The following is a 53,757-nucleotide window of genomic DNA, read 5'->3' as shown; positions in this document are numbered from 1 at the left end:
CGTGCTACCCGCACTGCGCCGCGTGACCCGCCGGTTCCCCTCACTGCAAAAAACCGTGGCCGACACACTGGCCGAGATGTCGCATGCAGCCTGATTGACCGCGTGATCGTTCTTCGCGAGCAGGCTCGCTCCCACACTAGATCTGCGGTGCACTCAAATCCCATGAGCATCCGCGATCAACTGTAGGAGTGAGCCTGCTCGCGATGGCTTTCTTTCTGCTAACAAATATCTGAAAACCAGACCATAGGAAGGCCCGAGCGAGTTGGCGTACCTGCCGATGTACCAATCCTGATTTTTTACACTTGTAACAACTGTCGCAATTTCAGACCCGTCCTACATCCATCAAACGTCCATTCATTTAGCGTCCGCATCGTTTTCTGACGAAAGAACAAGGACGCTCATGGCGCGAAAGACAGACAGACCTCGAGTTCAAAACCCACCGGCCGGTGACGGACACCACATCACTAGCCGCTATATGACCGACAGCGAGTTGGCAGAGCGGGAAGCTAGACAAACCGCCTATGACGATATGCTTGCCAGACAGCAAGCCTACGAAAATAGCCTAATCAAACAACCACAACAGCCTATGCCCGATGCAAAAGGTTGCGTGTTCGCTAAAAGCTGCCAGCTTCCGGATGGTGTAATCAACCATGTCAGTAGTACCGGATTTATTCCGGTCGAGAAGTTGGCTGATTTTGGAGAGTTGTCTTTGTTGGGCGGCCGCGAGCGAGACACTGCTGGGAACATTCCGCTAAAAAAAGTAGGAGGCCGTAATTTTCCTGCTGAGGCAGGAACGCTTCTATTAGCTACGACTACCACTGCAAGCCCAGGCGCAAGTGCGGTGAGTGGTGCAAGTGCAGTGACGGGAGGTGTTGTCGCTGGTGCATTGCTCGGCATTGTTGCTCTGCTTTGGCCTTCGAGTTTGGGCGACAGCTCGCTATACACAGAAGAACAACTTAAATCGCTTGAGAAAGGTCGCACTCGTGTCCGATTGCGTTTAGAACAACAAGCCGACGGCACCTTGAAAGGATATGGGTACAACACCCAGACGCGCAGCGATTGGGAGATGATTCCTGTCGTACGGTTCGTGAAGCAAGGCACCCAGCAAGTCGCAGATTTCGGTAATGGCGCAAAATTGATCTGGACACCCGCCGTAGACCCCACCAAGACAACGGTAATTCCACCGCTGGAAGGCGCACCGCAAATACCCCAGATCTGGATTTACCCGCCGACTGAGCAAGCAGACAAGATCATCGTTAATCCGGTTTACCCGCCTGAATACCACGATTTCATCCTGGTTTTTCCGGCTGACTCCGGGGTGTCGCCCCTGTATGTTGTGATTTCAAGGCGCGCTCTCGGCGGCGATATCAAGTACCACAGACCTCCCGCAACACTTCCCGCATTCCCGGATGCTTTTCCTGTCAAATCCAAAAGCAGTGTTCAAGGTGGAGGCGGTAGACGCAGCCGATGGAAGGATAGAAAAGGCCGGATCTTTGAATGGGACAGTAAAACCGGTGCTATCGAGCTTTATAACAAGCAAGGCAAGCATCTTGGCGAGTTTAACCACGAGACCGGGGAACAAATCGATCCCGCAGACCCCGAAAGATCAACCCCGAAGTAAACAGGAGGCTACAGATGTTTTTATGGATTAGCGGTTTCTTAAAGGGTGACGACGAAGACGACACCTTAAAATACCAACTTACAGTTGGGTCGAAATTTGAACCGGCAGTTCTGGCTGCAATGGGTTGGAAAAGCCTTGACGAAAGTCCCGACGGCGAGTGGCTGCTGACACTGGATCAAGCTCAAAAAATCGGCATGGCGGTTAACGAACAACTGCCAGCGGAACTCGATCTTTTTATCGGCATCAGGGGTTAACTTCGGCAATGAGCCTCATCTACCAAAACCCATCGATAAACCACGATGAGGCCGTCCGCCTACTTTCCAGCGGCATAGATGCAAACGTAATCGCCGCACTCGTATCCATTGGCCTAAATGAAACCGACAGAAACTGGGCTCAGGACATCTGCCTGAAACACCTCACCAGCAAAACCGAAGCAATTGTGGCCGCTGCGGCGACTGCACTCGGGCACATCGCTCGCCGACATGGCGAAGTGGATACAGAAACTGTTTTTTTGGCACTTGAGTCAGCTAGGCGAACGCACCCTTCACTGCAAGGAATCATCGAAGACGCGCTTGACGATATAGACGTATTCACCTGATCCACCCTGACGGTATTTGGATGAAGTAACGGACTTCATCCAAATCGACGCCCTCCACCTCAATCCTCCCGCGTCAGCACTTCCAACAACTCAATCTCAAACACCAGATTCGAATTCGGCGGGATCTTGCCCATCGTCCGTTCGCCGTACCCCAAATGCGCCGGCACCAGCAATTTACGTTTGCCCCCCACCTGCATGCCCATCAAACCCTGATCCCACCCCTTGATCACCCGCCCGGTGCCAATCACGCACTGAAAAGGTTTGCCACGGCTGTAGGAAGAATCGAACTCGCTGCCATCTTCCAGCCATCCGGTGTATTGGGTGGTGATCAGCGCGCCTTTGACGGCGGTTTTACCTTCGCCGACCTGAAGATCGATTACCTGCAGTTCATCATTCATAACATTCACTCTATTGTTCAGCCGACCGCCGTTTTCCCAGAAATGCAGGGGATTGGCAACCTGCCAGCGCAGATCAACATGGTATCCGAACCGAGTATTGAAGCATTAACATAGCCAACCGCCACTACTCCACGGATCGAACCGCCATGCTGGCAGCGCCCGAATGACTCTGTTCTGGATCAGCCTTGCCGTGGGCGCGATCTTGCTTGCCATCATCGCTCTGCTGCTATGGCGCGAACGCGGTTTGCGCAGGCAGCTCGCGCAGTACCGAGATCTGCTGACACGGAACGTGGATGGCCGGAACATTCACCAGGACGGCGACGTCGAGCGCTTCAAGCGCAGCCAGTACTTTGCGCGCATCGGCACATGGGATTGGGAAGTCGACACGGATCGACTGTACTGGTCGGATGCGATTTACGGCATGTTCGGGTTCAAGATCGGCGAAATCACACCGTCCTATGCGCTGTTTTGTTCCTGCGTGCATCCGGACGATCGCACCAAGGTGCGCGAAGGTGAACTGCGTTGCCTAGAGACCGGCGAAAACCATGATGAGGAATACCGCGTGGTCTGGCCCGACGGCACCATTCGTTGGTTACGGGAAACCGGCAACGTGGTGCGCAACGACCCCGACGCGGTGGTGAAAATGATGGGTGTGGTGCGCGACATCACCGAAGAAAAAGCCTCGGCCAGCTACCTGCAACACCTCGCTCACTTCGATCCGCTGACCGGCCTGCCCAATCGCCTGGTACTGGAGCAACGTTTGTCCGAAGCGCTGGATCACGCGCGGCAGACCGAGACGCGCATCGCACTGGTGTTCGTCGACCTCAACGGTTTCAAAACCATCAACGACCGCTACGGCCATGCCGCCGGCGACCGGGTGCTGATCACCACGGCAACACGGTTGAAGCGCATCTTGCGCGCCACTGACACCGTTGCGCGCATTGGCGGTGATGAGTTCGTGGTGATCCTGCAAGGCCTGGCGCCGAGCCTGAGTTTGCAGGACGAAGCCCGCAGTATCTGCCAGAAAATCTTCATCGAACTGTCGCCACCGATCAGCATCGGCAACGACCAGCGCCACATCGGCACCAGCCTTGGCGTGGCGGTGTTTCCGGATCATGCGACGGCTATGGATCGCTTGCTGCACGTCGCAGATCTGGCGATGTATGAGGCCAAGCGCAGTGGCAATAATCAGTATCGGTTGGGGGGTGGGCAGGTGATGAATCAGGTTCGGGTCGAGTAGCTCTATCAGTCCGCAGGTAGGCCAAACTGAACACCATTGAAGGTATGCGTGCAGCAACGGCAATGAGGTTTCATCTCTTCGGCAGTCAACTGCGGGTTGACGATTTGCAGTCGCTTTTGCTCATCGACGAACAGGCCGTTGAAGTAGGCCGACTCGCCCAGTCGCACAATGTCCTCTCGATCCTCTTCATGGATGGCAACCATCCAGAACACTGGCTCTGGCCGATCAAGGCGAGATACCGCTTCGCTGAAAATCTCATCCCAATGACCACCGACGCGAGATAACAGAAAACGAAACAACGGCGTGTAGTCGTAGCCGTGGTGTTTGATGCCGTGCATCGAGCCGCGCGTGGCCTCGCTACGGCTTTGCGCTTTGGTGTTTCGTTGATCGCGGTAGTGCCCGCCGGGGTTGTTGCGCCAGACATTGTGGGCGGTGGTGTTTTCTTTGCGGTACAGCGGTTTCTTTTCCAACCTGTTGCTCCTGACTTGCCGACATCCAAAACGCCCCAAGGGTTTTACCCGAACGGCGCTCGATTGCAATCAACCGTCCATGGCTGATTATTGCCGGAGGTTTAACGCGGGACCGGTTTCATCTCGACAATCGTCCCGTTGGTGATCATCACCATGACGTACTGGTCATTGATCTGTACCCATTGCGCCTGCTCAACAGGTTTTTTCAGTCCCTTGGTTTTCCAGTCGATGGCTTTTTCACTGCGCTGATAAATATCCGGGGCACGGTCGTTGACCTTCAATTCGCGGTCACTGGTCGGCGATTGAACGGCCTGTTCATTTGAGGTTTGCGCCGCTTGAACAAGTGGGCTGATCCCGGCAATGCCGGCGACGAGGGCCAGGCTGGCGATTAGGGTTTTGCTGTTCATCGGTGAACCTCCTGTGATGTGTGCTACCTGAACTCGGACTGCCGGGTTCGGGAATCATTCCTTGTTTTTTTGCCTGGGCTGGCGGGGGATTGTAGTTGTCTGTGAGGCCGCCATCGCTGGCAAGCCAGCTCCCACAGGGTTTCTTGGTGTTGCAGAAACAGTAGGTACACCGCAAAAACTGTGGGAGCTGGCTTGCCAGCGATGGCGTCGGCACATTCAACATCTTCATTGACTGACAAACCGCTATCGCCAGCAGGCTGGCTCCCACAGGGTTTTGTGGTGTTGGCAAAATCAGTGGGTACACGGCAGAAACTGTGGGAGCGAGCCTGCTCGCGAAGGGGTTGGCACATTCGACATCTTCATTGCCTGGGCCAGCGCTTTCGCGAGCAAGCTCGCTCCCACAGGGTCCAAGAAGTGCCCGCCCCGGATTGATCCACTTTGCACATCAATCCATGCCAATAATGCAATTAACATCCGGTTACACCTGCGCCACCATCCGCCTAAATAAAAACCGTGCGCCGCCCTCCCGTCGCGCACGTCATAAAAGCGGTGGAGTACTTTTCTATGACAGCCTCAATCCCACACAACGGCTCGCGGGCCGGCGCTATTTTCCGGGTGACCTCGGGCAACTTCCTCGAACAGTTCGATTTCTTTCTGTTCGGCTTCTACGCCACGCAGATCGCGGCGGTGTTTTTCCCGGCGAGCAGTGAGTTCGCTTCCCTGATGATGACCTTTGCCGTGTTCGGCGCAGGCTTTTTGATGCGTCCGCTGGGCGCCATCGTGCTCGGTGCGTACATCGATGATGTCGGCCGGCGTAAAGGTTTGATCGTCACGCTGTCGATCATGGCGAGCGGCACAATATTGATTGTGCTGGTGCCCGGTTACGAAAGTATCGGCCTGTTTGCGCCAGCGCTGGTATTGATCGGACGCTTGCTGCAAGGCTTCTCGGCCGGTGCGGAATTGGGCGGAGTGTCGGTGTATCTCGCCGAGATCGCCACACCGGGTCGCAAAGGTTTCTTCACCGCTTGGCAGTCGGCCAGTCAGCAAGTGGCGATCATTGTCGCCGCCGCGCTGGGCTACGCCTTGAACGCGTGGATGGCGCCGGATGTGATTGCCGATTGGGGCTGGCGGATTCCGTTTTTCGTCGGCTGCATGATCGTGCCGTTCATCTTTTTCCTGCGCCGTAACCTGGCGGAAACCGAAGAGTTCGCCGCACGCAAACACCGTCCGAGCATGGGCGAAGTGTTCCGCACCCTCGGGCAGAACTGGGGCGTGGTACTCGGCGGCATGTTGATGGTCGCGCTGACCACCACCGCGTTTTACCTGATCACCGTGTACGCGCCGACCTTCGGCAAAACCGTGCTGCACCTGAGCACGTCCGATGCGCTGCTGGTGACCTTGCTGGTCGGTGTGTCGAACTTCTTCTGGCTGCCGATTGGCGGCATGCTGTCGGATCGTATCGGCCGTCGTCCGGTGCTGATCGCCATGTCGCTGCTGGCCTTGGCCACGACCTATCCGGCGCTGTCGTATCTGGTGCAGGCGCCGAGCTTCAGCCACATGTTGCTGTCGCTGTTGTGGCTGTCGTTTATCTACGGCTTGTACAACGGCGCGATGATTCCGGCGCTCACCGAGATCATGCCGGTGGAAGTGCGCGTTGCCGGTTTCTCCCTCGCCTACAGCCTGGCCACCGCTATTTTCGGCGGTTTCACCCCGGCGATGTCGACCTTCCTGATTCAGTACACCGGCGACAAAGCCGCGCCGGGTTACTGGATGAGCATCGGCGCGCTGTGTGCCTTGTGCGCCACTCTTTATCTGTACCGCCGTGCCGGTGGTCGTCTGCAACCTGTCGCGGCCTGAGGAAAACTCGCCATGAAAAAACTGTTTACTGTCACCGCCCTGCTCGCCGGTCTCGCGTTCAACCTCGCGGCGCAGGCCGAAGATTTGAGCGTGATGACCTCCGGCGGCTTCACCGCGGCCTACAAAATCCTCGGGCCGAAATTCGCCGCCACCAGCGGCAACACATTGACCACCAGCCTCGGCCCGTCGATGGGCAAGGCGCCGGAGGCGATCCCCAATCGCCTCGCGCGCGGTGAACACGCCGACGTGGTGATCATGGTCGGTTACGCCCTCGACGACTTGATCAAACAGGGCAAGGTCGATCCGGCCTCGCGCGTTGAGCTGGCCGATTCGCGGATCGGCCTGGTGGTGCGTGAAGGCGCGCCGAAACCGGATATCAGCAGCGTCGACGCCTTGAAGAAAACCTTGCTCGACGCACAATCGGTGGCCTACTCCGACAGCGCCAGCGGCGTGTACATCGAGCAGCAGCTGTTCAAGAAACTGGGCATTGAAGATCAGTTGAAGCCGAAGGCCAAAATGATTGCGAAAATCCCGGTCGGCTCTGTGGTTGCCACTGGCGACTATCAATTGGGCTTCCAGCAGGTCAGCGAATTGCTGCCGGTGCCGGGGGTGAGTTTCGTCGCGAAGATTCCGGAATCGGTACAGTCGGTGACGCGTTTTGCCGCTGGGATTCCGGTCGGTGCGCAGCATCCAGAAGAGGCCAAAGCCCTGCTCGCTTACCTCGCCGCACCAGCCGCGCAAGCGGACGTGCAGGCCACCGGACTGGACTCGGTCAAGCGCTGACAATCGGCGGCTGGACCTTCATTTCCACCACCAACCGCTCCAGTTCCAGTGCCGCCGGGGTCAGCGTGCGACCCCGGCGCTTGATAATGCCGACACTGCGCATCACTTGCGGCTCGGTCAGTGGCACCCGCGTCAGGATCGGATGATCCGGCCCGGGCATCGCCATCAGCGGCACCGCCGCCACGCCCAACCCCGCCTCCACCAGACCAATCATCGTCGTCACATGCCGGGTTTCGCAGATGCTCGAGCGCTGCGGCACCACGCTGCTCAAGGCCTGATCGAGCAGAAAGCGGTTGCCGGACGTCTTGTCGAGCGAGATGTAATCCTGCTGATAGAACTCGTCCCAGCTCACACTGCTGCGTCCGGCCAACGGATGATCGCGGCGGCAGGCAACGACGTAGCACTCCTGCACAAGCGGTTCGAACTCGACTTTGGCATCCTGCGTGCCGAGAAAACTCAAACCGAAATCCGCCTCGCCATTGACCACCGCACTCAAGACATCGTGCGCGCTGGAGTCGAGCACCTTGACTTTGATCCGCGGAAATTGCTGGTGATAACGCGCGACCACGCGGGGCATGAAGTAGTACGCCGCCGAAGGCACACAGGCGACGGTGACGTGGCCCAGCCGCGTCGAGGCGACTTCACTGATACCCAGCAACGCCACGTCGAGGTCATCAAGCAAACGTTCGACACTGGGCATGAAACCGCGTCCGGCCTGGGTCAGGCTGACCTTGCGCGTAGTGCGTTCGAAGAGTTTTACGCCAAGGGCGTCTTCGAGCTTCTCGATACGCCGGCTCAAGGCCGGTTGCGACAGGCGCACGGTGTCGGCGGCCTTGCGGAAACTGCCCTGCTCGACCACGGCGCGGAAGGCTTGCAGATCGTTGAGGTCGAAGTTGATGGCCATGGCGGGACTCGGGGATTGATTCGTAGAGGTTATGAATGTAACCAATTGATGCAAATTATTACAGACTCGACATCAGAACCCCTGTGGGAGCGAGCTTGCTCGCGAATGCAATCTGTCAGTGAAAACACTATTGGCTGACACTCCGCTTTCGCGAGCAAGCTCGCTCCCACATTGGATCTCCAGTGGCCTATAGGTCTTTGTAGCCCTTATCCTTGTCACCCCCGCCGTACCGTTGTCAGGAGTAACCCCCCATGCCCCATGAAGGCAATCTGTTGCAAGCCGCCGTCGTCTTTCTGTTCGCGGCCGTGCTCACCGTGCCTTTGGCCAAACGTCTGCAACTGGGCGCCGTGCTCGGTTACCTGTTCGCTGGGGTGATCATCGGCCCGTCGGTTTTGGGCCTGATCGGCAACCCGCAAAGCGTCGCGCACATTTCCGAACTCGGTGTGGTGTTGCTGCTGTTCATCATCGGTCTTGAGCTGTCGCCGCGACGCTTGTGGGTGATGCGCAAATCGGTGTTCGGCGTCGGTCTGGCGCAAGTGCTGCTGACGGCTTCGGTGATCGGCGTGCTGGCGTTGTCGGTGTTTGGCCAGCCGCTGAACAGCGCGATTGTGCTCGGTCTCGGCCTGGCGCTTTCCTCGACGGCGTTCGGCCTGCAAAGTCTGGCCGAGCGTAAGGAACTGACCAGCCCCCACGGGCGTCTGGCGTTTGCGATTCTGCTGTTCCAGGACATCGCCGCGATCCCGTTGATTGCGCTGGTGCCGATGCTGGCGGGTGGTGCTCACGACACCAGCAACGCCGAGAGTCTGAATCACGCGTTGCAAGTGCTCGGCGGCATCGCCGTGGTCGTGGTCGGTGGGCGTTATCTGTTGCGTCCGGTGTTCCGCGTGGTGGCGAAAACCGGTCTGCCGGAAGTGTCGACGGCCACAGCATTGCTGGTGGTGATCGGCACGGCGTGGTTGATGGATTTGGTCGGCGTGTCGATGGCGCTGGGCGCGTTTCTCGCCGGTCTGCTGTTGGCGGATTCGGAATATCGCCATGAGCTGGAAGCGCAGATCGAGCCGTTCAAAGGGCTGCTGCTCGGGCTGTTTTTCATCAGTGTCGGCATGGGCGCCAACTTGAGTTTGCTGCTCAGTGCGCCGATCACCGTGTTGGGGCTGACGCTGCTGTTGATCGGGCTGAAGCTTCCGCTGCTGTTTGTCGTCGGGCGCCTGGCCGGTGGCTTGAACAAGGTCAGTGCGATTCGCCTCGGTATCGTCTTGGCGGCCGGTGGTGAGTTCGCCTTTGTGGTGTTCAAGATCGGTCGCGATCAGGGCCTGTTCGAACCGCGCCTGTATGACCTGCTGGTGCTGACCATCACCCTGTCGATGGCGGTGACGCCGTTGTTGCTGTTGCTCTGCGCACGGCTGGTCAGCCCGAAAGTGCAGCCGGTGGAAGTGCCGGAAAAATACCGTGAGATCGACACTGACACGCCGCGTGTAGTGATCGCTGGCATGGGCCGGATGGGCCAGATCGTCGCGCGGATTCTGCGGGCGCAGAACATCAAGTTCGTTGCGCTGGACACGTCGGTGGAAACCATTGAACTGTCGCGCAGCTTCGGCGGTGTGCCGGTGTTCTACGGCGACCCGATGCGCCCGGAAATCCTCAATGCCGCCAAGGTCGGCGAGGCGGAATATTTCGTGATTGCCACGGATGATCCGGAGACCAACATCAAGACTGCCGAGGTGGTGCGCAAGCTGTATCCGCACATGAAGATCATCGCCCGGGCCCGTAACCGTCAGCATGTGCATCGGTTGGTCGATGTTGGCGCGGAGGCGATTCGAGAGACTTATTATTCAAGTCTGGAAATGAGCCGGCGCACGTTGGTCGGCCTCGGCTTGACCCAGGCCCAGGCCGATGCGCGGATCAAGCGCTTCAAGCATCACGATGAACAGGTGCTGGAGGCGCAACACGCGATTTACGACGACGCGGCGAAAGTCCTGCAAACTGCCCAGGAAGCCCGGGCGGAACTGGCGCGGTTGTTCGAGTCCGACCAGCTCGAAGAAGAATCACGCCAAACCTGAGCCACATACAAAACCCCATGTGGGAGCGAGCTTGCTCGCGAAGGCGGTGTGTCAGTCAACATCTAAATGACTGACAGATTGCATTCGCGAGCAAGCTCGCTCCCACAGGGGATCTGTGTCAGGCCGGCTCTAGCGTGCGCTCCTGTTTGACCGGTGCCACTGCAAACCGGTCCGCCAGAAACGGTGTGATGTCCAGCGGCAGCGGCTCATCGTTGACCAGTTTGTCCAGCAGCACGCCGGTAATCGCCGAGGTCAGAATCCCGGTGCGGAAATGCCCGCAGGCATTCAGATAACCCTCCACCCCGCGCATCGGCCCGAGAATCGGCAACTCATCCGGCGAACCCGGACGCAACCCCGCCCACGTGCGTTTCAGGTTGACGTCTTTCAGCTCCGGCAGACACCGCACCGCACCCTGCACCAACCCGGCGATTTCCGGGTAGGTGGTGGTGACGTCGAAGCCTTTGTCTTCAGTGGTGCTGCCGATCAGGATCTCGCCGTTGTCTTTCTGCGCCACGTAGCAATCGCTGGTGGTCAGGCAGCCGTTAAGGATTCTCGGCATGCGCTCGGTCAGCAGAATCTGGCCCTTCACCGGTTTTACCGGGATGCGAATGCCCGTAGCCCACTCGCTCAAGTCCGCCGCCCAGGCACCGCCGGCGTTGATCAGCGTCTTGCAGTGGAACACGCCCTCCTCGGCCGTCTGCACACCGGTGACGCGACTGCCGTGATGCAACACACCGGTGACGTTGGTGTTGACGAAGATGTCGACGCCGTTCTGCCGCGCGCCTTCCATGTAGGCATCGGCGAGGCGGAACGGGCTGACCTGGTGATCGCAGAGAAACTCCAGCGCCCCGCGCGCCTCATGGCTGACGCTCGGCTCGGACTCGCGCAGCGCAGCCTGATCGAGCCAGCGCACCTGATCGGCCAGGTGCGGAATGCAGCCGACGATGTGCTCGGCGTAGAGCCGGTCTTCATCGTCGTAGATGACGAATTTCAACCCGGTCTTTTCGAACTTGAAATCCATCCCGTGATTGTCTTTCAGCTCTCGGTGCAACGCCGGGTACAGCGCGTTGGACTGCAAAGCAAAATCGAAGAACGACTCCGGCAGAATGTGCGGCGTGCTCGCGTCCACCGCCACCGCCGCGCCCTGGGTTTCGCGCTTGCGGTTGGCCGACATCATGCGGAAGAAAATCACCCCGCAGCCGAGGCCGACCGACTCACCGATCGCCCACAAACCACCGGCCGACGCGCGGGTTGCGTTGCCCGGGCGCTTGGCATCGATCAGTGCAATCTTGAGGTTTTTGCGCTTGGACAGTTGATAGGCGCAGGACGCCCCGATCACGCCGCCACCGGCAATGACCACGTCATAGAACTTACTCATGGGCAGCGGCCTCCGTGCCGACAGACTGGAACGCGGAAAAAGGAATCGGATCGATCGGGAATCGCGGACGCAGCCAACCGACGTCCTTGCGGCCGGTAGCCTGGCGCAGTCGATCGCTGCAATAGCCGACGCACATGCGCCCCTGGCAATCGCCCATGCTCACGCGGGTGCGCATTTTCAGGCTGGCGATGTCTTGCACGCCCTGCTCCAGCGCCAGATCGATGTCGGCGCGGGTCGCGTGTTCACAGCGACAGATCACCGTGTCGGCGGCGGGCAATGCAGTCTGGCCGACGCCGCGTTCGGTGTAGCGATCGACGGCGGCGCGGAAACGCACGATGGCTTTGAGTTTGCTCAAATAGCGATCGCGGCGCACCCGCGCCAGCTCCTCTTCAAGGACACCGCGTTGCAGCAGAATCGATGTCGCCGCGATCTTGCCGGCGAGCATCGCTGCTTCACCGCCGCGAATCCCGCCCATGTCGCCGGCCAGATGCACGTGGGGTTCGTTGCTTTGCTGCCAGAGGTTGGCGTTGGCGCGCAGATAACCGTCGTCGCTGAAGCCATGATCCAGGCCCATCTGCTGGCTCAGTTGCGTGCGCGGAATAAAGCCGTAACCGACCGCGAGGGTCTTGGCTTCGAAGCGCTCGACGCGGCTCATGTCCGGTTCCCAAGTGGCCGAGTACGGCGCGACGCTGACGCTTTTCAGTTCGTCTTCGCCATGGGCTTCGACCACGCCCCAGCCGTAATTCATCGGGATGCCGTGCAGTTTCAAGTAGGCGAGCATGCTCAAGCCGTCGAGGAACAGTTGCGGCTTGTTCAGCAACGCCAGACTTTCCCGGGCGATCTTGCCGAACGCGCAGGCCTCATACACGCCCGCGACGCTGACGCCTGCCGCATGAAGTTGTGTCGCCACCAGCGGCAGCAACGGCCCGGTGCCGGCGATGATCACCGGCCCTTGCGGCTTGACCACGCCACTTTTGATTTGCAGTTGCAGACCACCGAGCATGATCACCCCCGGCAAGGTCCAGCCGGGAAACGGCACGCTGCGTTCGTGGCATCCGGCCGACAACAGCAATTGCGCGTACTCGATTTCGTGCAGTTGCTCGTCGCCATCGAGCACCACCAGCGCGCGGGTGCCTTCAGCGCAGACCACACGATGGTTGAGGTGCACGTCAATCAGCCCGGACTGTTCCTGAAAATCACCGTGCAGTTTGCCCAGCGCTTCGGAGTAGCGCGGGCCGAGATAATCCAGTTGCACGCCGTCCCGCAGCGGCCCGCGATAGACCACGCCGCCGAGGCGCGAAGCTTCTTCGAGCAAGGTGCAGCGCACGCCGTGGCGCGCCAGCTCGATGGCTGCCGCCATCCCCGCCGGGCCGCCGCCGACGATGACCGGTTGCAGGCTCATACGAGCACCTCCTGCGTGGTGATGCGGTTGACCTGGGTTTCGATGTGCATGCCGTCACGCACCACGGTCTGGCAGGCACGGCGTTTGTGTCGGCCATTGATTTTCACCAGGCAGCACTGACACACGCCCATGCCGCAATAGGCGCCGGTGATCTGGTTGTGATCGTTGCGCGCGATCTGGCGCACGCCGAGGGACTGGATAACGCTGAGAACGGTTTCGCCGATGGCGGCGGTGACCGCTTGGCCGTTGATGTGGACGGTCATATCCGCCTGCGCCAATGGCTGGATATCGAAAGTTCTTTCTTGGCAGTGCATTGCGATGTTCATCCGTGAAAGTTCGGTTGAGGTGGTGTCAGCTCCTTGCTGCACTACAGCGTGTCGACGCATTTATTGTTGCTGTGATTGGGGCGTCGACGCGCACTTCGTCAGCGCAACAAGGTGCGCGTGAAGCACTGTAGTTCATACCTCAGCAAAGGCCGGGATCATTTACGTTAGGCGATCTCGCCGCTCGAAATATTGATCCAGGCCAGTGAAAGCGGTTGGATTGTCCAACGATCAGTTGGAGAAGACGAACTGCCCTTTGATCTTTTTTGCACCGAAGAAACCCAGGTCAGGAAACAGCAGGTTTTTCAGCCAAGCGACGAAAAAGACCATGGCCAACGTGATCGCTACGCCAATCACCGTGCCTATCGGATCTTCGCCATAGTCCTTGAACATACGTGGCATCTGGGTGATCGAGAGAAATACATACACGGTGTAGGCCTGCGCCACGTTGCGGTAAAAACCCCAAGCGAACAGCAAAGGTACGACACCAGCAAACAACCCCATGCCGATGGCCCAACCGGTGCTGATCGTCAGACCGAGGAAATAACCGCCCACCAGCCCGATCAACGCCTGGATATAGGTCAGCCCGAGCAGCACCTTTATCTTGCCGGCGTGACGATCAATCAGTTCTGGATCGGGCCACGAGCCGATCAGATACGCCAGCACCTTGTCCTTGACTGCGCCGCCGGACAACGCCTTGAAGGTTTCGGTTTTCGAGCGACCGGCGTCGAGCATCTCGCTCACCTGACGTTTGATTTCCTTCTTGTTCAACGTTCTCATCCTTAATCAGAGGTCTATCGAAATACAGCACAGCGCGGATTCTCGCCTTGTTGCCCGCCAGAAAGCAAAAAGCCGCTTCCACCCGAAGGTGGAAGCGGCCGAGGCATGGGCCTCAATGGAGCAATCAGTGCACGAACAGGGCGATCAGGATGATGATCGGGATCGGTACGCCGAGGAAAAACAGCAGTAGTGAGCGCATGGTCATGCTCCTTGTTTAACGGACTGGAGTGGTCGTGGTGTAGGTGTCGACTTCAACGTACTCGACCGCATCGCGGCGACGACCGCCGAAGGTGGCTGCGAGGCTGGCGAAGAACGCACCGGCCAACAGCGAGACGAACATCCACAGCGAGGTCAAGGCAGCGACTTTCGCAGCAGTGTCGGCGGCTTGTTGCGCTTTGACTTTGGCGTCGGCCAGGGCTTTCTGGGTGCGCGCATAGATTTCATCGACGCGGCGCTCGGCATCGGCCTGAGTCAGGTTGGTCCGTTGTGCGACCAGTTGCGCGAGGTAGGTACGGTCTTCGGCACTGAGCTGACCGTTGGCCAGGCTTTGCGCGAAGATCCGCGCCACGGCGCCATGCGCGGCGTCATCGCTGACGGAGGCCGGACGGTCATCGCGGAACAGGCTGTCGATGTAGTAGCCGTACTGGTTGCTGTCGGTGTTCGCCGCAGCGGTACCAGCCGCTTGGGTCATCGCGCTGGCAGCACCGCCGGCAACACTGGCACCGGCCTGCACACCACCGCTGATCACGCTGCTGACCGAACCGACCACCAGCACCGCGGTGACCAACGTCGCCACACACCAGGCAAGGAAGCCGTGCGCGGTGTCGCGGAAATACACTTCGTCACCGTGCATGTTCGCCCACTTCACCCGCAGACGACCGGCGATGTAACCGCCCATGCCGGAAGCGATGATTTGCGTCAAAGCCAGCCAGACTATCGTTGAAATGCCCAGGCCCTTGGCGCTGACGCCCTCTCCGGCCCACGGTGAAACGGCAGAGAAACCCAAACCGAACCCGAGCAACACCAAAATCATCGACAGTGCAGCGGCAGCCGCAGCACCGGCGAAAATCGCGCCCCAGGACACGCCCGAAACGCTGCTCGACTCTTCAACGGCGGGATAAAACCCATCAGGGGATCTATTCATTGTTGTTCTGCTCCAGGCATGAAAAATGGTGTTACAACTCGTCATCAGAGGAATTGCAGTGACCGTGCCAGTCGAGCAAATTAAATAAATCCATTAATTTCATACAGTTACAAAGAATGAACTTACGCAAACCTTGCAAATTGCAACAAATGCCGATTAACAGCGGGTTTTATGCATTGGCAGTGAATTTTGCCAGGATCCGAAATTTGCGTTTGTGACAGCTACAACATGAAAGTTAATTTAAAGCGTCAGCGGATTTTCTTGGCAAAATGCTGCCATTCCGTTTGAACCGATCAGCAGGTCTGCCTATGACTCGTATCTTGACCATCGAAGACGACGCCGTGACTGCGCGGGAAATTGTCGCCGAACTGAGCAGCCACGGGCTGGAAGTCGACTGGGTCGACAATGGCCGCGAAGGCCTCGACCGCGCCGTGAGCGGCAACTACGACCTGATCACCCTCGACCGCATGCTGCCCGAACTTGATGGCCTGGCCATCGTCACCACCCTGCGCACCATGGGCGTGGCCACACCGATCCTGATGATCAGCGCCCTCTCCGATGTCGACGAGCGCGTGCGCGGCTTGCGCGCCGGCGGCGATGATTACCTGACCAAACCGTTCGCCACCGACGAGATGGCCGCACGGGTCGAAGTGTTGCTGCGCCGACAGAACAGCGGCGCGACTCAGGCGACAACGTTGCAGGTGGCCGACCTCGAACTGGACTTGATCAGCCACGAAGCGCGCCGTGCCGAACAGGTGCTGACGCTATTGCCGACCGAATACAAGTTGCTTGAATTCCTCATGCGCAACAGCGGCCAGATCCTCTCGCGGATGATGATTTTCGAAGAGGTCTGGGGTTATCACTTCGACCCCGGCACCAACCTGATCGACGTGCACATCGGCCGTCTGCGCAAGAAGATCGACGCCGTCGGCCATGTGCCGCTGATCCGCACGGTACGAGGCTCCGGTTATGTCATTGCCGAACCCGTCTGACGGCTGGCGCTCCTCCAGCAGCCGCTTGCTGGCGCTGTACAGTTCGCTGTTCGTGGCCTGGAGCGCGATCCTCATGGGGGTCATGTATTACGAGGTTTCCGGCTACCTCGACAACCTCGCCAAACATTCGCTGATGCAACGTCAGCACCTGTTTTCGCATTTCCGCGGCGAGCAACTGGAAGACGCCCTCGCCGCCAGCATGACTTTCGATATTCGCGGCATCGACGCCTATGGCTTGTTCGACGCCGACGGCGTTTACCTCGGCGGCGCCTTGCAGCAGATTCCCGAAGGCCTGCCGCTGGACGGCAAGATCCACATGCTCGCCGACTGCGCCGACTCCGATGACCCGACCCTGCCCAATGACAGCTGCGATGCGGTCGCCACGCAAACCCGCGACGGCCGCTGGCTGGTGTTGCTGCGCGACAACGGCTCGCTGTTCGCCGTCACGCGGATCATTTTGCATGCGTTGTTCTGGGGCGTGTCGTTGACGATTCTGCCGGGGATTGCCGGTTGGCATTTGCTGCGGCGTCGGCCGTTGCGGCGCATCCGAGCGATTCAGGACAGCGCCCAGGCAATTGTTGCCGGCGACCTGACCCATCGCCTGCCCCTGTCCAACCGCCGCGATGAACTGGACATGCTCGCCGCGATCGTCAACGCCATGCTCGAACGCATCGAACGCTTGATGAATGAAGTCAAAGGCGTTTGTGACAACATCGCCCATGATTTGCGCACGCCGCTGACGCGACTGCGCGCGCAGTTGTATCGCATGCAGCAGCAGGCTGGCGAAGGCTCGCAGGAAGCGGCGCAACTGGATTTGGTGCTGGCTGAAGCGGATACGCTGATGGCGCGGTTTCGCGGGTTGCTGCGGATTTCCGAACTGGAGGATCGTCAGCGCCGTTCAGGTTTTGTCGAGCTCGACCCGGTGCAGTTGCTGGAAGAGCTGCATGAGTTTTACCTGCCGCTGGCCGAGGAAGGCGAGCTGCGTTTCGAGCTGAACATGCCGGAGACGCTGCCGCCGCTCAATGGTGATCGGGCGTTGCTGTTCGAGGCCTTGGCCAATCTGCTGAGTAATTCGATCAAGTTCACACCACCGGGCGGCACAGTGATGCTGCGTGGGGTGAACGCGGGGGGACAGACGCGGATTGAAGTGCACGATTCAGGACCGGGGATTCCCGAGGCTGAGCGCGAGGCGGTGTTCCAGCGTTTCTATCGCGCCGAGGGTGGGCAGCCGCAGGGTGGTTTTGGTTTGGGGCTGTCGATTGTCGCCGCGATTGTCAGCTTGCATGGCTTCAGTCTTGAAGTCGGCAGCAGTGATCTGGGCGGGGCGAAATTGCTGCTCGATTGCCGGCAGAGCCTGATCGAGAATTCCTGATTCCTACTCTGAAACGCAATCAATGTGGGAGCGAGCTTGCTCGCGAAGGCGGTGTGTCATTCAACAAAGATGTTGCCTGATACTCCCTCTTCGCGAGCAAGCTCGCTCCCACAGGGTTTTGTGCTCAATGATCAGGTTGGGTAATTGGCGCGCAATGCCTCGAGTCCACCTTGGTAGATGCCGTTAAACAACGCCACCACTTCCTCATCGCTCACGCCTTTGGCGTTAAAGCGCCCCGACCACGTCACCCGTGCGCCCTGCCCCAGAGCTTCGACCTTGATCGTCGCCAAGTAATCAGTGGCCGGAAACGGCGCCTGTTCAATCGAATAACTGTAGGTCTTCGCTGTGTTATCGAACGCTTGCAGACGCTCGACCACCACGCCGCCGTCAGCGGTTTGCAAGGTGCGCACGCGCCCACCGTCGCTCAGTTCACTGTTGGGAATAAACGGCAGCCAATCGGGCAGCGTGTTGAAGCCGCCGATCAATTGCCAGACCTGATCGGCCGAGGCCGGGATATCGATGGTTGCTGATGCTGTAGGCATAGATAAACGTCTCTCTCGGGAATTCAGATCGTCAGGCTGTCGACCACGCCGCCATCGACGCGCAAGGCTGCGCCGGTGGTGGCCGAGGACAGCGGCGAAGCAATGTAGGTGACCAGGTGCGCGACCTCTTCAACATCGGCGACACGCTGGATGATCGAAGTGGGGCGGGCCTTGAGCACGAAGGCGTCGGCTTCATCGCGCAGGTTGCGCCCGGATTCGGCGGCGGCATCCTTGAGCATGTCTTGCAGGCCATCGGTGAAGGTCGGTCCCGGCAGGATCGCATTGACCGTCACCCCGGTGCCAGCCAGACGTTTGGCCAGACCGTGGGACACCGCCAGATTGGCGCTTTTGGTCACGCCGTAGTTGATCATGTCCGCTGGCGTGGCGACGCCGGATTCCGAAGACAGGAAAATCACTCGGCCCCAACCTTGCTCGACCATCGCCGGCACATAATGCCGCGCCAGACGCACACCGGAAATCACGTTGACCTCATAGAAGCGCGTCCACTCGCTGTCCGGCGCGTCGAAGAAATCCACGGCGTCGAAGATGCCGAGGTTGTTCACCAGAATGTCCGCGCGCGGTTCAGCAGCGAACAGCTTCTGCGCGCCCTCCGCGGTGCCCAGATCGGCAGCCAAACCACGCAACTGCGCACCTGGGACTTTCTCGCGAATACTCGCCAACGCCTGTTCAACTTTGCCGGTGTCGCGGCCGATCACCACCACCGTGGCGCCAGCTTCGGCCAGCGACTGGCTGATACCCAAGCCGATACCAGCAGTGCTGCCGCTGACAATGGCCAGTTTTCCACTCAGATCAATCTTCATGCTTTCACCTCATCGATTGGCAATGGTGCACGTTCGGAAACCAGTCTGGCGTCGCGCATGGCCTGCCAGAAACCGGCAGGAATAACGGCTGACAATGCGGCGACGTCTTCAGCAATTCGGCCGGGTTTGCTGGCGCCGGGAATCACCGCCGCAACCGCTGGATTGGCCAGCGAGAACTGTAGCGCAGCGGCTTTGATATCGACGTTGTAAGCAGCGGCGATGCGTTTGATCTGCTCGACCTTGGCGATGACTTCAGGGCTGGCCTTCTGGTATTCGAAGTGCGCGCCACCGGCGAGAATGCCCGAGCTATAAGGGCCACCGACGACGATTTCAACATTTTGCGCTAGGGCCGAATCCATCAGGCGTTGCAACGGACGTTCGTGGTCGAGCAGCGTGTAACGCCCGGCCAACAGAAAACCGTCCGGCTGCGCTTCGCTGAGGTCGAGGGTCAGTTCACACGGCTCGACTTTGTTTACGCCCAGGCCCCAGCCTTTGATCACGCCTTCTTCACGCAAGCGGGTCAGTACTTTGAATGCGCCGGTGCGGGCCTGGTTGAAGTATTCCAGCCATTGATCGCCGTAGAAGTCTTGAGCGATGTCGTGCACCCAGACGATGTCGAGGCGATCGGTTTGCAGGCGTTTGAGGCTGTCCTCAATGGAGCGCAGGGTTGCATCGGCGCTGTAGTCATTGACGATCTTGTTCGGGCGACCGTGTTCGAAAACACCACTTTTTTCGCCGAGATCGCGGGCGGCGGCGTCTTCGACTTCATCGAGAATCACTCGGCCGACCTTGCTGCTCAGCACGTAGTCGTCGCGGTTGTATTGCTTCAAGGCTTCGCCAAGGCGAATTTCCGACAGGCCCGAACCGTAAAACGGTGCGGTGTCGAAGTAACGCACGCCGGCATCCCACGCGGCATGCACGGTGGCCTGCGCTTCGGCTTCCGGGATGGCGCGGAACATGTTGCCCAGTGGCGCGGTGCCGAAGCCCAGTTGACCGGGGAGTTTGTCTTTCAAGCTCATGGGTTTTTCCTCAATAGGTTCTGGGTCTGTGTGACCGTTGAGCAGATCCTAGATTGCGACACCGAGACCGTCCAAGACATAATGCGCAGCACTTGAGTCCCTATAGGTCTGACATGATCGACATCCGCCAATTGCGCTACTTCGTTGTCGTTGCCGAGGAAGAACACGTCGGCCGCGCCGCCGAACGGCTGCATATTTCCCAGTCGCCGCTGAGCCGACAGATCGCCCAGCTCGAAGAGCGCTTGGGCCTGACCCTGTTCGAACGCAGCCAGCAACGCATTCGCCTGACCCGCGACGGCCAGACCTTCCTCGCCGAAACCCGCGCCCTGCTCACCCACGCCAATCGCCTGGAATCCCTCGGCAAACGCCTGGGTCGCGGCGAAGAAGGTGGCTTGTGCATCGGCTATATCGAGAACGCCATGCACGCCGGCGTCCTGCCCAATGCCTTGCGCGTGTTGCGCGCCGATCGGCCGAATGTGCACGTCGCGTTGTACAACCTCAGTTCCGCCGAGCAATTGGAAGGCCTGCGACAGCGTAGTCTCGATATTGCCTTGGTGAGTGAGCCGCCGACCGATGACGATCCGGATCTTTTGAGTTTCCAGGTGCTGGATGATCCGATGCTGCTGGCGTTGCCGGAACAGCATGCTTTAGCCAGAGCGCTTTCGTTGAGCCCGCAGGATCTGGCCGAACAGGAATGGATCGGCGTGCAGCCGCGTCAGGATGCCAACGATGAATTTGTCAGCGCCTGCATCCGCGCCGGGTTCACTCCGGATGTGCGCATGCAGGCGACCGAACCGTTTACTGCGCTGGGACTGGTGGCATCGGGGCTGGGGATTGCGATGATTCAAAAAGGCCTGAGCCATAACGCGCCGCCGGGTGTGGTGTTGCGTGAACTGCCGTGGCTGACGCTGACCACGCCGTTGTGGGCGGCATGGCATCGGATCAACTTGCGGCCATTGGTCGAGACCTTCCGCAAAGTCCTGACTGACGACAAGATATCTGCTGACTGACATGGCCCCTTCGCGAGCAAGCTCGCTCCCACAGGAATTCGTGTCGTTCACAGAATTGAAATCAACCCCATAACCTGTGGGAGCGAGCTTGCTCGCGAAAGGGCCGGCACATCCAAGATCAAAATTGACTGACCCAACGCCTTCGCGAGCAAGCTCGCTCTCACAGGTTCAGAAGTGATCTCGCATTCTCCGTACGACGCAGAACCCCGTGGGAGCGAGCTTGCTCGCGAAGGGGCCGGCACAGCCAAGATCAAAATTGACTGACCCAACGCCTTCGCGAGCAGGCTCGCTCCCACAGGTTTTGCGGTGGATCTACACTCATGGGATCAGCATCCAGCCGTGAGTTGACCATGAAAATGTCTGCGCAAATGACCGTTGTCGCGGTGCTCGCCACCCTCGCCTGGCTGGGGCTGGCGGTATGGGGCATTGGCGGTGTGGCGATGTTCTTTTCCCACGGTTCGCTGGTGATCGTGGCACTGGCGACGGTGGCCATGGTGTTCGCCTCACTGTTCAGCCAGGTCAATCTCAGTTCTGGCGAACGTGAAGACCGCGCCAATCGCTGGGTGATTCCGGCCTTTGGCGTGATTGGTCTGGTCAGTGGCTTCTTGCCGGCCTATTGCGACCGGGTGAACTTCTGGACGGTGGGCGCTGAAGGTATGCGTTGGCTCGGCGCTTTGCTGTTTATCGTCGGTGGCGCCCTGCGACTGTGGCCGGTGTTTGTGCTGGGGCGGCGGTTCAGTGGACTGGTGGCGATTCAGCCGGGGCATCGTTTGGTGACGGATGGCATCTATCAACACCTGCGCAACCCGAGTTATCTGGGCTTGGTGGTCAATGCCGTGGGTTGGGCGCTGGCGTTTCGTTCGGTGGTCGGACTGATGCTGGCGGCGCTGACATTGATCCCGCTGATTGCCCGGATTCATTCGGAGGAAGCGCTGCTGCGTGCGCAGTTTGGGGCGGAGTACGAGGCTTATTGCGCGCGGAGTTGGCGCTTGGTGCCGGGGGTTTATTGATTTGCGAACACCGTCCTCCTGTAGGAGTGAGCCTGCTCGCGATAGCGGTCTTTCAGTCAAATAAGTGTTATCTGACACACCGCTATCGCGAGCAGGCGAAGGCCTACAAGGGATTGTGTTGTGTCAGTTGCGTCGCAGATGCAGGCCAGCGCTGTCGACTTTGACCTGAACAGCAGCATAACTGGCCAACGTCGCATGGTCCGTTTCCAGCGGATGCTGATGCGTCGTAGTGATGATCATCAACGCCGCGCCGGCCGCTTCGGCCGCCTGAATGCCGACGGTGGCGTCTTCGAAGATCAGGCAATCATGCGCTTCCAGGCCAAGACGTTTGGCTGCCAGAAGATAGCCGGCCGGATCAGGTTTGCCAGCCTTCACATCTTCAGCGGTGATCATCACCGCCGGCGCGGGAATCCCCGCCGCCGCCATCCGCCGCAACGCCAGATCCCGTGGTGCCGACGTCACCATCGCCCAGCGATCGTTGGGCAGGCTGTTGAGAAACTGTGCCGCGCCGGGAATCTCGACAATGCCTTCAACGTCTGCGATTTCCGCCTCGGTGATGAACGCCGCTTGCGCCTCGGCATCCACGTCAGGCAGGTTCAGGCGATTGATCGTGTCGATGGCTCGCGCGCCATGAATGGTCGGCAAAAAGGTTTCCACGTCGACGCCATGGCGCACGGCCCAGGCTGACCAGATCCGCTCGGCAGCGGCGATGGAATTGAGGACGGTGCCGTCCATGTCGAACAGAAACGCGCCGAACGCGCGATTGAAAAGAGTGTCGTGAGCAGGCAAAAGTTCGCTTCCTCTGGCAAGGGGCCGGGCAGATGTGCCCGGCAATGTAGCACTTGTCAGTGCAGGCGCGGTGCCTTGGATTTGAAGGCGCTGTCGACGCAGTCGAGCAGTTGACCAATGGCCCAGGGCTTCTTGATGAACGCCACCGGATGCTTGACCCCGGAGGTCTCGGGCGTTTCATAGCCGGACATGACCATCACCGGTTTGTCCGGCCAACGGTCGCCGACCAGGTTGGCCAGATCCGCGCCATTAAGGGTGCCGGGCATGGTGATGTCGGTCAGTAGCAACGCCACGTTCGGGGCGTTCTGCTCAAGATAAAGTGATGCGGCGTCGGCACTGGTCTGCGGCTCGACTTTGAAACCTTCCTCCTGAAGAATTTCGCAGAGAAACTCCAGAATCAACGGATCATCCTCAACCACCAGAATCAATCCGTCAGGAAGGTGCGCGCTCGCCGTAGGTATTGGGCACATGGAACTGCACTCCCTGAATTGCATTAACGATTTAGCGGCTTGAATCCGCTGCTTAACTGGTATGAGCAGCGGGCTCTGCAGAAATTCATTTTTGATACAGGTCTTTTGCGAAAGGCCGTTTTTGCCCGTCGCCGGCAATCGTTCGTGACGGCGTATTTGTGGTTAAAATGCCGGCCCTTTTGCTTGCCGATCCTGACCGATGAACCCTGAAGCCCTCGCCATCCTCCACGCCCATCTGCTGCCGGCCCTCGCGGCTGCACCGAGCGAAACCCGTCGCCTGTTCCACGGGCGCGGACGCTGCTGGGCCGGGCTGGAGCAGTTGACGGTGGACTGGCTGCAAGGCGTGGTGCTGGTGTCGCTGTTCAAGGAGCCGGCGCCTGAGCAACTGGACGATCTCAAGGCGTTGCTGATGAAACTCACCGGTTTCGCCGAATGGAAACAGTCCGGCGCCCACACGTTGCTGATCCAGCATCGCTATTTGCCGCAGAGCACTGCCGAGTGGCTGCTGGGTGATGAGATCGACGAAATGAGCATCGTCGAGGGCGGCTTGCAGTATCGCGTCGATCTGGGCCGCAAACAGAACGCCGGGCTGTTTCTCGACATGCGCTACGGGCGCAACTGGGTGCGCGAGCAGGCCAACGGCAAACGTGTGCTCAATCTGTTTGCCTACACCTGCGGTTTTTCCGTGGCGGCCATCGAGGGCGGCGCCAGTCATGTGGTCAATCTGGACATGTCCCGCGCAGCCCTGAGCCGTGGCCGCGACAATCATCGCTTGAACGGCCATGACCTGAGCAAAGTCAGTTTCCTCGGCCACGACCTGTTCAAGTCGTGGGGCAAGGTGATCAACAGCGGCCCGTATGATCTGGTGATCATCGACCCGCCGTCGTTCCAGAAAGGCAGTTTCCTGCTGACCAAGGATTACCAGCGCGTGCTGCGTCGTTTGCCGGAATTGCTTACGGCGCAAGGCACCGTGCTGGCGTGCATGAACGATCCGGCGTTTGGTTCGGACTTTCTGATTGATGGCGTGACGCAGGAAGCGCCGAGTCTGCGTTTTGTAGAGCGGCTGGAGAACCCGCCTGAGTTTGCGGACATAGATCCTGAAAGCGGCCTCAAGGCATTGGTCTTCCAGCGCACTATCTGACACCCAGAACATCCCCTGAACAACACACATCCCCTGTGGGAGCGAGCTTGTTCGCGAAAGCGTTTTGTCAGTCGCCAGTGAGGTTGACTGATCTACCGCATTCGCGAGCAAGCTCGCTCCCACAGGTTTATGTGTACGGCCGATGATCTTTAGTGAGGGCGCAACACCAGCGCAAATAACTCACCATGCCCGGTGACATTGAGCTTGTGATACAGATTGCGCCGATGCACCTTGACCGTCTCCGGCGAGATGCCCATCTGCTGGGCCATCGCCTTGCTGGAGAAACCCTGCAAGATCAGCCGCGCGGTATCGACCTCGCGCACCGTCAGCCGCGCATCGAAGCGGTCAAGCAAAGTTGCCAGATCCCCGACCAGCGTTTCCGCCACCGCACTCTGCGGCGGCAGCAACTGCACATGCCGACGCATCGCCGCCAACACCCAGTCACGCACGCACAGCAACCGGCCCTGCTCGGCCATGTCGAACGGCGTCGACCGCCCCAATGACAATCCGAGCACGCCGCCCTCGACGTTGATCATGAACTGCAACTCGTCTTCGCCGACCACCGAACGGAAGTAACTCTGGTAGTACTCGCTGTGCAGAAACTGGTCCGGCGCCACCGAGGCCAGGCTGTGCAAGCCGTCGGCAATGCCAATCGATGCGGCTTGATAAAACGGATCGAGCAGGTACATCCCGGCGCTGTAACCGGCCAGTTCTTCCTGCTCGTCGGGACGGCCCTTGCTGTCGAAGTCGATCAGCAATTGCGGCGCCTGCCCGGCCTTCATCAGCGCCACCAGCGCGTTGTCCAGCGGCACCAGCAGCCGCAACGTATCGACCAGCGCGCGCCAGAAACCTTCCTGACCGACCTTGGCAAACACCCGCGCCAGGCTTTGATGCACCGGCAGTTCCTGCAGCAACGCGTCCACGCACTACCCCTTTTGAGTAACCCATGATGGGAATGGGTCAGGCGTGACCGGCCCGATAGGCTGAGCACTCCTGTTCATCACCGGCCTGCACAGGCCAGGAGTGCCGCATCATGCGTGGTCACCGTGGCTGTATCAACCTCGGCATAAAACTGGGCCTGCTGGCCGGTCTCAGCGCCAGCTCAATTGCCATGGCCGCCGACGCGCCGAGCGTGCACGTCTACAACTGGTACGACTACATCGGCCCGAACACCCTCCACGATTTCCAGCGCGACAGCGGTATCCAACCGGTCTACGACACCTTCGACAGTGCCGAAGTCCTCGAAGGCAAACTGATGACCAGCCGCAGCGGCTACGACGTGGTGGTGGCGAGCAACTTCAGCCTGCCGACGCTGATCAAGGCCGGCGCCCTCGCCCCACTACCGCGCGAGCAACTGCCGGGCTGGAAGAATCTCGATGCCGACCTGTTGGCGAAACTGGCCAACAACGATCCCGGCAATCAATACGCCGTGCCGTATCTGTGGGGCACCAACGGCATCGGCTACAACGTCGACAAGGTGCGCGCGGCGCTGGGCGACAAGGCGCCGGTGGACTCGTGGGATCTGGTGTTCAACGAAGCCAACCTCGCCAAACTCGGCCAGTGCGGTGTGGCGATGCTCGATTCACCGTCGGAGATGCTGCCGGTCGCCCTGCACTATCTCGGCCTGCCACCGAACAGCACCGATCCTGAAGACTATAAAAAAGCCGAAGCGCTGCTGCTGAAACTGCGCCCGCACATCGCCTACTTCAACTCCTCGAAATTCATCAGCGACCTGTCCAACGGCAACATTTGCGTGGCGGTCGGTTGGTCGGGCGCCATGCTGGAAGCCAAGACCAATGCCGAGCAGGCCAACAACGGCGTGAAGATCGCCTACAGCCTGCCCAAGGAAGGCGCGCCGGTGTGGTTCGACACGCTGGTGCTGCTCAAGGACGCGCCGAATCGGCCTCAGGGTCTGGCCTTTATCGACTATCTGCTGCGCCCCGAAGTGATTGCCCCGGTCAGTGATCATCTGTCGTATCCCAATGGCAATCGTGCCGCGACACCGCTCGTGGCCGAAGCCACGCGGGACAACCCAGCGGTTTATCCCTCCGCCGCAGCGATGGCCACGCTGTACACCCTTGAGCCTTTGCCGAAGGCCACCGAGCGCGTGCGCACGCGAGTGTGGAGCAAGGTCAAGAACGGCCAGTAAAGCCTTTTGAATATTTCACAAACCCTGTGGGAGCGAGCTTGCTCGCGAATGCGGTGGCTCAGTCGACATCAATGTTGAATGTCGGACTGCCTTCGCGAGCAAGCTCGCTCCCACCGGGGCCGGCGAACATCCCAACGTATTTTTGAGAGACAGAAACCAATGAAACCTCGTGCCCGTGACCTCAACATCCGCATCGGCCAACTGCCACCTGGTCCGCTCAACGCCATCACCGATGTCCCCGGCGTGCGCGTCGGCCACAGCAATGTGCGCGGCCGCAGCAGCGCCGGGCGTGACATCTGCACCGGCGTCACGCTGATCGAACCACGCGCTGGTTCGACCAATCAGCAACCGTGTTTTGCCGGCGTGCATGTGCTCAACGGCAACGGTGACGCCACCGGGCTTGAATGGATTCGCGAGGCGGGTCTGCTGACCAGCCCGATTGCGTTCACCAACACCCACAGCCTCGGCGTGGTGCGCGATGCCTTGATTGCACTGGATCGCCAGCAGCAACCCGACGACGGCCGTCTCTACTGGAACATGCCGGTGGTGCTGGAAACCTTTGACGGGTTGCTCAATGACATCAACGGTTTTCACGTCCGGCCTGAACACGTTGCCCAAGCGCTGAGCGCAGCCGTCGACGGCCCTGTGATAGAGGGCGCGGTCGGCGGTGGCAGCGGCATGATCTGCCATGAGTTCAAGGGCGGCATCGGCACTGCGTCGCGGCGTTTGAACAGTGCTCAGGGCGGCTGGACCGTCGGCGCCATCGTGCAGGCCAACCACGGTATTCGCAGTGAGTTGCGGGTCGATGGCTATCCGGTCGGGCGTTACATGGAACAGAAAGATTCGCCGTTCTTGCGGGCATCGTTGCCACATCCGGGCATGGGTTCGATCGTCGTCTGTCTGGCCACCGATGCGCCGCTGTTGCCTCATCAATGCACACGTCTGGCGCAGCGTGCGAGCCTGGGTCTGGCTCGCACCGGCGGTGGCAACGAGGATCACAGCGGCGACATCTTCATCGCCTTCGCCACCGGCAACGCTCACGTGCCGCCCGCCGCCTACGAAGGCAAAGGCGCGCCGACCTGTGACGGCTTGCGCATGGTCAACAATGACCACATCAGTGAGTTGTTTCTGGCGGCGACCGAGGCGATTGAAGAAGCGATCATCAATGCCTTGCTGGCCAGTGACAGCAGCGAGGGCAACGGGCATTCGGTGCCGGGACTCGATGCCGACGCCCTGCTCGCTGCCCTCAAACAATCAGGCTGGCCTGGATCGCGCTAACATCCGAATTTCCCTGTGGGAGCGAGCTTGCTCGCGAAGACAGAGTGTCAGTCGACTCAATATTGCCTGACACGCCGCCTTCGCGAGCAGGCTCGCTCCCACAAAGGATTACGTCAATATTTCCAGGTTCGTGCCGCCGCCCGTGCGACTGGCGGTACTTGAGCCACCCTTGCACACTCCTAGGATGGAATCACGCAGTGGCTCTGCTCTTCGAGCGCTGCGTAGGCGCGGGTGCTCTGAACCCCAATCAAGCCCGTGCCTTGCTTCATGCGCATCTTGAGCCTCACGGGCTCCACTTCCTCCCCATCAAAGAGCTTTGAGGCTCTTTTTTTGTCTGCGCAAATCAGCTGTCCACCAGTGAGTCGGCGCGGATCGAGCGCCAGGCCGCTTGTGCCAGCAACTCGCGATAGTCCGCCGGACTGCCCTTCACCCGCCCCGCCAACCAGGCGCGGCAGTAACTGTCGGCCTGACCGATGATCAACGACGGCAACAGTTCGGCGGGCAAGGCCTTGAGTTCGCCAGCGCGCCCCGATTCGGCCAGCCAGTCGCGCAGACGCAGATTGCGGGTCTTGTTGCGCTCGGCCAGTTCGTCCTTGAACGGCCCTTTGGTCACGGCAAACCGCGCGTGGTACTGGAAGCGCGCCCACTGCGGTTGACGTTCGACCCAATCGACGTAGCTGAACACCAGCGCCTGCACACCTTCCTCGGTGGTTTTCGCTGCATCCAGATAGGCATCGCGCAGACGCGCCTGATCCTCCAGCGCGGTGAAAAACAACGCGGCGACCAAGCCCTCCTTGTTACCGAAATGGTGATAGATCGCCCCGACGCTGGTATCGCACTCGGCGCGAATCATGTCGATGGTGGTGGCTTCGATACCCTGCTCGTTGAACAGGCCTAGCGCCTTGCGAAAGATATCGCGCTTGAGTTCGGCACGGCGGCCGGGGTAGCTGCGTTCAAGTAAGTCTGCGGTGTCCATGCGGCTCACTGCCTGAAAATCGGGATTGAAAGGCACTCGTCGTGCCCATGGAAAAAACACGCACAGGTTGACAGATTTCCTGCAGACAGAATACCGTTCCGTTACAGAATATTATTCTGTAACGGAACATAATTCTGCAAAATCACTTTCAGCGAGGCTTTCCATGAGTCAGTTTCTCAGCATGTTCAACAGCGCAGGTCCGCAAGCGTTCAGCCAGATGGCCTGCCAGGTCGCGCCGTACTTCAGCAGCATCAACCCACTGGTGACCGAGTTGCGCGCGAACGCGGCAACGGTACAAGTGCCATTCCGTCGTGAGATCACCAACCACCTCGGCACGGTGCATGCGATTGCCATGTGCAACGCGGCAGAACTCGCCGCCGGGATGATGACCGACGTGTCGATCCCGGCCAGCGCACGCTGGATCCCCAAAGGCATGACTGTGGAGTATCTGGCCAAGGCAAAAACCGATGTGACGGCGGTGGCCAGTGGTGAGGGCGTTGATTGGCAGAGCGAAGGCGACAAGATCGTCACCGTGGATATTCACGACACCGAGGGCAAGCACGTGTTCACGGCGCGGATCACCATGAACGTCAAACTCGGCTGAATGACGGGCAGAAAAAAGCCCTTGCTGCGGGATCCACAGCAAGGGCTTTTTCGCTGATGAGATATCAGTGCACAGTCAGTCGCTGGCGAACAAACTCCTCGACATGACGGCTGGTCTGATCAAGATGACGATCGCGTTGTTTTTCAGCGTCGAGCATCGCGCGCTTGCCGTTTTTCTGCAGCAGATAGGTGTGGATCTGCTGCACTTCCAGCGACCGGTAAATCGGCGTGGTGTCGATAAATCCGCGCAGGCCGTTGCTGCGGTAATGCCGGGTGCTCATCAACACCTGGGTTTCACGCTGGCCAATGACCTCAAAACCCAGTGCCTCGAAGTACGGGACTTTGCCGACCGTGCAGGCCAGTTCCGCGTGGAGATACCGCCCGAGCATTTCGCCGATCATCGCCCGCGCCACACCCTGACGCCGATGCCCTTCGCGCACGGCCATGTAGGCGACGCTGCACGCTTCCCAATCACCCTGCACCGGCAGATAGAGTAGAAAGCCGATCACTTGCTCCGGATCATCCTCGTCGGTGGCCACCAGCAACTCCACCTCAGTGCCCTTCTCGCCATTCAACGCTTCCAGATACAGGTGCACCTCATAGCCGACGGCATACTGATACACGTTGTACAGCAGGTTGCTCGGGCCGAGGCCGACCGCACTGATGTCGGTCAGGTAGTCGACGACCATCTGTAGAATCTGGCTGTTGATGCCTTCGGGGCATGGAGATTTGTAGTGGGTGAGGCGGGGCATGACGGGTGAACTCCGGCGGAAAACCGCGACATCATACCTTGTGAGGCGACATCACTGCTGTGGCGCCACGACCCTGAACTTGATGGCAATGTCCTTGGACACCACCGTGTCTGCCCACTCCCCCGCGCCGAGACCGAACTCGTCGCGCTGAAGTACCAGCTCTGCGTCGAAAATGCCGATCGTTTGGCCCGGTTTCAACTCCACCGGGACCTGAACCTCGCGGGTAATGCCTTTGAGCGTGAGCTGGCCGGATATCACGAAGTGGCTCTCGTCCACCCGAGTGAAATGACTCGATTCGAACACCGCCAGAGGAAACTTCGCAGTGTCGAACCAGGCCGGCTTCACCAGCTCGGAATTGGCGTCTTCGCTGCCGGCATCGATGCTGGTGAGGTCGATGTGCAAGGTCGTATGAGCGTTGGCGAGATTGTCGGTGTCGAAGTCGAGCGTCGCCTCGAACCTGCTGAAAGTGCCATACATCCTTGAGCCCATCTGGTTGTAGGTAAAGCTGATCTGGCTCGCGGTGGTGTTGACACGGGTGTATTCGACAGCCTGCGCAGTCGGCATGACACACAGGCACAACACGGCAGCCAACAGCAATCGGATCGACATGGGATTCTCCGGGCATCGCTTGCCGTCGAGGGCCTCGATTGACTTAAGCAAACAACCGCCCGTTATGCCAGCTCGCGGCTCAAACGGCCAGTTCGCTGCTGCGCGATGGCACAGCGCCCTTTCCTGTACGCGCCCGCAAGCGGTGACGCCACTTAAGCGCCGGTCGCTCGACGCAGTAATACGAGACAGTACTGAACACAAACGCCAGCGCCAGCACCGCAGCAACGATATGGGCGTCATAGGCTACCGGCCAAAAACCGCGCAACAGGTACATCACCACAAAGTGGTTGAGGAACATGCCGTAACTGATATTGCCGAGGAACTCATCCAACGGATGAAACTTGAACCGGCTCAGTAGCAACACGGCAGGAATGCCCAGCGCGATGCCGAGCGTAACCTCGGCGTTGAACGGCTGGCGCTCGATCAAACCTGTGATGATCGCCACAAACAGCAGTCCCGCCACGATCGCCGTGCCAACTGCAATCGCCACCCCTTTGCGTTCGGACTTGTACAGATAGCTGCCACACAGGAACATGAACAGCACGCCCGGCAGCAATCGATAACCGTAGATATCCGTATCGATATAGCCAAGGCAAGCCAGCAGGAAAATACCGAACGACAAAATGAACGCAGCGCCGCGCGCGTTGAAAATGAGCAGGAACGGAATCACCAGATAGAAACACATCTCCAGCCCCAGCGACCAGGCAGGTGGCAGGATTTGCGTTCCGGCGATGCCAAACATGTAAAAGCCCAAAGGCAGGATGGGCAGGCTCGAAGCAATGGTTTTCACCGTCAGTTCAGCCGCCTGGGGTGTGCCGGGCAACAGGAAATGGATCACGAGGCAGGACACGACGAAATAGAACAGAAACTGTGGGTAGAGGCGCAATGCTCTGTCGACATAAAACAGGCCGACTTTCTCGATGCTGCGGTAGTTGCGTTCGATGAGCGAGGTCATCACGAAACCGCTGATGATCAGGAACGATATGACGGCAACCACGCCGGGATTGAGCCCTGCGAGATTTTTACCCATATGAGACACGGCGACCAGAACGGCCAACAACAGTCGAAAAGCTCCCACTTACACCCTCGATCATCCTTGTAGTTATGCTGCTTAACCTACGATGCTTTGATTGACGATGCCAGAGGATTCTCCAAACCCTAGTGCTCGCGGTGCGAAAGGCCTGTGGTGCCGACCTGGTCGCACGATTGCAGAGCGATGGCCTTCACCGTTTACACCAACCGCTCGATCTTCTGATGCTGCCAGACCAATTTGTAGTAAAGGGTCTGCAACACCAGCATCCCCAGGTACGCCACGGGAAACGCCATCCACACACCCTGCAAACCAAATTGCCCATCCAGCCAGTACGCCGCCGGCAGTTGCACACCGACCACGCAAATGATCGCAATCACCACTGGCACCAACACCGTGCCGCTGGCGCGCATGATCCCGCCGATGATCGCCTGGAAGCCGAACACCAACAAGCTCCACAACATGATGTGCAGCAGATGTTCAGCCATTGCCCGGGTCGAATCTTCGGTCAGGAACAGCCCCAGCAACCAGTGCGACAGCAGATAGCCGAGCACAATCAAACCGCCGGTCAGGCATACGTTGATCAATAGCCCGGTGCGCAGAATCGGCCCCATCCGTTCCAGCCGACCGGCGCCAATGGCCTGCGCGCCGAGGATCGACGCCGTGATCGCAATCGACAACGCCGGAAACTGCACATAATTGACGATCTGCGTCACCGCGCCATACGCCGCCGTCGCTTGCGAGCCGTGCTGGTTGACCAGCGCCAGAATCACCAGCTCCGACAGCGAAAGCACGATCATCTGCACGCCGGTCGGCAGACCGATGCGCAGGACCTTGCCGAGAATCGCCCCATCGAGACGCAGCGCGGCAAAGAACTCGCGATCCGGCGCCAACGGATGACCCTTTTTGATCAACCGCCATGACAGCCACGCCATCGCCGCCAGGTTACCGGCCAGCCCCGCGTACGCCGCACTCTGGATACCCATTTGTGGCAAGCCGAACCAGCCGCGAATCAGCGCCGGCGTCAGTGCCAGCCCGACACAGGTCGACACCACCAGCGCCAGCAACGGCGAGAGCGTATCGCTGACCCCGCGCAACAGTTGCGTGAACAACACGAACACCAGCAGCGACGGCAAGATCCACATCATCACATGGGCATACGCCACCGCATCGTCGAGCACATCCGCCGGCGTCCCCAGCCCCGTCAGCGCCTGCCGCGCGAACACGCTGCCCAACACCGCAGCCACCAGACCGATCAATACGCCCAGCAACAGCGTCGCCCCGGCAATCGCCTTGACCATGTGCGGCTCACGCGCGCCCCACGCCTGACCGATCAACACACCGGCGCCGGCGCCAAGTCCGATCACCAGGGCGATAAAAAAGAACACCACGGGAAACATCCCCGACACCGCCGCCAGCGCCTGAGTGCCGAGCATCTGACCGATGTAGATGCTATTGACCGTGCCCGACATCGATTGCAGAAAATTGGACAGCACCATCGGCGCGAGGAACAGCAGGTAGGTTTGCCAGAGTGGTCGTTGGGCGGCGGCTTGCATTGGATAGAGGTCCATCTCGAACGGCGGGAGGGCTGATGGAGGATAGCTTCGGCGAGTTGCACGCGGGGCGCAATTAACATTTCAAATCGGTGTTTATTGCCAGTGCCTACGCCTGTGTAATTGGCACGGATCTGTAGGTGTCGGTTCAGAGCTGTGGTAAACAACTGCCCACTCCCATTTTTCCCATTGAGGCTCTGTTCATGCCGCACTTTGCCAATCTGTTGACCGGCACCCTCCTCGCTCTGCTCGCCACCACTGCTCACGCCGCCGCGCCCGCCGAAACCTTGAAACCGTTGCTGGAAACGCTGAACGAACGCCTGAACATCGGCGACCTCGTCGCGCTGACCAAATGGGACAGCGGCAAGCCGATTCAGGACAGCCCGCGTGAGGCGCAGGTCATCGCCAATGCCCGCACGCTGGCCGCCGAGCGCCAGCTCGACCCGGAAGAGGTGGCGCAACTGATTGCCGCGCAAATGGAGGCGAACAAATTGGTGCAGTACGGGTTGCTCGCACAATGGCAGGCGGCCGGTGCCGCGCCGGACACCCCGCGCCCCGACCTCGGTAAACAGATCCGCCCGCGTCTGGATGAACTGCAAACCCGTCTGCTGCAGCAATACGCCGAGTTCGCGCCCTATCGCCATGACGCGAATTGCCCGGCGTGGCTGGCCAAGGCGCGCAGCGGCCTGACCCACGATGCGCTGCATGAGTTGGCTTTGACGCGGGCGACCGGTGAGCTGTGTGTTCGGGCGGCGAAGTCGCGCTGAGAAAGATCAAAGGATCGCAGCCTGCGGCAGCTCCAGGGATTGCTGAACCATCATTGCGGTCGATGTTCACCATCACGTCAATGAAGTTCTCATAAAAAATCCACGGCGTAACATCGGCTCCAGACAAACAACTACCCCTTGGAGCACACGATCATGAAACGCCAAACCCTTCTCAGCATCGCTTTTTCGGTTTTCGCCATTAACGCTTTTGCCGCCACCCCGGCACATACCCAGGTCGCTGAAGGCGGCTCGGACAAGTTGATTGAAAGTCGTGTTGCTGAGGGTGGTTCTGATCGTCTGATCGAACGCCGCGTTGCCGAAGGTGGTTCTGATCGTCTGATCGAACGCCGTGTTGCTGAAGGTGGTTCTGATCGTCTGATCGAACGCCGCGTTGCTGAAGGTGGTTCTGATCGTCTGATCGAACGCCGTGTTGCTGAAGGTGGTTCTGATCGTCTGCTCGAACGCCGCGTCGCATAAGTCACTGGCTTCACTGCAATCCCCTGAAAAGCCCGGCCTGATCAGCCGGGCTTTTTCCTGCCCGCAACCATCCATTCCCCGACTGGCCACCCACCGCTCATTGCGCATACCATGCGGCCACAACTCCAAAACAGACCTCGCCTGCCCATGCTCAAAGCCAGTCTGCGTAGCCACCTCACCCTTTGGTTTGCCGGTTTGTCCCTGCTGACGCTGCTCAGCGTGGGCTTCTATGTCGGCCATATCGCCACGGAACAAATGAAGCAGGCCAGCGGCAATGCGTTGCTCAACACCGCGCGCTCGGCCGCATCGTTGCTGGGTGAACAACTGCGCGAACGCCAGTTGGAGGTGTATCTGCTCAGCCGCGCACCGCATCTGGAGCGTGGCGACCTGGATAACCCGGCGATTCTGAAATCGATGCAACTGCGTACCCAGGCCCGCGCCGAATATGCGTGGATGGGCGTCACCGATGCCGAGGGCAAGGTGCATCAGGCGGTGAACGGCTTGCTGGTCGGCCAATCGGTGCAACAACGGCCATGGTTCCAGGCCGGGTTGCGCGGGGAGTACACCGGCGATCCCCATGAGGCGGTGCTGCTGGCGAAAATGCTGCCGGGGCTGCCGAACGATGAGCCGCTGCGTTTCATCGATTTCGCCGCGCCGATCCATAACGCCGACGGTCAGGTGATTGGGGTACTGGGCGCCCACGCACATTGGAGTTGGGTGACGCGCATTGTTGAGTCGGCGGCGTTTGCGCATAAAAACTCAATGCCGGATATCGAAGCGTTGATCGTCGATCACGATGGCAAGATTCTCTATCCCGAAGCACTGATGGGCCAGCAACTGGCGGCGACTGACTCGAAATTGCAGAACTGGACGGCGGGTAACGGCTTTCTCACCAGCATGGTCAGCGTACCGACGCCATCGAGTACGGCGCTGTCGTGGTCGATTGCCGTGCGCCAGCCATTGGAAACCGCGCTGCAACCGGCGCGCCTGCTGATGTACAAATTGCTGATCCTGGGTGTGGTCGCAGCGGTGCTGTTCGGGCTGGTGGCCTATTACCTGGCGCTGTACCTGAGCCGCCCGATCGAACAGCTCGCACTTTCCGCCCGGCAGGTGCAGAACAACGAGCCCGGTGCGCAATTCCAGCTGCAACACCCGGTGCTGGAAATCGCCCAGCTCGGCCAGTCCATCGATGCAATGACGCAATCACTGCTCGGCAAAGAGCGCGAACTGCAAGAAGCCAATGCCTCGCTGGAGGCAACCGTCGCGCAACGCACCGCAGCGCTGACGCAGGCCAATGCCGAACTGCTGAGCCTGGCGACTCACGATGGCTTGACCGGCGTGTACAACCGTCGCCGATTCGACGAGAAACTCACCGAGTACACACTGCTGTTCCGCCGCACCGGACGCCCGTTTTCGCTGCTGCTGATCGATGCCGATCACTTCAAGCGCATCAATGACACCCACGGTCACGCGGTGGGCGATGAGGTGCTGCAACAGTTGGCGCAGTTGATTCAGAGCAGCCTGCGTACCACTGATTTCGTCGCCCGATATGGCGGCGAAGAATTCGCGGTGCTGTTGCCGGAAATAGCCCAACCCGACACCCCGGAAGTTGTCGCCGAGAAGATTCGCGCGGCGATAGACGAAGCCGATTTCCCTGCGATCGGAAATGTGACGGTGAGCATCGGCATCGGCCTGGCGGACCCGGCCGATAACAGCCACAACGCGCTGATCAAACGCGCCGATCAGCAGCTCTATCAAGCCAAAGCTGCGGGCCGTAATCAGGTGGTGTGATCAGGCTTTCTTCAGTTCACAAATCCCGTTGGCCCTGTTCTTTCCGGTGTATGAAACCGCCGGTGAACCATCAGGATTGATGCTCAGAGAAATGGTCACGCCCGCGCCTTTGGCCTCGAAGTAATTGTCGTTGTATCTCTTCAACTTGCCTTCCTTGCCATTGATGTAGATCGGCCCGCCCTCATCGGCATGCACTTCGATCTTGCCCGGGCACATGGCGTTGAGCAGGGGGATGCCAGCGTGGGCCAGGCCGGTGACAAACAACAGCGGCGCTGCCAATAACAAAGATTTCATGGTGGGTTCCTTGAGTGCGACGGGACGCCGGGCAATAGGTAAATAACGCATAAGTACCCTATCGACCTGTGACTGGATGCAGCGTTCCACGAGCAGCATTGCCTTGTGCAGATTACTGCTTCAAGTGTTCGACCAGCTTATTGACCACCAGATCAGACACATGACTGAATGCCTTGCGCAACGCCTCGGGATCCGTTGCGTATTGCTCCGGTGTATAGGCGATGGTGTTGAAAACGAGGTCAGCCATAACGCCGAACAGTTTTTTCATGTCATTTTCAATCAGGGAATGGGTGTCCGGCATATCGCCCGACCATCGCAATACTTGAATCGCGAACAAGGCGTGGCGCTGACACCGACCCGACACTCATGTTCGAAAAACACCTGGCAATTGCATGATCGAGCGTGGGTATTGATGAAGGCCTTGGGCGAACCGTTGATTTGAACTGAAGTACTCAGGTGATTGCACTGACCAACAATTGCTGAGTCTGCCTCAAGGTGGGAAAAATCAAACACACTAAGAAATCGTCAGCGTCTCTTTTTCAGCAAAACATACGCTGTTAGATTCGGCAAAATTGTTTTTCCAGGACCAATGGAACCGTTGATCTTCCTCACCATTCACAATCAGTTTCAAATTTCCCGAACAGCCACCAAACTGATTATTTTTTATCTCTACCTCGATATCATTCACACCTCTCCTCAGCAACTTCAGCACATCGACTTCCGCTGGCGCTTTCCCATAGAAGGCTTCAACGACCGGTTGGCCGTTAACCCGAACAGTCATAGAGTCATCCACATTTGAAATACGAACACCTGCACTTTTCAACGTAGATAATTTTTTATCCCAGGGCCTGACAACTTGATCCGCCCCAGACACATAAAAGATCGAACCTACAATAAAAACAATCAAAAACGTCGCGACACCTCCAACCGCACTAAACTCAAGAGAGTACTTTTCGAAAACCAATGGAAGTCGTCCTGTTGCCGCTGCATTGCCGCCGATGAATGCATTGGCCAGCGCCATTCCCAACGCAATGACTGTTACAACAATAATCCTGCTGCTGTCGGGTACAGGAGCAACAATCATCGTCATGATGATCAATGCCATGAGGAACAACAATGTGGCAACTCCTGAGCACAATCCGGCGATCAATGCCCAGTTCTTTTCCAGAAACATGTGACATTACTCCTTACAGACGTGGAAATACTCTAATGACTAGGATTTACGCACAGTACTCCAATCGAAGCCCGGTGCTGGGTCCCAACCAAAACGGCCTATTGGATTGACATCTTCATGCCCTACCACTCGACCTTTTTCCATAGGGATCTCGTATTTTTTTGACAAGTCACTGACCAGTTGCGCAAGAGACTGATACATGGCGTCTGTGTAGACTGCGGGATCAGCGCTTTTTGCTCCAAACCCCAGTGTTTCGATACCAATGGAGTAATTGTTGGGATCTGGATCCTGTGCAAAATTGACCGGCTGATTCTCCCCCGGCCAACGATTCACGAAGTAATCGTATTCGGACCAGATCTGGCCGTCTGCTCGACGAACGAAGGCAGCCTCTGTTTCGTCCCAGACAGGGTTAAGGTCGACGTCAACGTAGACTGCATCCTTCGGATAACCCTTGTACCACTTGAAGAACTTCAGATACTTCATCCAGTGCTGAGCACCTTGGTTGTAAAGAGACCGTGCGCCTGAATCAATACCTGCATGCCAAGCTCGATACCCATCAGGGGCGAACTGATAGAGCACTCCTTCTTTGGTAACGAGGTAATGAGCACTCACAGAATGATCATCGAGAAATGTTTTCGTGACCGATGAAAGATTGTTCGTGCCAGTGACATGAATGACGATATGAGTAGGCAGCCCCGCAGATGACTTCCGTTCGTTTTTATTCGGCGTCACCAAGCGATTTTTCTCGGGAACGAGCACATTCCAGTCTTTTGCCGTAGTCATCGCTAAATATCCTGCTAATTGATTGAACTGCCGCTGAAGGCGCCAACGCAAAAACCAAACAGAACTTATGTACATCTACATCGCTAAAAACATCAACCTGTATCTACTCTGATACACTTTTGATTCATTAACGTTACAGAAAGGGGGAGAAAGACAGATCAGACAACGAACTTAACTTCTCTCGACGCAATTGTAGGTCATCCAAAAAACAGCGTCGCACTCATTGAGATCAGTTTTGAATAATCTTTATCGCCGCCTGCTTCAAGCCGCAGAAAACCATTACAACCAAGTTTCAGGCTTTTAACAGCACAACACTTCCTCGCCTCTGCCCTTCAACAACAAGGTCCTTATCTAACCGGAAAACGTTTGCAAGTACGCCAGCAAATTATCAAGTTTCTCCTCATCACTTAGCCCCCAGAAGATCATCCGCGTACCGGGCACTACACCTTTCGGATCCTTCAGATAGGCGATCAGCATCTCGCGATTCCACGTCACCCCCGAGTTCTTCATCGCCTCGGAATACACGTAGTTGGCCGACGTACCAGCCGGACGGCCGATGATGCCGTTGAGCTGTGGGCCGAATCCCGGACGGGCCGATTCGCCGACCTGATGGCAGCCGCCACACAGGCGCGGGAAAATTTTCGCGCCGGCGTCGGGATCGCCTGCGGCATTAGCGGCAGTGGTGAACAGGCTTGCGGTGAGGCTCAAGGCCAGGGCGAGTGATACGGTGTTTTTCATCTGGATGTCCGGCTCTGCATAAAACGGCGGCGCAAGATTAGCACTTTGTGGCGAGGGAGCTTGCTCCCGCTGGCCAGCGCAGCAGGCCCCTCCTCAGAGCTGCGGCACAGCCGAGGGGGGAGTCTACAGGTAAGCCGCGATGATCTTTCTGACGGTCATCAACGCCTGACGCAACACGTCCATCTCAACCGAGCCCAACGCCAGTCGAATCGCGTGCGGTGTATGGCTTGCCACCGAAAACGGTTCAGCCGTGGTGACCGAAACCTGCTTGTGCATCAGCTCTACAACAATCTGATCGGCGCGTACATCTTCCGGCAGCGGTAGCCAGAGAAAATACGACGCCGGATGGCCAATGCTTGGCAGCCCTTTCAATACTTCGCTCGCCAATGCCTGCCGCGCCTTGGCATCAATGCGTTTCTGCTCCTCCAGCAGCGCCACCGTGCCGTCGTCGAGCCAGCCGCAAGCGATGGCGGTCATGACGCCCGGCGTGTTCCAGGTCGTGGCGCGGATGATGCGTTCCAGTGCTGGCACCACGTCGGTCGGGGCGGCAATGAAACCGACGCGCAGGCCAGTGGCGATGTTTTTCGACAGGCCCGAGACGTACACCGTGCGCTCCGGCGCCAGATCGATCAACGCCGGGGGTGGGTTTTCCACCAGAAACGCGTAGGCAGCGTCTTCGATGATCGTCAGATCATGCCGACGGGCAATCGCCACCAACTGCTCCCGTTGCGCCAAGGGCATCACCCAACCCAGTGGATTGTGCAAGGTCGGCATGCTGTACACGGCACGCACCGAGCGGCGGCGGCAGAGTTTGTCCAGCGCTGCGAGATCCGGCCCCTGAGCACCGAGCGGAATGGCTACGACCTCCAGATGCAGCGCTTCTGCCAGCACCTTGAACCCGGAATAGGTCAGCGCATCGGCGGCAATCACATCACCAGGTTTGAGCAGCGCCATCAGCGTCACTGCCAGCCCTTGTTGGGCGCCGTTGACGATCAGTACTTGCTCGGCCTCGACCTTCACCCCGCGCATCAGCAGATGCCTAGCGACCGACGCGCGTTCATGCGCACGGCCGGCATGCGGCTGATAACGCAACAACGCTTCCAGGTCGCCCGACAACGCCAATTGGCGCAACGCGCTGCGCAACAAATCCGCCTGACCGGGCAACGACGGGTAATTGAAATTGAGGTCGATCATGCCGACCGCCACTTGTTTCTGATCGATGCCCTGCCCCGGCGACAACGAGGTTTCGCGGACAAACGTGCCGCGCCCGGTCTCGCCGCTGATCAGCCCCATCGCTTCCAGCTCCGCGTACACGCGCGAAGCCGTGACCAGCGCCAACCCTTCCTGAGCCGCCAATTGCCGATGGGGCGGCAACCGTGTACCTGGCGGCAACATGCCCGAGCGAATGTCCGCCGCAAAGGCGTCAACCAGTGTCTTGTAGCGCGAACGTGGCATGCCTGATGTATCCATGACAATTCTTTGATTGTGCTGATTCTCGGCTCTAGCATGACCGCAACGCAACCCACTTCTGAGCGTGAACGGCGATGGAAAGGACTTCGAATCTGACGACGCCAGCCCTGGAAAAAACCAGTGGCTGGATCAATGGTTTTATCGGCGTAGTGATCTTCAGCGGTTCGCTGCCGGCCACGCGTCTGGCGGTGCTGGAGTTCGATCCGGTGTTTCTCACCGTGGTCCGCGCCGCCATCGCCGGAGTGTTGGCGGTGACACTGCTGTGGCTGTTTCGCGAGCGGCGGCCGGCGCGTGATCAATGGCTGTCGCTGTTGATTGTCGCGATGGGCGTGGTGCTCGGTTTTCCTTTGTTGACCGCACTGGCGCTGCAACACGTGACGTCGGCGCATTCGATTGTGTTTGTCGGCTTGCTGCCACTGGCCACGGCAATTTTTGCCGTGCTGCGCGGCGGTGAGCGGCCGCGACCGGTGTTCTGGATGTTCTCGATTCTCGGCAGCGCGCTGGTGGTCGGCTTCGCGCTTGCGCAAGGCCTGAGCGCTTCGCCCACCGGTGACCTGTTGATGCTCGCTGCCATTCTCGCTTGCGGCCTCGGTTATGCCGAAGGCGCGAAGCTGTCGCGAACCCTCGGCGGCTGGCAGGTGATTTGCTGGGCTCTGCTGCTGTCGCTGCCGCTGATGACGATTCTGAGTCTGTGGCTGGCGCCCACATCGTTCAACACGATCAGCCTGTCGGCGTGGTTGTGTCTGGGCTATGTGTCGCTGTTCAGCATGCTGATCGGTTTTGTGTTCTGGTATCGCGGCCTGGCTCAGGGCGGAATTGCGGCGGTCGGTCAGTTGCAATTACTGCAGCCGTTTTTCGGCCTGGCGCTGGCGGCGACGCTGCTGCATGAACAGGTCAGCCTCGGCATGCTCGCCGTGACGTTGGGCGTGATTCTGTGTGTGACCGGGGCGAAGAAATTCGCCAAATGAACCTCAGGCTCCCGCCTTCCACTCCCGAGGACTGAGCCCGGTCTTGCGCCGGAACGCCCGGGCCAGCGCCGAAGGACTTTCGTAACCGACCTCCTCGGCAATCAGCGCAATCGGCTTGCCTTCGCGCAAGCGCTTCTGCGCCAGACTGACGCGCCAGCTCAGCAGATAATCGGCCGGCGTCTGCCCGACGATCCGGCGAAACTGCTCGGCAAATCCGGCGCGGGACAGGTTGGCGACCGAGGCCAGATCCGCCACGCTCCATGGCTTTTGCGGTTGCTCGTGCATCAGGTTCAAGGCGCGCGACAGACGTGGATCAGCCAGCCCGGCGATCATCCCCGGTTGCTGCTCGCGACTGCTGATCAAATGCCGCAACAGCAGAATCACCAGCAGTTCGAACAGGCGATCCATCACCGCCACCCGCCCGCAATGCCCTTCGAACGCTTCCTTGAACAGCCATTCGACGGTGTTGCCCAGTTCCGGGATGTCCGTCAGTTTCAGCACCAGATAATCCGGCAGGGCCGCCGCCAGTGCATTGCCGGAACCGCCGTCAAACGTCAGCGTGGCGCAGACCACTTGGGTGTCCATCACCTCGTCGGCGAACATGCGATGGGCGAAAGGTCGCGGGAAGAAAATCAGCGACGGTTCACTGAGGCGGATCTCACGTTCGCTGCCCGGCTTGAGCAGCAACTCGCCGGCCTGCAACAGATGCACATGGCCGACCGGTTCGTTTTCATGAACCGCGACGCCGCAAAACGTACCACTGTGAAAAGTGCCGGCAGTCACGCCGAAATGGCTGAGCAAGGTAGACAGGCGATCCATGGACGGCTCCAATAGTTATCGGGAGGCTCGTATTCTTTTCAGCGCTGAGACTGCGCCGCGACCTTCGCGAGCAAGCTCGCTCCCACATTTGAAATCCATTCCCCTGTGGGAGTGAGCTTGCTCGCGAAGACGCCCGTCCAGTCACCACAAATCTGTCAGCGAACACCTGATCTGGACGATCTGCCGCATATCCTCGACGATTTGCCGCCAATCCACCAGCCTCACTCAATAACATGAACTCCATCCCCGGCGCACTTCGTACCGGACTCTCGGAGAATCACCATGAGCCGCATCCACGCAATCAGCCTCGAAACCGCCACCGACGCCAGCCGCCCAGTACTGGAAGGCGTGAAAAAGAAAATCGGTTTCCTGCCCAATGTCTTCACCACCCTGGCCAAAGCGCCGGTAGCCCTCGAAACTTACGTGCAAGCCTCGGCGATCCTCGGCAAGACCTCGCTGAGCGCCCAGGAAAAAGAAGCGGTGTACCTCGCCACCTCACAGGTCAACGGTTGCGACTATTGCCTGGCGGCACACACCTTGTTTGCCGGCAAGGCGGGGCTCTCGGCGCAGGACATCGTCGCCGCACGTCAGGGCGAACTCAACGCCTACGCCACCCTCGCCCGCCAGTTGACTGAAAGCCGTGGCCACTTGAGTGACGAACAGATCGCCGCCGCCCGCACTGCCGGGATCGACGACGTGAAGATCATTGAAGTGATTGCACTGGTGGCCGTGCAGAGCCTGACCAACTACCTGAACAACGCGGCGCTGACCGATATCGACTTTCCGGCCATCTGAATCCGGCCACACAAAAGCTGTTGGAGCTGACCTGCTCGCGATGGCGGTGTGTCATTCAAAGCATCTTTGAGTGACACACCGCTATCGCGAGCAGGCTCACTCCTACAGTTGGATCGGGTACATCAGCAATAAATTGGTCGGCTGGCAGGCCGCCTTCGCGAGCAGGCTCGCTCCCACAGTTGGATCGGGTACATCAGCAATAAATTGGTCGGCTGGCAGGCCGCCTTCGCGAGCAGGCTCGCACACAGTTTTAACGTGCGTACAACCCAAGCGGCAAAGCCGCCCCACTCAACAGGATGAGCGTTAGCTCGGCTGCCGCTCTTGATCTTGATCCACGGGCGACGTCGGAAGGCTGAGTGGAGGGATTCATCCGGGGGTGGGAGCGCAGCGACCGTTTGGCGCAGCCAAATGCATCGAGAGGAGGTGCAGCGAAGCAAACCGTAGGCGATGCGCCCGGAGGGATCCCGGAGCGAAGGAACCCCGAGCCCCAGCGAGCGGGCCGCACGCAGGAGCAAGCCTTTTTGGTTACTTTTTCGGCGTCTGGAAAAAGTGACCCGCCGTAAGGGCGGAACCCTAATCAGCAACACCCGCAGCAACGGATATGTACCCGGTCAGCCAGATAATCAGTGATCCTCCTCCCCCGCCCGCTTCAGCAATTTCTTGCACCGCTCAGACAAATGAAACACCTGCAAATGCTTCCCCGCCTTGGCATAGCGCTCGCGCAAAGTCTTCAACGCCGCAATCGCCGAATAATCGACAAAACTCATATGCCGACAATCCAAAGTCACCCGAGCCGGATCATTAGCCGGGTCGAACTGATTGAGAAACGGCGCAGTCGAGGCAAAAAACAAAGTGCCATGCAGACGATAAAGCTTACTGCCGTCAGCCTCCAGATGCTCATCGGCGTACAACTCACGCGCCTGCTGCCAGGCAAAGTTAAGCGCAGCGATAATGATGCCGCACAACACCGCAGTGGCCAGATCAGTAAACACGGTGATAGTAGTCACAGCAATGATCACCAGCACATCGTTAAGCGGCACTTTGTTCACCACACGCAACGACGCCCAGGCAAAAGTCTGCTGCGACACCACGAACATCACGCCAACCAGCGCCGCCAGCGGAATACGCTCGATCAGCGGCGACAGGAACAGGATAAACAACAGAATCAGCACGCCAGCGACCACGCCAGACAAACGCCCACGCCCACCGGAACTGAGGTTGATCACCGTCTGGCCGATCATCGCGCACCCGCCCATACCGCCGAACGCACCCGAGACCATATTCGCCGCACCGAGCGCCACGCACTCACGATCCGGATAGCCACGGGTTTCAGTGATTTCATCGGTGAGGTTGAGAGTCAGCAGGGTTTCCAGCAGACCGACCAGCGCCATCAGAATCGCGTAAGGCGCGATGATGCGCAGGGTTTCAAAACTCCACGGGATGTCCGGCAAAGCGAAAGTCGGCAAGCCACCGGCAATGTGCGCCATGTCGCCGAGGGTGCGGGTCGGCAGGTCGAACAGATAGACCAGCAGGCCGACGCCGAGGATCGCCACCAGTGCCGGCGGCACCGCGCGGGTCAGGCGCGGCAGGATGTAGACGATGGCCATGGTCAGCGCCACCAACCCGGTCATCAGGTACAGCGGCGTACCGCTGAGCCAGTCTTCACCGCTCTTGAAGTGCTCCAGTTGCGCCAGCGCAATGATGATTGCCAAGCCATTGACGAAGCCGAGCATCACCGAGTGCGGCACCATGCGCACCAGTTTTCCCAGACGCAGCAAGCCGAACGCCATCATGATCAAGCCACCGAGCAATACCGTCGCCAGCAAATACTGCACGCCGTGTTGCACCACCAGTGCAACGATGACCACAGCCATCGAACCCGCCGCGCCGGAGACCATGCCCGGCCGCCCGCCGAACAACGCCGTCAGCGTGCAAATGATGAAGGCGCCATACAGGCCCATCAGCGGATTGAGGTGCGCCACCAGCGCGAACGCAATGCATTCGGGCAACAGGGCAAACGAGGTGGTGAGTCCGGCCAGGACATCGGCGCGCAGACGAATCGGTTTCATGGCTTACCTATCGAGCAGCCACTGAGCGCGGCTGCAAGTGTTCGAGAAAAAGAGGGTTGCGGATGTTACGGAATTGTCGCGGATCGGGCCAGTGAACGCTGACACTTGTCGGCTCGGGCTTTATGCTGGCGCGCTCCTCTGGTCATTGAGTTTGCTATGTCTGCATTTCTAAGCGCCCGCGAGGTGTGCCAGCGTTTGCGTGAAGCGGCGCTGGGTGTGCTCGCTTTAAAAGTCTGCGAGATGCCTGACGAGGCGGGACGGGTCGCGGTCGATATCGAGGGCTGGCAGTTGCTGCTGGATTTTGAAGGTAGCCGGTTACACCACTGTGAATCGGCCCGCAATGGCGCGGGGCAACAAGGTGCGCTGGAGAGCTGGCAGCGTTACGGCACCGATCCGGTGAGCTTGCTCAGTACTTGGGAATTGGCGCAGATCGAGCGATTGCTCAACGCGCAAACGAACGAGGTTGCTCAATGATGGCACTCTGCCCATAATTCGCGCCCTCCTCTATTCCCACGCAAGGAACTGCCGTGAAGAAGTCGCTGTTGTTGATCCCGATGCTGGCCGTGCTGCTGCAAGGCTGTGGCATGACCATGACCCGCTACGAGCCGAGCTTTGAGAACGTGCAGAAGCTCAAGCAAACCCCGCCGCTGCATGCGATCAGCAATCCTCAGGTCACCGCCGAATCCGGTGAAGGTTCGCTGGTGGTCCGCGCCAACCCGGTACGCTCGCCGTCCGGCAGCATCCCGGCGCACATTCAGGATGCGATCACCGAAGAGCTGCGCAAGGCCGGCCTGCTTGATCCACAGGCTCAGCGTCAGTTGAAAGTGCTGGTGGTGAAAAACGAACTGTCCGCCGGCATGGGCACGGGCGACGGCAAACTGGCTGCTCGTTTCACCCTGCTCAACGGCAACGATGTGGTGTACGACGCGACCAAGAATGTCAGCAGCCAGTGGAGCAGCAGCTTCTTCGGTTTCATTGCGATCCCGAACGCGGTCAACGCTTACAACCCGATGTTGCGTGACTTGCTGAAAGAACTGTACAGCGATCCACAGTTCATTCAGGCCCTGAAGTAAGGGCAAAAAAAAGAGCCGCAATTGCGGCTCTTTTTTGGCTTCAGGCCCGTGGAATGCGGGTTTCGAGTGCCGAGTACTTCAGGTTCTTGCTATCAACCATTTGCTTGAGCAGCGCGTTGACCTGACGGGTAAACGTGTCATTCACCGCTTCTTTTGGCGTGTTGGCCATCAGTGGGATGAACCAGATACCGATCCAGGTACCGATCGCATCGTGATTGCTCGCGGTGGTCAGGGCCTGACCCTGGCCATCCATGCCTTCCAGGCTCAAGGTGTACTGATCCGTGCCATAGGCCGGGATCACCATCATGCTGAAGCCGCTGATGAAGGCCAGCACCATGGAACCTGCATTCGGCGGATGGTTGTACATTTTCAGACGCAGGCTGTAGTCGCCCGGCTGCTTCTGGAACTCGTCCAGAGTGACACGGCCGAACAGGCCCGAGTCAGTGAGGATTTTTTGCAGCTGTGGTTTCAGTTGATCACGTGCCTGCGGCACTTCCACGGCGGAACCACTTTTCGGCTCACCTTGGTAGAAATCGAAATCGACGTAGACGTTTGGCTTGTTGGCATAGTTGGCCATCGACGGCATGGTCACCGGTGCCACTTCGTCTTTAGTGAAACTGGCACAACCACCCAGCGCGAGTACCAACCCCAGCGCCAGAATTTTCCCGAATTGCATGATGTCCGTCCCTATGTGTACACATCCAAATGATGGCATTGCGCCTTCACTGTGAAGGCCGGGCGGATTCTAGAGAGAGCGGCGGTCGGGCGAAAGTCTGAATTCAGGAAATCAGCAAAAAAATTTGCTCAGCCCTGCCGCAAGTCAAGGTTGTAGGTGTAATAACCGCTGTCACGCACGTAGCCGAGGGATTCATACAAGCCTTGCGCCGTGAAGTTGTCAGTGGCGGTTTCCAGCACCAGCCCCTTGGCGCCGCTCGCCAAGGCAAAGTCACGCGCCGTGTTCATCAGCAATCGACCCACCCCGCGCCCACGTGCGGCGGGCGTGGTGAACAGATCGCTGAGCAGCCAGGTGCGGTGCGCATCGATGGACGAGAACGTCGGATACAACTGCACGAAACCCAGCGCTTCGCCCTCTGCATCCTGAACCAGAAAAATCGCTGACTCATTGCCGGCCATACGCTCGGCGATGAAAGCTCGCGATTGCTCAAGGTTCGAAGGTTGCTCGTAGAAACCTCGGTAGGCATCGAACAACGGTGCCAGCGCATCCAGATGCGTCGTGTTCGCCCGCAGTGCATGAATTGCCATGTCTGTGCTCCGTTTCACTGAAGTGATCGAAACAGCATAGCGTTGCCCTTCGAGTGTGCTGGCTTCATCGCTATATAGTTTTGTATATTGCGAAACCAAAATCGCCAGAACCTATCCATGCCGTCCAGCAAAGCCGTGTTTCCATGAGCGCCATCCGCGTACGCAACGAGCAGTTGATCCTCGCCGCCGCCAGCGAAGAGTTCGCTGCCAATGGCTTCGACGCCACCCAGACCCGCGACATCGCGGCGCGTGCCGGGGTGCCCAAGGCCAATCTGTATTACTACTTCCAGACCAAGGAAAACCTCTACGGCAAAGTGCTGCTGGGTTTTGTCGAGCCGCTGCTGGAAGCCTCGGCAGTACTGCGTGAAAGTGATGATCCGCTGACGGGTTTGCGCGCCTACGTGGCCGCGCGGATTCGTATTGCTCGCGAGCATCCGGCGATTGCCAAGGTGTTCAGTGGCGAGTTGCTGCTCGGCGGTCGACAGTTGCCGGACGAGTGCCGCGATCTGTTGCAGGCCGAAGCACGGCGCAATGTTGAATGCCTGCGCAGCTGGATCGAGCGCGGTTTGCTGGCGCCGGTGGATCCTGAACATTTGATGCTGTTCATCTGGTCGGCGACGCGCACTTACACCAATATCGGCTGGCAGATGGGCCGGATCATGGGGCGCGAAGTGCCGCAGGATGAGGATTATCAAACGGCGGCGCAGACGATTACGCGGATGGTGCTGGAGGGCGTGGTCGTAGCGCCGCGGGTGGGCGAGATTCGTGGGGTTTTGTTTGCGACGTGAGACGTTTGGAATCAGGGCATGGAATCCAGTGGGATCGAGCGATTTCCATTTGTGCGTTGGTACCAGGCTTGCAAAACATCGGGCAGATGCCCTTTCCATTTCACCGCGTTGGTGTAATAGCGCGCCCGCTGATGACCTTGCTCATCGTAGGTCAGCAGGATGATCCAGAAACGCTGGTCGGTTGTGCTCATGATGATGCCGGTGCCCCCCAGGCCACGCATCCACATTTCTACCACCTGACTGCCCGGCACGTCGGCTGAGGGATCACCGATTTGCAAGGTGCCCGAAACCTCGACGAGTCTTTCATAATCGTCCTTGAGCAATCCATGCAGGGCCTGGTTTTCCTCAGGCGTTCGCGCCAAGCCAAGGCTGAGCATGTCGTAATCAAGCGTCAGTGGTTGTTCCGAGGCGACATAAGTGCCGGCGTAATACACGCCCATTCCTCCACCGCAATCGGCATCTGCGCCGACTTGCGAGATATTCAGAACGCCATTGATGGGGGTGAACGTCAACGCGCACTCACCTTCGGCGTAATGCGCTTCTTTGCCTTCAAATACGGCGACACCCTCGAGATTTCCCGAATTGGCACCCTCGCCCGCTGCAATATCAAAAGTGAGGTGCGCCGCATCGCGACGATGGGTTGTCAACGTTGCCGCCGTTGACGTATTCGGCGGAATGAGCTGCCAGGTCGCGTCCCAACTGAAGGGCTGAGTGGCGTGTTCCAGTTCGGCTTGACGCATCAAATACTGGCGGCGCAAACAGGCCGTGAGGGCGCCACAGGCATTACGACTTTTCAGCCATTGCCGTTGATCGGTCTTGAGAGCCTTGGGATCGGGAACGTTGGCGAGGGTCGAGCGCCAACGCTCTGCAAGCTGCTCATCAAGCTGCGAAAGATACGGATCTGCGCAAATGGCTCTTTCAGTTTTGCTGGCAGCGCTGGCGCAATCGAAACTGCTGGCTTGGGTAACAGCGGCGAACGCAAGGGACGTCAGCAACAAGGCTTGGCGTAGGGAGAGCGCGAACATCGAGAGATTCCATTCTTCGGATGGCGCGCAGTATGCCAGTGCTGCTGCCGGAAATCCCCACTGTAGGAGTGAGCCTGCTCGCGATAGCGTCCAGTCAGACGATGCTGCGTCAACTGACACACTGCTATCGCGAGCAGGCTCACTCCTACAGGTTTTGTGTGGGTTGTCAGAACGTGATGTCGGCGGCGGGTTTGACGTCGATGCGCGCCACAGAGCCAGTCAGGTGCGCCAGATCCTTGTTGTGCTCGGCGATGATGTCTTCGGCACTCATGTTGCCGTTGTCGACAGTGGAATGCGCATCGGCGGCAAGCACCACGTCATAACCCAGTTGGTGGGCCTGGCGCACGGTGGCGTTGACGCAGTAATCGGTTTGCAGACCGCAGATGACCAGTCGTTCGAAGTCTTCGCTCGGCAACAATTTGCGCAAATCAGTCTGGTAGAACGAATCCGGTGTGGTCTTGCGTACGCGCAAATCCTCAAGCGATGTCTCAAGCCCTTCGGCCAGTTGCCAGCCTTCGGCGTCATGGGCCAACGGGCTGTCCTTTTCTTCATGCTGGATCAGCACCACCGGCACGCCAGCCTTGCGCGCACGGGCGCTTAAACCGTTGATGGTTTCGATCACGTGATGAATGTCATGACACTGATATTCGCCCGAGCAGAGGGCGCGCTGGACGTCGATGATCAGTAATGCGGTGGTCATGATGAGCCTTCCTTGATCAGTCCTTGAGACAGGGGCGGACGTAAGCCCGCCCCCTTTTTTACGCCCCTCAGTAACCCAGTGACAAGCCCGTGTTGCGGCGTGGATCGTTAGCGCCGTAGAAGCGGTTTTTGCCGACAGGCTTACCGCCCAGCGACGGCGCACCGACCAGAATAGCGGCGATGTGGTTGGCGTCCTGCGGCCCGGCGAACTTGTGCCCCCAGCTCTCGAGAATTTTCTTCGTGTCTGGGCTGGCGGCGAAGTCTTCGAGGTTGGTTTCTTCCGGCATCCATTGCTGGTGGAAACGCGGCGCGTCGACCGCTTCCTGCAAGCCCATGCCGTAGTCGATAACGTTGAGCATGGTCAGCAAGGTCGCCGTGATGATGCGGCTGCCGCCCGGGGTGCCGACCACCATTACCACTTTGCCGTCCTTGGTGACGATGGTCGGACTCATCGACGACAACGGTGCCTTGCCCGGCGCAATCGCGTTAGCTTCGCCCTGCACCAGCCCGTACATGTTCGGCACGCCGACCTTGGAGGTGAAGTCGTCCATTTCGTCGTTGAGGATCACCCCGGTCTTGCTCGCCATCACGCCCGCGCCGAACCAGTCGTTGAGGGTGTAAGTGACCGACACCGCATTGCCCCACTTGTCGACGATCGAATAGTGGGTGGTGTTGCTGCCTTCATGGGGCGCCACACCGGGCTTGAGCTCAGCCGACACGCCAGCCTTTTGCGGCTGGATGGCGTCGCGCAGTTTGGTCGCGTAGTTCTTGTCCAGCAGGTGCTCGATCGGATTTTTGACGAAGTCCGGATCACCGAGATAGCTGTTGCGATCGACATAGGCGTGGCGCATCGCTTCGATCTGGTAGTGCATGCCCTGGGCCGAATGGAAGCCCAGATCCTTCATCGGATAGCCTTCCAGGATGTTCATGATCTGGCAGATCACCACGCCGCCGGAGCTTGGCGGTGGCGCCGAGACCACGTGGTAACCCCGGTAATCGCACTCTACCGGTGCCAGTTCGCGGGTCTTGTATTTGTCGAGGTCGGCCTGGGTGATGATGCCTTTGTTGGCCTGACTGGAGGTGACGATGGCGTCGGCGACCCAGCCTTTATAGAAGCCGTCCGCGCCTTTTTCGGAAATGGTCCGCAGGGTTTTGCCGAGGTCCTTCTGCACCAGTTTCTGCCCGACCTGCATCGGCTCGCCGTTGTGCAGGAAGATTGAGCCGGAATCGCGCATGTCCTTCTTGAACACGTCGGTGGCGTACTCCAGCAACTCGACATCACCCTGCTCCAGCGCAAAGCCGTCTTCCGCCAGTTTGATCGCCGGGGCAATCATCTCCTTGCGCGGTTTAGTCCCGTATTTGCTCAGCGCCAGTTCCATGCCCGACACCGTGCCGGGCACGCCCACCGCCAAATGGCCGCGTGTACTCAGTTCGGGAATGACGTTGCCTTCCTTGTCGAGGTACATGTTGGCGGTGGCCGCCAGCGGCGCTTTTTCGCGGAAATCGAGGAAGGTTTTGCGCCCGTCCGCCAGTTGAATAGTCATGAAACCGCCACCGCCAAGGTTACCTGCAGCGGGATAAACCACCGCCAGTGCGTAACCCACGGCGACCGCCGCATCGACGGCGTTGCCGCCACTTTTCAATACGTCGACACCCACATGGGTGGCCAGGTGTTGCGCGGTGACCACCATGCCGTTTTCGGCGGCAATCGGCGCTACCGACGCCGCGTGAGCCATGAGACAGCTGAGTGCCAGTGAGGTCGCTATCAGCGATTTGGCCAAAGGTTCGTACTTCATGAGTCGATCTCTTTTTTTGTTTTCAGGGTCTGTGCAGAACAGAGGGGGAACGCTGCAAGAGCACCAAGCAGTATGGTCGGCTTTGCGTATTGCGCCTCCCCGATCAGGCAGTATGCTGAGCGCAGTTGCCGAGTGGATCAGGAGCCTGCCGTCATGCCTTATACGTTCATCACCCTGCCCTCGCCCGTCGGCGAGCTGAAGCTGGTCGCGAACGGTTCACGATTGGCGGCCATCCTCTGGGAAAACGACAAACCGAACCGCGTGCGCCTCGGGCCGATGAGTGAGGCCCCCGACAATCCGGTGCTGATTCGAACGGCTCGACAACTTGAAGAATATTTTTCCGGGACGCGTGACTGTTTTGATCTGGAACTGGATTTCGCTGGCACCGACTTTCAGAAAAAGGTCTGGGCGGCGCTGCTGACCATTCCATTCGGCGAGACGCGGACCTACAGCCAGATTGCCGAACAGATCGGCAATCCCGGCGCCGTGCGGGCCGTGGGCGCTGCGAACGGACGCAATCCGATCTCCATTGTCGCGCCATGTCATCGGGTGATCGGCGCGTCGGGAAAGCTGACCGGATTTGCCGGCGGGCTCGAGGCGAAAGAGCGCTTGCTGACCCTGGAGGGTGGGCAGTGGTCGCAAATTGGCAAAACCGGCGAGCTGTTCTGAATCAAGCGCCGAACAGGTTATTCATCGCCGCATACTGCAACAGCATGATGGTCTTGGCGTCGCAGATCTCACCGCGCTGAAACGCTGCCAACGCTTCGTCGAATCGCCACTCCAGAACTTCCAGTTCTTCGGTCTCCTCTTCCAGACCACCACCATCGCTGACTTTCGACGCCGCATCGTATTCGGCAATGAAAAAGTGCAGCTTCTCAGTCACCGAGCCGGGGCTCATGTAAGCCTCGAATACCTTTTTCACATCGTGCACGCGATAACCGGTTTCTTCCTCCGCTTCATCGCGAATCCGCTGCTCCGGCGCAGCGCCCTCGAGTAATCCGGCCGCCACCTCGATCAGCAAACCATCATGACCATTGACGAACACCGGCAAGCGGAACTGCCGGGTCAGCACCACCGTGCGCTGCTCGCGGTTGAACAACAGAATCGCAGCGCCATTGCCGCGGTCGTAAACCTCACGGGTCTGACGCTGCCACTCGCCATTGTTGCGGTGATAGTCGAAGGTGATTTTCTTCAGCAGATACCAGTCATGGGACAACACCTGAGTGTCGACGATGTTGACCCGCTCGGCTGTGTTTGACATGACACTTGATCCTTTTGTCATTGAAGGCACCTGGGTAGGTAAAAGCCCTTTTTTGTGAACGAAAAAACGAAACCCTATACCGCCCTACAAACCATGTCGAAACATCCTACAGATGTCGCCTACTCGCCCGACTTCTTTCCTGTTTGATCCCCCGCAAAGTCCCCGCACCTTTTTGATGTGCGCGAGAGACTGCGAATGCTTCCAACCGATCGGCTGCTGGCCCTGA

Annotated in this window: 60 protein-coding genes (1 of these 60 only partly in view); 26 read left to right on the top strand and 34 right to left on the bottom strand. The window is 59.0% G+C overall.

The window, feature by feature from the left end; translation table 11 throughout:
• From GTU76_RS28435 to GTU76_RS28420, 4 genes are all read left to right on the top strand, one after another.
• On the top strand, positions 1 to 94 hold the end of the coding sequence (locus tag GTU76_RS28435) for a hypothetical protein (RefSeq protein WP_180700144.1). It extends 176 nt beyond the left edge of the window; only the last 94 of its 270 coding nucleotides appear in the window; the start codon falls outside the window, past its left edge; its stop codon occupies positions 92 to 94.
• Between the two features lie 306 nt (positions 95 to 400).
• On the top strand, positions 401 to 1,621 hold the full coding sequence (locus GTU76_RS28430) for a colicin E3/pyocin S6 family cytotoxin (RefSeq protein WP_180700143.1): 1,221 nt from the start codon (positions 401 to 403) through the stop codon (positions 1,619 to 1,621).
• A 14-nt stretch (positions 1,622 to 1,635) separates the two neighbouring features.
• Positions 1,636 to 1,875, top strand: coding sequence for a pyocin S6 family toxin immunity protein (locus GTU76_RS28425; protein ID WP_180700142.1), 240 nt, complete (start codon positions 1,636 to 1,638; stop codon positions 1,873 to 1,875).
• Positions 1,876 to 1,883: 8 nt separating this feature from the next.
• Positions 1,884 to 2,219: a hypothetical protein gene (locus tag GTU76_RS28420; protein ID WP_180700141.1), complete on the top strand. Its 336-nt coding sequence runs from the start codon at positions 1,884 to 1,886 to the stop codon at positions 2,217 to 2,219.
• 59 nt (positions 2,220 to 2,278) lie between these two features.
• Here GTU76_RS28420 and GTU76_RS28415 read toward each other — a convergent pair whose 3' ends face one another.
• Entirely contained in the window at positions 2,279 to 2,617 is a 339-nt protein-coding gene (locus tag GTU76_RS28415; protein ID WP_034156149.1) for an FKBP-type peptidyl-prolyl cis-trans isomerase, read from the bottom strand.
• A gap of 163 nt (positions 2,618 to 2,780) precedes the next feature.
• On the opposite strand from GTU76_RS28415, the gene GTU76_RS28410 reads away from it, so the two are divergent.
• Positions 2,781 to 3,857 carry a sensor domain-containing diguanylate cyclase gene (locus GTU76_RS28410; protein ID WP_180700140.1) on the top strand — a complete coding sequence of 359 codons (1,077 nt, stop codon included), beginning with the start codon at positions 2,781 to 2,783 and terminating at the stop codon, positions 3,855 to 3,857.
• Between the two features lie 5 nt (positions 3,858 to 3,862).
• On the opposite strand, the gene GTU76_RS28405 is transcribed toward GTU76_RS28410, so the two are convergent.
• Both GTU76_RS28405 and GTU76_RS28400 read right to left on the bottom strand, forming a co-directional pair.
• Positions 3,863 to 4,327, bottom strand: a complete 465-nt coding sequence (locus GTU76_RS28405; protein WP_180700139.1) for a hypothetical protein — start codon at positions 4,325 to 4,327, stop codon at positions 3,863 to 3,865.
• A gap of 101 nt (positions 4,328 to 4,428) precedes the next feature.
• On the bottom strand, positions 4,429 to 4,734 hold the full coding sequence (locus GTU76_RS28400) for an RcnB family protein (RefSeq protein ID WP_093441038.1): 306 nt from the start codon (positions 4,732 to 4,734) through the stop codon (positions 4,429 to 4,431).
• Positions 4,735 to 5,298: 564 nt separating this feature from the next.
• Here GTU76_RS28400 and tcuC point away from each other — a divergent pair.
• Entirely contained in the window at positions 5,299 to 6,591 is a 1,293-nt protein-coding gene (gene tcuC / locus GTU76_RS28395; protein ID WP_034156153.1) for an MFS transporter, read from the top strand.
• A 12-nt stretch (positions 6,592 to 6,603) separates the two neighbouring features.
• Entirely contained in the window at positions 6,604 to 7,374 is a 771-nt protein-coding gene (locus tag GTU76_RS28390; RefSeq protein WP_180700138.1) for a substrate-binding domain-containing protein, read from the top strand.
• On the opposite strand, the gene GTU76_RS28385 is transcribed toward GTU76_RS28390, so the two are convergent.
• Positions 7,364 to 8,278, bottom strand: coding sequence for a LysR family transcriptional regulator (locus tag GTU76_RS28385; RefSeq protein ID WP_180700137.1), 915 nt, complete (start codon positions 8,276 to 8,278; stop codon positions 7,364 to 7,366). The genes GTU76_RS28390 and GTU76_RS28385 overlap by 11 nt on opposite strands.
• A 251-nt stretch (positions 8,279 to 8,529) precedes the next feature.
• Between GTU76_RS28385 and GTU76_RS28380 the strand changes: the two genes are divergently transcribed.
• On the top strand, positions 8,530 to 10,338 hold the full coding sequence (locus GTU76_RS28380; RefSeq protein ID WP_180700136.1) for a monovalent cation:proton antiporter-2 (CPA2) family protein: 1,809 nt from the start codon (positions 8,530 to 8,532) through the stop codon (positions 10,336 to 10,338).
• Between the two features lie 118 nt (positions 10,339 to 10,456).
• Here GTU76_RS28380 and hcnC read toward each other — a convergent pair whose 3' ends face one another.
• From hcnC to GTU76_RS28360, 4 genes are all read right to left on the bottom strand, one after another.
• The gene (gene hcnC / locus GTU76_RS28375) at positions 10,457 to 11,716 is read right to left on the bottom strand and encodes a cyanide-forming glycine dehydrogenase subunit HcnC (protein WP_175553897.1); all 1,260 of its coding nucleotides are present in this window, start codon (positions 11,714 to 11,716) and stop codon (positions 10,457 to 10,459) included.
• Entirely contained in the window at positions 11,709 to 13,118 is a 1,410-nt protein-coding gene (hcnB, locus tag GTU76_RS28370) for a cyanide-forming glycine dehydrogenase subunit HcnB (protein WP_180700135.1), read from the bottom strand. The genes hcnC and hcnB overlap by 8 nt, the downstream gene beginning before the upstream one ends.
• Complete coding sequence (hcnA, locus tag GTU76_RS28365; RefSeq protein WP_180700134.1) at positions 13,115 to 13,432, bottom strand: cyanide-forming glycine dehydrogenase subunit HcnA; 318 nt, start codon at positions 13,430 to 13,432, stop codon at positions 13,115 to 13,117. The genes hcnB and hcnA overlap by 4 nt, the downstream gene beginning before the upstream one ends.
• 240 nt (positions 13,433 to 13,672) lie before the next feature.
• Positions 13,673 to 14,221 (bottom strand): hypothetical protein, encoded by a 549-nt coding sequence (locus GTU76_RS28360; protein WP_306150336.1) that lies wholly within the window; start codon positions 14,219 to 14,221, stop codon positions 13,673 to 13,675.
• On the opposite strand from GTU76_RS28360, the gene GTU76_RS28355 reads away from it, so the two are divergent.
• Positions 14,205 to 14,411 carry a hypothetical protein gene (locus GTU76_RS28355; protein ID WP_150793668.1) on the top strand — a complete coding sequence of 69 codons (207 nt, stop codon included), beginning with the start codon at positions 14,205 to 14,207 and terminating at the stop codon, positions 14,409 to 14,411. The genes GTU76_RS28360 and GTU76_RS28355 overlap by 17 nt on opposite strands.
• Positions 14,412 to 14,435: 24 nt before the next feature.
• Here GTU76_RS28355 and GTU76_RS28350 read toward each other — a convergent pair whose 3' ends face one another.
• Complete coding sequence (locus GTU76_RS28350) at positions 14,436 to 15,365, bottom strand: membrane protein (RefSeq protein WP_016986227.1); 930 nt, start codon at positions 15,363 to 15,365, stop codon at positions 14,436 to 14,438.
• Between the two features lie 308 nt (positions 15,366 to 15,673).
• Here GTU76_RS28350 and GTU76_RS28345 point away from each other — a divergent pair, with 308 nt between their 5' ends.
• Together GTU76_RS28345 and GTU76_RS28340 are read left to right on the top strand one after the other, a co-directional pair.
• Positions 15,674 to 16,357 carry a response regulator transcription factor gene (locus GTU76_RS28345; protein ID WP_016986226.1) on the top strand — a complete coding sequence of 228 codons (684 nt, stop codon included), beginning with the start codon at positions 15,674 to 15,676 and terminating at the stop codon, positions 16,355 to 16,357.
• Positions 16,335 to 17,729: a sensor histidine kinase gene (locus GTU76_RS28340; RefSeq protein WP_016986225.1), complete on the top strand. Its 1,395-nt coding sequence runs from the start codon at positions 16,335 to 16,337 to the stop codon at positions 17,727 to 17,729. The genes GTU76_RS28345 and GTU76_RS28340 overlap by 23 nt, the downstream gene beginning before the upstream one ends.
• Positions 17,730 to 17,860: 131 nt before the next feature.
• Here GTU76_RS28340 and GTU76_RS28335 read toward each other — a convergent pair whose 3' ends face one another.
• The 3 genes from GTU76_RS28335 to GTU76_RS28325 are packed head-to-tail and all read right to left on the bottom strand — an operon-like array spanning position 17,861 to position 20,111.
• Positions 17,861 to 18,271 (bottom strand): SRPBCC family protein, encoded by a 411-nt coding sequence (locus GTU76_RS28335; protein WP_016986224.1) that lies wholly within the window; start codon positions 18,269 to 18,271, stop codon positions 17,861 to 17,863.
• Between the two features lie 23 nt (positions 18,272 to 18,294).
• Positions 18,295 to 19,092, bottom strand: a complete 798-nt coding sequence (locus GTU76_RS28330; protein ID WP_160040906.1) for an SDR family NAD(P)-dependent oxidoreductase — start codon at positions 19,090 to 19,092, stop codon at positions 18,295 to 18,297.
• A complete protein-coding gene (locus GTU76_RS28325; protein WP_180700133.1) occupies positions 19,089 to 20,111 on the bottom strand; it encodes an aldo/keto reductase in 1,023 nt (340 codons plus the stop codon). The genes GTU76_RS28330 and GTU76_RS28325 overlap by 4 nt, the downstream gene beginning before the upstream one ends.
• 113 nt (positions 20,112 to 20,224) lie before the next feature.
• Between GTU76_RS28325 and GTU76_RS28320 the strand changes: the two genes are divergently transcribed.
• Entirely contained in the window at positions 20,225 to 21,121 is an 897-nt protein-coding gene (locus GTU76_RS28320) for a LysR substrate-binding domain-containing protein (RefSeq protein WP_016986887.1), read from the top strand.
• A 350-nt stretch (positions 21,122 to 21,471) separates the two neighbouring features.
• Positions 21,472 to 22,131 carry a methyltransferase family protein gene (locus GTU76_RS28315; protein ID WP_180700153.1) on the top strand — a complete coding sequence of 220 codons (660 nt, stop codon included), beginning with the start codon at positions 21,472 to 21,474 and terminating at the stop codon, positions 22,129 to 22,131.
• Between the two features lie 123 nt (positions 22,132 to 22,254).
• On the opposite strand, the gene GTU76_RS28310 is transcribed toward GTU76_RS28315, so the two are convergent.
• Both GTU76_RS28310 and GTU76_RS28305 read right to left on the bottom strand, forming a co-directional pair.
• A complete protein-coding gene (locus tag GTU76_RS28310) occupies positions 22,255 to 22,920 on the bottom strand; it encodes an HAD-IA family hydrolase (RefSeq protein WP_180700132.1) in 666 nt (221 codons plus the stop codon).
• A gap of 56 nt (positions 22,921 to 22,976) precedes the next feature.
• Positions 22,977 to 23,390 (bottom strand): response regulator, encoded by a 414-nt coding sequence (locus GTU76_RS28305; protein ID WP_180700131.1) that lies wholly within the window; start codon positions 23,388 to 23,390, stop codon positions 22,977 to 22,979.
• A gap of 199 nt (positions 23,391 to 23,589) precedes the next feature.
• Between GTU76_RS28305 and GTU76_RS28300 the strand changes: the two genes are divergently transcribed.
• Complete coding sequence (locus tag GTU76_RS28300) at positions 23,590 to 24,531, top strand: class I SAM-dependent methyltransferase (RefSeq protein ID WP_180700130.1); 942 nt, start codon at positions 23,590 to 23,592, stop codon at positions 24,529 to 24,531.
• Positions 24,532 to 24,680: 149 nt separating this feature from the next.
• Here the strand turns inward: GTU76_RS28300 and GTU76_RS28295 are convergent, their stop codons facing one another.
• Positions 24,681 to 25,454: a LuxR C-terminal-related transcriptional regulator gene (locus tag GTU76_RS28295; protein ID WP_180700129.1), complete on the bottom strand. Its 774-nt coding sequence runs from the start codon at positions 25,452 to 25,454 to the stop codon at positions 24,681 to 24,683.
• Between the two features lie 110 nt (positions 25,455 to 25,564).
• Between GTU76_RS28295 and GTU76_RS28290 the strand changes: the two genes are divergently transcribed.
• Both GTU76_RS28290 and GTU76_RS28285 read left to right on the top strand, forming a co-directional pair.
• Complete coding sequence (locus GTU76_RS28290; protein ID WP_180700128.1) at positions 25,565 to 26,680, top strand: extracellular solute-binding protein; 1,116 nt, start codon at positions 25,565 to 25,567, stop codon at positions 26,678 to 26,680.
• A 159-nt stretch (positions 26,681 to 26,839) separates the two neighbouring features.
• Complete coding sequence (locus GTU76_RS28285) at positions 26,840 to 27,958, top strand: DmpA family aminopeptidase (RefSeq protein WP_180700127.1); 1,119 nt, start codon at positions 26,840 to 26,842, stop codon at positions 27,956 to 27,958.
• 343 nt (positions 27,959 to 28,301) lie between these two features.
• Here the strand turns inward: GTU76_RS28285 and GTU76_RS28280 are convergent, their stop codons facing one another.
• On the bottom strand, positions 28,302 to 28,934 hold the full coding sequence (locus tag GTU76_RS28280) for a TetR/AcrR family transcriptional regulator (protein ID WP_180700126.1): 633 nt from the start codon (positions 28,932 to 28,934) through the stop codon (positions 28,302 to 28,304).
• A 163-nt stretch (positions 28,935 to 29,097) separates the two neighbouring features.
• Between GTU76_RS28280 and GTU76_RS28275 the strand changes: the two genes are divergently transcribed.
• Entirely contained in the window at positions 29,098 to 29,538 is a 441-nt protein-coding gene (locus GTU76_RS28275; RefSeq protein ID WP_180700125.1) for a hotdog fold domain-containing protein, read from the top strand.
• Positions 29,539 to 29,602: 64 nt separating this feature from the next.
• On the opposite strand, the gene GTU76_RS28270 is transcribed toward GTU76_RS28275, so the two are convergent.
• The 4 genes from GTU76_RS28270 to GTU76_RS28255 all read right to left on the bottom strand — a co-directional run bounded on the left by GTU76_RS28270 (position 29,603) and on the right by GTU76_RS28255 (position 33,484).
• The gene (locus GTU76_RS28270; protein WP_180700124.1) at positions 29,603 to 30,289 is read right to left on the bottom strand and encodes a GNAT family N-acetyltransferase; all 687 of its coding nucleotides are present in this window, start codon (positions 30,287 to 30,289) and stop codon (positions 29,603 to 29,605) included.
• Between the two features lie 51 nt (positions 30,290 to 30,340).
• Positions 30,341 to 30,898 carry a YceI family protein gene (locus tag GTU76_RS28265; RefSeq protein ID WP_016986898.1) on the bottom strand — a complete coding sequence of 186 codons (558 nt, stop codon included), beginning with the start codon at positions 30,896 to 30,898 and terminating at the stop codon, positions 30,341 to 30,343.
• A 79-nt stretch (positions 30,899 to 30,977) separates the two neighbouring features.
• Positions 30,978 to 31,976, bottom strand: coding sequence for an acyltransferase family protein (locus GTU76_RS28260; RefSeq protein ID WP_175553885.1), 999 nt, complete (start codon positions 31,974 to 31,976; stop codon positions 30,978 to 30,980).
• Positions 31,977 to 32,128: 152 nt separating this feature from the next.
• A complete protein-coding gene (locus tag GTU76_RS28255) occupies positions 32,129 to 33,484 on the bottom strand; it encodes an MATE family efflux transporter (protein WP_180700123.1) in 1,356 nt (451 codons plus the stop codon).
• A 200-nt stretch (positions 33,485 to 33,684) separates the two neighbouring features.
• On the opposite strand from GTU76_RS28255, the gene GTU76_RS28250 reads away from it, so the two are divergent.
• From GTU76_RS28250 to GTU76_RS28240, 3 genes are all read left to right on the top strand, one after another.
• Positions 33,685 to 34,248, top strand: coding sequence for a chorismate mutase (locus GTU76_RS28250; RefSeq protein ID WP_180700122.1), 564 nt, complete (start codon positions 33,685 to 33,687; stop codon positions 34,246 to 34,248).
• A 153-nt stretch (positions 34,249 to 34,401) separates the two neighbouring features.
• Positions 34,402 to 34,725 (top strand): hypothetical protein, encoded by a 324-nt coding sequence (locus tag GTU76_RS28245; RefSeq protein WP_180700121.1) that lies wholly within the window; start codon positions 34,402 to 34,404, stop codon positions 34,723 to 34,725.
• 147 nt (positions 34,726 to 34,872) lie between these two features.
• Positions 34,873 to 36,516: a sensor domain-containing diguanylate cyclase gene (locus GTU76_RS28240; protein WP_180700120.1), complete on the top strand. Its 1,644-nt coding sequence runs from the start codon at positions 34,873 to 34,875 to the stop codon at positions 36,514 to 36,516.
• Here GTU76_RS28240 and GTU76_RS28235 read toward each other — a convergent pair whose 3' ends face one another.
• The 6 genes from GTU76_RS28235 to GTU76_RS28210 form a co-directional block, all read right to left on the bottom strand.
• Positions 36,517 to 36,810: a hypothetical protein gene (locus GTU76_RS28235; RefSeq protein WP_180700119.1), complete on the bottom strand. Its 294-nt coding sequence runs from the start codon at positions 36,808 to 36,810 to the stop codon at positions 36,517 to 36,519.
• 112 nt (positions 36,811 to 36,922) lie between these two features.
• Positions 36,923 to 37,078 (bottom strand): hypothetical protein, encoded by a 156-nt coding sequence (locus GTU76_RS28230; protein ID WP_157786340.1) that lies wholly within the window; start codon positions 37,076 to 37,078, stop codon positions 36,923 to 36,925.
• Positions 37,079 to 37,324: 246 nt separating this feature from the next.
• Complete coding sequence (locus GTU76_RS28225; RefSeq protein ID WP_180700118.1) at positions 37,325 to 37,984, bottom strand: hypothetical protein; 660 nt, start codon at positions 37,982 to 37,984, stop codon at positions 37,325 to 37,327.
• 39 nt (positions 37,985 to 38,023) lie between these two features.
• Positions 38,024 to 38,767 (bottom strand): N-acetylmuramoyl-L-alanine amidase, encoded by a 744-nt coding sequence (locus GTU76_RS28220; RefSeq protein ID WP_180700117.1) that lies wholly within the window; start codon positions 38,765 to 38,767, stop codon positions 38,024 to 38,026.
• 351 nt (positions 38,768 to 39,118) lie between these two features.
• Entirely contained in the window at positions 39,119 to 39,505 is a 387-nt protein-coding gene (locus GTU76_RS28215; protein WP_180700116.1) for a c-type cytochrome, read from the bottom strand.
• A gap of 123 nt (positions 39,506 to 39,628) precedes the next feature.
• Complete coding sequence (locus GTU76_RS28210) at positions 39,629 to 40,960, bottom strand: aminotransferase-like domain-containing protein (protein ID WP_180700152.1); 1,332 nt, start codon at positions 40,958 to 40,960, stop codon at positions 39,629 to 39,631.
• An 89-nt stretch (positions 40,961 to 41,049) separates the two neighbouring features.
• Here GTU76_RS28210 and GTU76_RS28205 point away from each other — a divergent pair, with 89 nt between their 5' ends.
• Entirely contained in the window at positions 41,050 to 41,943 is an 894-nt protein-coding gene (locus tag GTU76_RS28205) for a DMT family transporter (protein ID WP_180700115.1), read from the top strand.
• A 3-nt stretch (positions 41,944 to 41,946) separates the two neighbouring features.
• Here GTU76_RS28205 and GTU76_RS28200 read toward each other — a convergent pair whose 3' ends face one another.
• Entirely contained in the window at positions 41,947 to 42,762 is an 816-nt protein-coding gene (locus GTU76_RS28200) for an AraC family transcriptional regulator (protein ID WP_180700114.1), read from the bottom strand.
• Positions 42,763 to 43,044: 282 nt separating this feature from the next.
• Between GTU76_RS28200 and GTU76_RS28195 the strand changes: the two genes are divergently transcribed.
• Positions 43,045 to 43,557 carry a carboxymuconolactone decarboxylase family protein gene (locus tag GTU76_RS28195; RefSeq protein WP_110719398.1) on the top strand — a complete coding sequence of 171 codons (513 nt, stop codon included), beginning with the start codon at positions 43,045 to 43,047 and terminating at the stop codon, positions 43,555 to 43,557.
• A 623-nt stretch (positions 43,558 to 44,180) separates the two neighbouring features.
• Here GTU76_RS28195 and GTU76_RS28190 read toward each other — a convergent pair.
• On the bottom strand, positions 44,181 to 45,626 hold the full coding sequence (locus GTU76_RS28190; protein ID WP_180700113.1) for a SulP family inorganic anion transporter: 1,446 nt from the start codon (positions 45,624 to 45,626) through the stop codon (positions 44,181 to 44,183).
• 156 nt (positions 45,627 to 45,782) lie between these two features.
• On the opposite strand from GTU76_RS28190, the gene GTU76_RS28185 reads away from it, so the two are divergent.
• Both GTU76_RS28185 and GTU76_RS28180 read left to right on the top strand, forming a co-directional pair.
• Complete coding sequence (locus tag GTU76_RS28185) at positions 45,783 to 46,100, top strand: DUF7693 family protein (protein WP_180700112.1); 318 nt, start codon at positions 45,783 to 45,785, stop codon at positions 46,098 to 46,100.
• Between the two features lie 53 nt (positions 46,101 to 46,153).
• The gene (locus tag GTU76_RS28180) at positions 46,154 to 46,699 is read left to right on the top strand and encodes a hypothetical protein (protein ID WP_016986914.1); all 546 of its coding nucleotides are present in this window, start codon (positions 46,154 to 46,156) and stop codon (positions 46,697 to 46,699) included.
• Between the two features lie 40 nt (positions 46,700 to 46,739).
• On the opposite strand, the gene GTU76_RS28175 is transcribed toward GTU76_RS28180, so the two are convergent.
• Both GTU76_RS28175 and GTU76_RS28170 read right to left on the bottom strand, forming a co-directional pair.
• Positions 46,740 to 47,375: a hypothetical protein gene (locus GTU76_RS28175; protein WP_016986915.1), complete on the bottom strand. Its 636-nt coding sequence runs from the start codon at positions 47,373 to 47,375 to the stop codon at positions 46,740 to 46,742.
• 128 nt (positions 47,376 to 47,503) lie between these two features.
• On the bottom strand, positions 47,504 to 47,962 hold the full coding sequence (locus tag GTU76_RS28170) for a GNAT family N-acetyltransferase (protein WP_175553872.1): 459 nt from the start codon (positions 47,960 to 47,962) through the stop codon (positions 47,504 to 47,506).
• A 143-nt stretch (positions 47,963 to 48,105) separates the two neighbouring features.
• Between GTU76_RS28170 and GTU76_RS28165 the strand changes: the two genes are divergently transcribed.
• Positions 48,106 to 48,750 carry a TetR/AcrR family transcriptional regulator gene (locus GTU76_RS28165; RefSeq protein WP_122600594.1) on the top strand — a complete coding sequence of 215 codons (645 nt, stop codon included), beginning with the start codon at positions 48,106 to 48,108 and terminating at the stop codon, positions 48,748 to 48,750.
• An 11-nt stretch (positions 48,751 to 48,761) separates the two neighbouring features.
• On the opposite strand, the gene GTU76_RS28160 is transcribed toward GTU76_RS28165, so the two are convergent.
• From GTU76_RS28160 to ggt, 3 genes are all read right to left on the bottom strand, one after another.
• Positions 48,762 to 49,775, bottom strand: coding sequence for a lysozyme inhibitor LprI family protein (locus GTU76_RS28160; protein WP_180700111.1), 1,014 nt, complete (start codon positions 49,773 to 49,775; stop codon positions 48,762 to 48,764).
• A 166-nt stretch (positions 49,776 to 49,941) separates the two neighbouring features.
• Entirely contained in the window at positions 49,942 to 50,475 is a 534-nt protein-coding gene (locus GTU76_RS28155) for a cysteine hydrolase family protein (protein WP_180700110.1), read from the bottom strand.
• Positions 50,476 to 50,542: 67 nt separating this feature from the next.
• Positions 50,543 to 52,270: a gamma-glutamyltransferase gene (ggt, locus tag GTU76_RS28150; protein ID WP_016986920.1), complete on the bottom strand. Its 1,728-nt coding sequence runs from the start codon at positions 52,268 to 52,270 to the stop codon at positions 50,543 to 50,545.
• 153 nt (positions 52,271 to 52,423) lie between these two features.
• On the opposite strand from ggt, the gene GTU76_RS28145 reads away from it, so the two are divergent.
• The gene (locus GTU76_RS28145; RefSeq protein ID WP_180700109.1) at positions 52,424 to 52,939 is read left to right on the top strand and encodes a methylated-DNA--[protein]-cysteine S-methyltransferase; all 516 of its coding nucleotides are present in this window, start codon (positions 52,424 to 52,426) and stop codon (positions 52,937 to 52,939) included.
• A 1-nt stretch (position 52,940) separates the two neighbouring features.
• On the opposite strand, the gene GTU76_RS28140 is transcribed toward GTU76_RS28145, so the two are convergent.
• Positions 52,941 to 53,531 carry an NUDIX domain-containing protein gene (locus GTU76_RS28140; RefSeq protein WP_016986922.1) on the bottom strand — a complete coding sequence of 197 codons (591 nt, stop codon included), beginning with the start codon at positions 53,529 to 53,531 and terminating at the stop codon, positions 52,941 to 52,943.
• Between the last annotated feature and the right edge of the window lie 226 nt (positions 53,532 to 53,757).

The sequence above is a fragment of the Pseudomonas crudilactis genome (assembly GCF_013433315.1).
GTDB classification, from domain to species: Bacteria; Pseudomonadota; Gammaproteobacteria; order Pseudomonadales; family Pseudomonadaceae; genus Aquipseudomonas; species Aquipseudomonas crudilactis.
This window is presented reverse-complemented; position numbering and strand designations above follow the sequence as displayed.

Excerpts from the sequence above, each read along its gene's own strand:
- GTU76_RS28160 (WP_180700111.1), bottom strand. The coding sequence starts at position 49,775 with ATGTTCGCGCTCTCCCTACGCCAAGCCTTGTTGCTGACGTCCCTTGCG.
- GTU76_RS28140 (WP_016986922.1), bottom strand. The coding sequence starts at position 53,531 with ATGTCAAACACAGCCGAGCGGGTCAACATCGTCGACACTCAGGTGTTG.
- GTU76_RS28305 (WP_180700131.1), bottom strand. The coding sequence starts at position 23,390 with ATGTGCCCAATACCTACGGCGAGCGCGCACCTTCCTGACGGATTGATT.
- GTU76_RS28340 (WP_016986225.1), top strand. The coding sequence starts at position 16,335 with ATGTCATTGCCGAACCCGTCTGACGGCTGGCGCTCCTCCAGCAGCCGC.
- GTU76_RS28320 (WP_016986887.1), top strand. The coding sequence starts at position 20,225 with ATGATCGACATCCGCCAATTGCGCTACTTCGTTGTCGTTGCCGAGGAA.
- hcnC (WP_175553897.1), bottom strand. The coding sequence starts at position 11,716 with ATGAGTAAGTTCTATGACGTGGTCATTGCCGGTGGCGGCGTGATCGGG.
- tcuC (WP_034156153.1), top strand. The coding sequence starts at position 5,299 with ATGACAGCCTCAATCCCACACAACGGCTCGCGGGCCGGCGCTATTTTC.
- GTU76_RS28285 (WP_180700127.1), top strand. The coding sequence starts at position 26,840 with ATGAAACCTCGTGCCCGTGACCTCAACATCCGCATCGGCCAACTGCCA.
- GTU76_RS28385 (WP_180700137.1), bottom strand. The coding sequence starts at position 8,278 with ATGGCCATCAACTTCGACCTCAACGATCTGCAAGCCTTCCGCGCCGTG.
- GTU76_RS28360 (WP_306150336.1), bottom strand. The coding sequence starts at position 14,221 with ATGAGAACGTTGAACAAGAAGGAAATCAAACGTCAGGTGAGCGAGATG.
- GTU76_RS28265 (WP_016986898.1), bottom strand. The coding sequence starts at position 30,898 with ATGTCGATCCGATTGCTGTTGGCTGCCGTGTTGTGCCTGTGTGTCATG.
- GTU76_RS28230 (WP_157786340.1), bottom strand. The coding sequence starts at position 37,078 with ATGAAAAAACTGTTCGGCGTTATGGCTGACCTCGTTTTCAACACCATC.
- GTU76_RS28410 (WP_180700140.1), top strand. The coding sequence starts at position 2,781 with ATGACTCTGTTCTGGATCAGCCTTGCCGTGGGCGCGATCTTGCTTGCC.
- GTU76_RS28255 (WP_180700123.1), bottom strand. The coding sequence starts at position 33,484 with ATGCAAGCCGCCGCCCAACGACCACTCTGGCAAACCTACCTGCTGTTC.
- GTU76_RS28235 (WP_180700119.1), bottom strand. The coding sequence starts at position 36,810 with ATGAAATCTTTGTTATTGGCAGCGCCGCTGTTGTTTGTCACCGGCCTG.
- GTU76_RS28175 (WP_016986915.1), bottom strand. The coding sequence starts at position 47,375 with ATGCAATTCGGGAAAATTCTGGCGCTGGGGTTGGTACTCGCGCTGGGT.
- GTU76_RS28280 (WP_180700126.1), bottom strand. The coding sequence starts at position 28,934 with ATGGACACCGCAGACTTACTTGAACGCAGCTACCCCGGCCGCCGTGCC.
- GTU76_RS28250 (WP_180700122.1), top strand. The coding sequence starts at position 33,685 with ATGCCGCACTTTGCCAATCTGTTGACCGGCACCCTCCTCGCTCTGCTC.
- GTU76_RS28195 (WP_110719398.1), top strand. The coding sequence starts at position 43,045 with ATGAGCCGCATCCACGCAATCAGCCTCGAAACCGCCACCGACGCCAGC.
- GTU76_RS28270 (WP_180700124.1), bottom strand. The coding sequence starts at position 30,289 with ATGCCCCGCCTCACCCACTACAAATCTCCATGCCCCGAAGGCATCAAC.
- GTU76_RS28200 (WP_180700114.1), bottom strand. The coding sequence starts at position 42,762 with ATGGATCGCCTGTCTACCTTGCTCAGCCATTTCGGCGTGACTGCCGGC.
- GTU76_RS28240 (WP_180700120.1), top strand. The coding sequence starts at position 34,873 with ATGCTCAAAGCCAGTCTGCGTAGCCACCTCACCCTTTGGTTTGCCGGT.
- GTU76_RS28300 (WP_180700130.1), top strand. The coding sequence starts at position 23,590 with ATGAACCCTGAAGCCCTCGCCATCCTCCACGCCCATCTGCTGCCGGCC.
- GTU76_RS28290 (WP_180700128.1), top strand. The coding sequence starts at position 25,565 with ATGCGTGGTCACCGTGGCTGTATCAACCTCGGCATAAAACTGGGCCTG.
- GTU76_RS28170 (WP_175553872.1), bottom strand. The coding sequence starts at position 47,962 with ATGGCAATTCATGCACTGCGGGCGAACACGACGCATCTGGATGCGCTG.
- GTU76_RS28165 (WP_122600594.1), top strand. The coding sequence starts at position 48,106 with ATGAGCGCCATCCGCGTACGCAACGAGCAGTTGATCCTCGCCGCCGCC.
- GTU76_RS28380 (WP_180700136.1), top strand. The coding sequence starts at position 8,530 with ATGCCCCATGAAGGCAATCTGTTGCAAGCCGCCGTCGTCTTTCTGTTC.
- GTU76_RS28225 (WP_180700118.1), bottom strand. The coding sequence starts at position 37,984 with ATGTTTCTGGAAAAGAACTGGGCATTGATCGCCGGATTGTGCTCAGGA.
- GTU76_RS28155 (WP_180700110.1), bottom strand. The coding sequence starts at position 50,475 with ATGACCACCGCATTACTGATCATCGACGTCCAGCGCGCCCTCTGCTCG.
- GTU76_RS28400 (WP_093441038.1), bottom strand. The coding sequence starts at position 4,734 with ATGAACAGCAAAACCCTAATCGCCAGCCTGGCCCTCGTCGCCGGCATT.
- GTU76_RS28325 (WP_180700133.1), bottom strand. The coding sequence starts at position 20,111 with ATGAGCTTGAAAGACAAACTCCCCGGTCAACTGGGCTTCGGCACCGCG.
- GTU76_RS28345 (WP_016986226.1), top strand. The coding sequence starts at position 15,674 with ATGACTCGTATCTTGACCATCGAAGACGACGCCGTGACTGCGCGGGAA.
- GTU76_RS28215 (WP_180700116.1), bottom strand. The coding sequence starts at position 39,505 with ATGAAAAACACCGTATCACTCGCCCTGGCCTTGAGCCTCACCGCAAGC.
- hcnA (WP_180700134.1), bottom strand. The coding sequence starts at position 13,432 with ATGCACTGCCAAGAAAGAACTTTCGATATCCAGCCATTGGCGCAGGCG.
- GTU76_RS28430 (WP_180700143.1), top strand. The coding sequence starts at position 401 with ATGGCGCGAAAGACAGACAGACCTCGAGTTCAAAACCCACCGGCCGGT.
- GTU76_RS28415 (WP_034156149.1), bottom strand. The coding sequence starts at position 2,617 with ATGAATGATGAACTGCAGGTAATCGATCTTCAGGTCGGCGAAGGTAAA.
- hcnB (WP_180700135.1), bottom strand. The coding sequence starts at position 13,118 with ATGAGCCTGCAACCGGTCATCGTCGGCGGCGGCCCGGCGGGGATGGCG.
- GTU76_RS28275 (WP_180700125.1), top strand. The coding sequence starts at position 29,098 with ATGAGTCAGTTTCTCAGCATGTTCAACAGCGCAGGTCCGCAAGCGTTC.
- GTU76_RS28425 (WP_180700142.1), top strand. The coding sequence starts at position 1,636 with ATGTTTTTATGGATTAGCGGTTTCTTAAAGGGTGACGACGAAGACGAC.
- GTU76_RS28335 (WP_016986224.1), bottom strand. The coding sequence starts at position 18,271 with ATGCCTACAGCATCAGCAACCATCGATATCCCGGCCTCGGCCGATCAG.
- ggt (WP_016986920.1), bottom strand. The coding sequence starts at position 52,270 with ATGAAGTACGAACCTTTGGCCAAATCGCTGATAGCGACCTCACTGGCA.
- GTU76_RS28190 (WP_180700113.1), bottom strand. The coding sequence starts at position 45,626 with ATGAAACCGATTCGTCTGCGCGCCGATGTCCTGGCCGGACTCACCACC.
- GTU76_RS28350 (WP_016986227.1), bottom strand. The coding sequence starts at position 15,365 with ATGAATAGATCCCCTGATGGGTTTTATCCCGCCGTTGAAGAGTCGAGC.
- GTU76_RS28390 (WP_180700138.1), top strand. The coding sequence starts at position 6,604 with ATGAAAAAACTGTTTACTGTCACCGCCCTGCTCGCCGGTCTCGCGTTC.
- GTU76_RS28210 (WP_180700152.1), bottom strand. The coding sequence starts at position 40,960 with ATGCCACGTTCGCGCTACAAGACACTGGTTGACGCCTTTGCGGCGGAC.
- GTU76_RS28245 (WP_180700121.1), top strand. The coding sequence starts at position 34,402 with ATGAAACGCCAAACCCTTCTCAGCATCGCTTTTTCGGTTTTCGCCATT.
- GTU76_RS28315 (WP_180700153.1), top strand. The coding sequence starts at position 21,472 with ATGAAAATGTCTGCGCAAATGACCGTTGTCGCGGTGCTCGCCACCCTC.
- GTU76_RS28185 (WP_180700112.1), top strand. The coding sequence starts at position 45,783 with ATGTCTGCATTTCTAAGCGCCCGCGAGGTGTGCCAGCGTTTGCGTGAA.
- GTU76_RS28330 (WP_160040906.1), bottom strand. The coding sequence starts at position 19,092 with ATGAAGATTGATCTGAGTGGAAAACTGGCCATTGTCAGCGGCAGCACT.
- GTU76_RS28205 (WP_180700115.1), top strand. The coding sequence starts at position 41,050 with ATGGAAAGGACTTCGAATCTGACGACGCCAGCCCTGGAAAAAACCAGT.
- GTU76_RS28145 (WP_180700109.1), top strand. The coding sequence starts at position 52,424 with ATGCCTTATACGTTCATCACCCTGCCCTCGCCCGTCGGCGAGCTGAAG.
- GTU76_RS28220 (WP_180700117.1), bottom strand. The coding sequence starts at position 38,767 with ATGACTACGGCAAAAGACTGGAATGTGCTCGTTCCCGAGAAAAATCGC.
- GTU76_RS28420 (WP_180700141.1), top strand. The coding sequence starts at position 1,884 with ATGAGCCTCATCTACCAAAACCCATCGATAAACCACGATGAGGCCGTC.